Origin of the sequence: Xanthobacter lutulentifluminis, assembly GCF_043194675.2 — a bacterium.
Taxonomy (GTDB): Bacteria; Pseudomonadota; Alphaproteobacteria; order Rhizobiales; family Xanthobacteraceae; genus Xanthobacter.
This window is the reverse complement of record NZ_CM195525.1, coordinates 734,719-791,748: the sequence shown is the minus strand read 5'-3', so window position 1 is coordinate 791,748 and position 57,030 is coordinate 734,719. Positions and strand designations below refer to the sequence as shown.

Below are 57,030 nucleotides of genomic sequence, written 5' to 3'. Positions count from 1 at the left end.
TTGTTGGGACAGGCAGGCGGCCTTAAATCTGGTTTTTCATTTGCTGACAAGGACGGTCCCATGCCCGTCGTTCATTTGACCGATCGTGTTCTCATTCGTGCTTCCGGCCCCGAGGCCTCGAAATTTCTCCACGGTGTCATCACCTGCAACGTGCAGACCATGGCGGTGGGCTCCTCGCGCTACGGCGCGCTGCTCACCCCTCAGGGCAAGATCATCTCCGACTTCCTGTTCTACCGGGACGGCGAGGACAGCTATGTCTTCGACGTGCCGGCCGAGCGCGCCGAGGACCTGCTGAAGCGGCTCACCTTCCATCGCCTCAGGGCCAAGGTGACGTTCGAGACCGTCGCCGATCTCGCGGTGGCGGCGGTGTTCGGGGAGGCGGGGAGCGTGCCGGAGGGCGCGTCCTACGAAGATCCGCGCCTGCCGGCCCTCGGCCGCCGGCTGCTGCTGCCGCGCGCGGCCGCCGGGGCGCTGCCGGCCGATGCCGCCGCCTATGAGGCGCACCGCATCGCGCTGGGCATTCCCAGGGGCGGAGCCGATTTCGCCTATGGCGACACCTTCCCCCACGAGGCCGACATGGATCAGCTCGGCGGCGTGGACTTCAAGAAGGGCTGCTATGTGGGGCAGGAGGTGGTGAGCCGCATGGAGCACCGGTCCACCCCGCGCAACCGGCTGGTGGAGGTGCTGTTCGCGGCGCCGCTCGATGCCGGGCAGGAGATCACCGCCGGTGACAAGGCGGTGGGGCAGCTCACCTCCGTCACCGACGGGCGCGGCATCGCCACCGTCCGGCTCGACCGCGCCACCGACGCGCGCACCGAGGGCGTGCCCCTGCGGGCCGGCACGGTGGAGGTGGAGCTGCGCCGGCCGGAATGGGCCAGCTTCTCGCTGGACTGGGAGAAGAAGGTGAGCGAGCTCGACCGCAAGTTCCAGGGCAGCTGAGAGGACACGCATGGCAGCGGACACGCCGGCCCCGGCGCGGGCCGAGCGGGCGCCCGTGATCGCGCACCAGGACGGCGTGACCCGCTGCTTCTGGTGCGGCACGGACCCGCTCTACATGGCCTATCACGACACCGAATGGGGCGTGCCCGAGCGCGACAGCCGGGCGCTGTTCGAGAAGCTGCTGCTGGACGGCTTCCAGGCCGGCCTGTCGTGGATCACCATCCTGCGCAAGCGCGACAATTTCCGCCGCGCCTTCGACGGCTTCGACCCCGCCACCATCGCCCGCTACGACGCCGCCAAGGTGGAGGCGCTGATGCAGGACGCCGGCATCGTGCGCAATCGGGCGAAAGTGGAGGGGGCGGTGCTCTCCGCCCGCGCCTATCTCGATCTTCAGGAGGCCGGGACCTCGTTCGCCGACCTCATGTGGGATGCGGTGGATGGCGAGACGCGCCTGAACCGCCCGCGCCGCATCGCCGACATCCCGGCCGAGACGGAGCAGTCGCGCGCCCTCTCCAAGCGCCTGAAGGGGCTGGGCTTCAAGTTCGTGGGGCCGACCATCGTCTATGCCGCCATGCAGGCGTGCGGGCTGGTGGACGACCACCTCGCCGGCTGCCATTGCGCCCGGGCCTGACCCGGCACGGCACGGGAATGCCGATTCGCGGGGGATGACGGGCGACTTTGTGGCCCGCGCCCCTTTCATCGGCGGCGGCCGGGCCTTATATTCCAAGAGCCGGCGCAAGCCGGATATGGCGATAAATGGTTGTCGTAATAAGCCTTTCGGACCCGGGGGCAGTACCCGGCGCCTCCACCAGAGCCCATCTCCCCTGCGGGGCGTTGGGCTCCGGCGGGGGCGAACCAGGATCGACGAGGGTGTAAAGGGCAGACTTTCGCTCGGCATGGTACCGCCGTTATCGGGCTAAACTTATAGTTGCCAACGACAACTATGCTCCGGTTGCTCAGGCCGCGTGAGCGGTTTGACGATCGAAATCAAAGTCCTACCGGGTAGCACTGGATAGGCGGGGTTCGGAGGCACCTGGCAACAGAAGCCTCCACTTCCCTTCCATCCGGCCGGACGAGGGAAGGCTGAAGGCTCCTCGCCGGAAACCGCCCCGTGGGCGGCTGCGTTGCCGGGCTTCGTCGGAGGGGGTCCACCGGACATCCTGCGGTGGTCCGGGCGTCGGGCGGGAGCGGTGATGCATCGGTCGTCGCGGGATTGCCCATCCCGGGGCCGGTCATCCGGTTTCACCGGGCCGGACGGGGAAGTGCTGCGGGCTCATGTCGGTCGATCACATCCGCTACGATCTTCTCGCCCAGGAGGCGCTGCGCTCCGTGGTGCGCCGCGTGCTCGCCGATGTCGCCCGCACCGGCCTTCCCGGCGACCATCATTTCTACATCTCCTTCGATACCCGCGCGCCGGGCGTCCGCCTGTCCCAGCGCATGCGCGAGAAGTATCCGGAGGAGATGACCATCGTTCTCCAGCACCAGTTCTGGGACCTGATCGTCACCGACGTCTCGTTCGAGGTGGGCCTGTCCTTCGGCGGCATTCCCGAGCGGCTTCTGGTGCCGTTCTCCGCGCTGAAGGGCTTCTTCGATCCCTCCGTGAAGTTCGGCCTCCAGTTCGAGCTCGCCTCCAACGACGCCGAGGCGCCCGAGGATGACGACCTGCCGGTCGAGCCGCCGCGTTCGGCCAATGCTCCGGCCGCGCCCGGTCCGCGTCCCTCGCGGGGAGCGGCCTCCGAGCCGGCCTTGGCCAGCGCCTCCGCGCCCAGCGACGCCGACGCCGACGCGGAGAAGGGCGAGGGCGAGAAGGAGGCGGGCGAGCGCCCGGCCGGCGGCGCCCAGGTGGTGCAGCTCGACGTCTTCCGCAACAAGAAGTGACGCGGCTCCGGGTCGGCGATCGTGACTGACGAGGCCGACGTCGCGGTCATCGGCGCCGGGGCGGCGGGGCTCGCGGCCGGCGTCCGTCTGCGCGCGGCTGGCATCGACGTCCGCGTGCTCGAAGCCGCCCCAATGGTGGGCGGGCGCGCCGCCACCGACACCAGCACTCTCGGCGTGCCGTTCGACCTCGGCTGCCACTGGCTGCACGACGCCACCGCCAATCCCTTCACCGCCATCGCCCGGCAGCTGGGCTTCCGGGTGGGCGGCAACAATCCCAATCCGCGCCGCCTGCATCTGGGCGATCGCTTCGCCTCTTCCGAGGAGAAGGCGGAGGCCGACACGCAGGTGGACGCCGCCTTCGAAGCGGTCCTCGACGCCGGTGCCGCCGGTCGCGACATTTCCGCCGCCGCGGCCATGGGCGGCGCCGAACGATACGGGCCGCTCGCCCGCCACTGGCTGGAACTGATGGCCGCCGCCGGGCCGGACGCCATCTCCGCGGTGGATTTCACCCATTACCACGACAGCGACGACAACTGGCCGGTGCTCGACGGCTACGGCGCGCTGGTGCTGGCCGCTGCCGGCGACCTGCCGGTGACCACCAACTGCCCGGTGCAGCGCATCGACCGCTCCGGCCGGCGGCTGCGCATCGAGACCCCGCGTGGCGCGCTCTCCTGCCGGGCCGCGGTGGTGGCCGTGTCCACCGCCGTCATCGCGTCCGGGCGGCTCGCCTTCGCGCCGGCGCTTCCGGTCGAGCTCGCCGAGGCGTTCGCGGCCCTGCCGCTGGGATTTGCCGAGAAGGTGGCGCTGCTGTTCGACGGGGACGTCTTCGGCGTGCCCGAGCGCACCGCGCTGGATTGCGTGAGCGCGGCAGATCCTGCACGCGCCGGCGCATCGGTGCTGCTCCGGCCCGGCGGCGCGCCGGCAGCGCTGGTGCATGTGGCCGGGCCAGCCGCGCAGGCCATCGCCGCCGAGGGCGGGACGGCGCTCGCCGATTTCGCGCTGGACGTGCTGGCATCCGCGTTCGGCAACGGCATCAAATCGCGGGTGCGGCGCGCCCATGTCACCGACTGGGCCGGCATGCCCTTCATCGGCGGCGCCTATTCCTGCGCGCTGCCGGGCCGGGCGCACCTGCGCGCGCGGCTCGATGCGCCGCTGGACGGGCGCATCTTCTTCGCTGGCGAGGCGCTGGGCGGGCAGGCCTTCTCCACCTGCCACGGCGCCCACCTCTCCGGCATCGCGGCGGCCGAGGCCGCCATCGCCTCGCTGGAGCCCGCGCCATGAAGTCCCGCCACCCGCTCGCCCTCGTGGTCGCCGTCTCCGAGAACGGCGTCATCGGCTCCGGCGGCGGCCTGCCGTGGCGCCTGCCGTCCGATCTCAAGCGCTTCCGGGCGCTCACCTGGGGCAAGCCGCTGCTGATGGGGCGGCGGACGTTCGAATCCATCGGCCGGCCCTTGCCGGGCCGTACCTCGGTGGTGATCAGCTCCGATCCCGCCTTCGCCGTGCCGGAAGGCGTGCGCACCGCCACCAGCCTCGCCGCCGGCCTCGCCGAGGCGGACGCCGCCGCCGATGCCATGGGCGCCGACGAGATCATGGTGATCGGCGGCGAGCAGGTGTTCCGCGAGACGCTGCCGCTCGCCGGGCTGCTGCACCTGACGCAGGTTCACGCCGCGCCCGAGGGCGACGTGCATTTTCCGCCGCTCGATCCCTCCGCGTGGCGGGAGGACGCGCGCGAAGGGCCGCTGCGGGGCGAGACCGACGAGGCGGCCTTCACCTACATCACGCTGCGCCGCATCGCGGACTGACGGCGACGTTCGCAGGCCGTGGCGGCCGGGCGCGCCTGCGCTGCCGGCGGCGGGGGCATGCCCGCAGTCCCTGCCGCCAAGAACCTGTCTTCGGAACCTGTCCTCGGAACCTGCACATCTAGCCCGCGTCCTCCATGCGGGCACGGCCAAGCTCCCCGCTGCGCGCGCGGCTTGGCCGTGCCCGCGGCCGGAGCGCGGCCAGATGAGGCGTGGCTTCTATTGTCCGCCGACGAGGCCGGGCGGCCGGGGGAGGTCGCCGAAGCCGCGCGTCGGCGGCAGCGTCGGCTCCGAGGGGGCCGGCGCATAGAGGCGGGGCGGGGGTTGGAGCTCCTGCGGCCGCTCGCGGCGGGGCGGCGCCTGCCGCGCGACGGCGGGCCGGCGCTCGGTTGCCGGGCTCGTCGTGGGACGGCTCTCGGGCCGGGCGGCGGAGGAATCGCCCGGCGTCGCGGTGCCGGCGGCGCCGGACGCTGTGGGCGCCCCGAAGCCGGCCGGGGGCGCGTCCTGCCGTTCGATGCCCTGTGGCGCCGCCGGTCGCTGCGCGGGGGCGGGGCGCGCCGCCTGCGTCTCCGGCGCCGCCTGCGCAGGGCGTCCGGGTGCGGGCGGTACGGCGGGTGCCGCCTGCGGCGACGAGGGCACGGGCGCCGGCGCCGGGCGTGCCGCCGAAGGTGAGGCCGGAGCAGGCGCAGCCGGAGCGGGCGGTGGCGGTACGGGTGCCGGGGCCGCCTGCACAGGCGCCGGCGCCGGGCGTGCGGCGGCGGGTGCGGCCGGAGCGGGCGGTGGCGGGGTTACGGGTGCCGGGGCTGCCTGCACCGGTGCCGGTGCCGGACGCGCGGCGGAGGGGGCGGCGGGCGCAGCCGGGGCGGGTGGTGTCGGGGGTATGGGCGCCGGGGCTGCTTGCGGGGCAGGCGCGGCGGGGGACACCGAGGCCGGCGCCGGCGCGGGACGGAGAGCCGGCACGGCCGGCGGAAGCGCGGCGCCGGGCGCGGTGCCATCGGGCACGACCCGGCCCTGCCGCTCCTCCAGCCTGCGGGTCTCGCGCTCGATGGCGCGCATGGCGACGACGCTGGTGAGCGCCGCCGCCGCCACCCGACGCTCGGGATTGGTGACGGGGCCGCGCCAGGCGACGCTGCCGCCCGGCACGCCGCCGGAGCCTTCGGGTCCTTCCAGATCCACGCTCGCATCCATGGCGAGGCGCGCCAGATCGAAGCTGCCGCCGAAGCCGACGCGCACGCCCTCGGCCGTGGAGCGGGCGGGGGAGAGGCGGGCGGTGCCGTTCACCACGCCCAGCGTGGTTTCCACGAAGCCGATGCGGAGCGGCCCGCGCGCCAGGGCGCGGTCCAGCATCAGCGCAGCACGCCGCTCGTCGGGCGGGGCGGGAAGGGTCGCGGTCTCGCCCAGCACGGCCTCGAGCGCTGTGGGGCTGACACCTTCGATTACCAGATCGCGCACGCCGAGCGTGCCCTGTCCGGACAGGGCCTGCACCACGCCCATCACGCTGCGGCCCGAGCCGCCGAGATCGAGCAGCAGGTTCACCCGGCCGCGCGGCGGCTGACGCGGGCCGGCCGGGGCGACGAGGGCGGCGGCGTCCACGTCCTCCAGCACGAGCCGGCCGTCGGCCTGAAGCAGGTCGGCCTGCCGACGCACGCGGAGCGACGCCGCTGCGCGGCCGCCACCAATGGCGCCAGACATATCGCGCACGTCGATGTCGCCGCCCTCGCTGCCCAGCAGCAGGCGCGCATTGCCGAGCGCATAGGGCCCGAGCACGGCGAGGCGCCCGGCCGAAAGCTCGAGATTGAGCCCCAGCCCGCTCACCGAGGCCGGCTGGATGCGCGCCGCGCTCCACGGGCCGGCGGTGGCGGGGGCATCGGTGCCGGTGCGGGCGGCGAAGGTGGCGAGGATGCGCGGCAGGGACAGGCTGTCGAAGGCGAGCTTGCCGCCGAAGCGCGGCACCGGGCCGGGCTCGAAGTCGAGATAGCCGGAGACCGGGGCGGCGGCGAGCGAGCCGGATATGGCATCGAGCCGCCAGCCGGCGCCGCGCCGCGCCAGGGTGAAGGCGAGGGCCGAAGGCACGGGCCCTTCCGCCGCCGCGGCGGCTTGGGGCAGCACGCGTCCAAGGTCGCCGCCGTCGAGACGCACGGCGAAGCTGGGCTCGATGGTGCCGCCGGCGATGCGGGCGGTTCCGTCCAGCTGCGCGGTGATGTCGGCGAGGGCGAGCTTGCCGCGCACCTGCGCCTCGCTGGGGGCGAGCGGGTCCACGGAGAGCTCGATCCGCGCCGGCCCCAGCCGCTGGCCGAGCGTCAGGCCAAGGCTCTCCACCCCGAAGGCGCCAAGGAAGCGCGCGCCGTCGGTGGCATCGCCCTTCAACGCGATGCGCAGCGGCACGCCGGCATTGCTACGGGCGAAGGTGACGTCGCCCGTGAGCTGGCCCATGGAGCCGGCGATGCTGATGTTGCGGCCGCCGGCCTCGCTCCAGACCACGGTGCTGGCGAGCTTCACCGGCGCGGCGATGGGCGCGAGGGCGGAGACCACCTGCGCGGTCTGCTCGCCGGCCACGAGCCGGGCGAGGGGCACGAGCCCGTCCGCCCGCGTGCCGGAGGCGGAGACGTTGAACTCGCCGCGCGGCGTGGTGGAGAAATTCTCCATCCGCCCGGCGCCCTCGATGCGGATGCCGGCGAGGTCATCCAGCACGATGCGCTGCAGGCGCCAGTTGCCGCCGGTGGCGGAGGCATCGAAATTCAGGCCGCGCAGCGGCAGTCCGGAGAGGGTGAGGTTGCGCCCGTCCAGCTGGAGCGCGCCATCGGCTCCGCCGCCCACTGCGGCAGCGGCCGTCTGCAGCGCCGCCACCAGCGGGTCGAGGTCGAAGCCGTCGAGGGAGAGGCGCAGGTTGATCTTCGGCGGGGCGCCGGCATCCAGCGCCGCATTGGCCGATCCGCGCACGCGGCTGGCGGCGAAGGTGGCGTCGAGGTTCTCCACCGCGATCCGGCTCGGCCCGGCGGAGACTTTCCCGGTGATGCGCACCGGCCCCTTGGCGGCCGCCACATATTCGCGCGGCGCGGCGGGGGCGGCCCAGCGCAGGAACACGGCGGGATCGTCGGCGGAGAAGGTCACGCTGCCGTCGAAGCCGCCGCCGGCGGCGCGGCTCGGCGTGCCGGAGAGGCGCAGCGCCGCCTTGCCGGGCAGCTGGGCTTCCGCGGTATCGACCCGCCAGCCGGACGCGGCGCCGGTGATGTCGGCGCGCACGTCGCGCACCAGCGTGCCGCCCAGCATCAGCTGCTCCACCGAGAGGCCGATGCGCGAGGCGATGTCGGGCGCCGGCAGGCCGGCCACGCCGCCGAGGAAGCGCGTGAGCGCCCCGGCCGGGTTCTGGTCGGCCGGCTGCGGGGCGGCGCCGCGCGGCGACTGGGCGCGTTCGCCTGCGGCCCACAGCGCGTCGAGATCGAGGCTGCGGGCGTTCAGCACCGCGTCGAGCCCCACCGCACGGCCGAGCGTGAGCTTGCCGGAGCCGGAAAGCTGGGCCGGCGTCTGGGCGCCGCCGAGGGCGAGGTCGAGATTGTCCGCCAGCACGGATTCGGGGCTGGCCTTCAGCGTGCCGGACAACTGCCAGGCGTCGAGCCCCTCGCCGCCGCGGCGGGCGAGGGTGGCCTTGCCGTCGAAGCGGGGGCGCGCGCCGGACAGGTTGAGATTGCCGTCAAGGTCCACGGCATAGGGCCCGGTTCGGCCGTCGAGCGCCAGCTTGAGGCGGCCGGCGCCGTCGTCGCCGATCTTGCCGAGGCTGGCACGCAGGGCGAAGCGGGTGCCGGCGGCGTCCAGCTCGCCGTCGAGGCGGAACGGGCCGGAGAGGGAGCGCGCCTCGCCCTTCACGTCGAAGCCGGTGAGGCTGGCGGTGCGGTCGGAGGCGCGGTCGAGCAGGTCGAGGCTGCCGCCCTTCACCTCGAGCCGGGCGATGGAGAGGTCGGTGGGCCGGGCCGCGCCGGTGGGCAGGGCGAGGCGGCCGGCGCTGTCGAGCACGAGGCGGATCTGCGGCCGGTCGAGGCGCACGCCAGTGGCTTCCACATCGCCGCGCAGGAGCGCGCCGAGGGAAAGCTCCGCCGTCATTTCCTTCACGGTGCCGCCGGTGGAGACGACGTCGCCGAGGGTGACGTCGCGCAGCGTCACGCGCGGGGCGGGCAGGATCTCGGCGTCGATGGGGCCACGGATGACGATCGGCAGGCCGAGGGCGCGGCCGATCTCCGTCTCGAACGTGCCGCGCCACGTGTTCCAGTCCACCACGAACGGCGCGGCGAAGGCCCCGCCGATGGCCAGGATCACCGCCGTGGCGAGACTGATCAGAATCCCCTGCACACCTGTCTCCCCGACACCACCCCCTCCGGGCGGGGGCTTCCCACCCTATGCGCAGGGATTGCGATCACAACGCGACGATCTTGCCCGGATTCATGATGTTTTTGGGATCGAGCGCGCGCTTGATGGCGCGCATGGCCTCAAGGGCGGGATCGCCGTGCTCGGCGGCCATGTATTTCATCTTGCCTTGGCCGATGCCGTGCTCGCCGGTGCAGGTGCCGCCCATGGCCAGCGCCCGCTCCACCAGGCGCTTCATGTAGAGCTTGGCCTTGGCGAAATCCTCCGGGTCGTCCACGTCCACCATGAGGGTGGTGTGGAAGTTGCCGTCGCCCACATGGCCGACGATCGGGGCGATGAGGCCCATCTCCTCGATGTCGCGCTTCGTCTCCATCACGCAGTCGGCGAGGCGGGAGATGGGCACGCACACGTCGGTGGCGACCGCCTTGGCGCCGGGGCGCAGCGGCAGCACGGACCAATAGGCATCGTGCCGCGCCTGCCACAGCTTCGTGCGATCCTCGGGCTTCACCGCGAACACGGACGGCCCGCCCCCGAACTCCGCGGCGATCTCGCCGAAGCGCTCGGCCTGCTCATGCACGCTCGCCTCGGTGCCGTGGAACTCCAGGAACAGGGTGGGCGTCTCCGCCAGCGCCAGCTTGGCATAGGCGTTGGAGGCCTTCACCTGCATCTCGTCCAGGAGCTCGATGCGGGCCACGGGGATGCCGCTCTGGATGGTGGTGATCACCGTATTGCAGGCCGCCTCGACGCTGGGGAACGGGCAGACCGCGGCCGAGACCGCCTCCGGGATGCCGTAGAGCTTCAGCGTGATCTCGGTGACGATGCCGAGCGTGCCTTCCGCGCCCACGTAAAGGCGGGTCAAATCGTAGCCGGCGGAGGACTTGCGGGCCCGGGTGGCGGTGGTGAGGATCTCCCCGGTGGGGGTCACCACCTTCAGCGAGAGCACGTTGTCCTTCATGGTGCCGTAGCGCACGGCATTGGTGCCGGAGCAGCGGGTGGAGACCATGCCGCCGAGCGAGGCGTCCGCGCCCGGATCGATGGGGAAGAACAGGCCCTGGTCGCGCAGCTCCTCGTTCAGCCGCTTGCGGGTGACGCCGGGCTCGATCACGCAGTCGAGGTCCTCGGTGTTCACGGCGAGGATGCGGTTCATGCGCGAGAGATCGATGCAGATGCCGCCGTAGGGCGCATTCACATGCCCTTCCAGCGACGTTCCGGCACCCCAGGCGATCACCGGGACCTCGTAGGCCGCGCAGGTGCGCACGACCTCCTGCACATCTTCCGTGCATTCGGCGAAGACGACGGCGTCTGCCGGCTCGTTGGGCAGGTAGGTGGTCACATTCGCGTGCTGCTGACGGACGGCGAGGCCGCTCACGATCTTGTGACCAAGGCGAGCCTTCAGCTCGGCCACTGCGGTGAGCGCGCGCTCCTGGCGCGACGGCTGCGAATTCGCGGCTGCAACAACCATTTACGATTCCTTAACTTTGCCATGCCCGGGCAGGCTGGCGGCCCGGGACTTATCCCCAGAAAGGAGGGATCCGGGTGCCGGTATGGAGCGGAATGACCTTGACAGTGACTTTTTTGATTCGGTTTTTCGCGCCTCCGGGGGCGTGACGAATGCCTCATCTCGCGTCACAGTGTGCTTACCAACGGCACATTACTGCAGACGAAGCGAGGCGGCCATGCTGGACCGGATCGACTTTGAACCTGTGTTCTTCGCGCCCTTCGTCGCCTCGGCGATGAAGGTGGAGAGCGAGTGGGTGGACTACAACGGCCACCTCAACGTGGCCTATTACACGCTCATCTTCGACCGCGCCGCCGATGAGGCCCTGTGCCTGCTCGGCCTCGGGCCCGCCTATGCAGCGCGCCGCGGCGCCTCCTTCTTCACCGCCGAGTGCCATGTGCGCTACCTCAGGGAGCTGGCGCCCAACGCGCCGGTGCGCGCCGCCCTGCGGCTGGTGGATTATGACGAGAAGCGCCTGCACGTGTTCCAGACGCTGCATCATGCCACCGAGGGGTGGGTGGCCGCCACCTGCGAGCAGATGCTGCTGCATGTGGACCTCGGCAGCCGCCACGTCGTGCCCTTCCCGGACGACGTGCTGGAGCGCATCGCCACCATGCGCGCCGCCCATGCCTCCCTGCCGCCGCCCGACGGGATCGGCCGCAAGGTCAACATGCCGGCCACGCGTTCCTGACCGGATGGGCCGCCCATCGGCGGCCCCCGGTGCTCCGGCTTCGGGCCTTCGCAGCGCGCCTGTCCCCACGGTGCCGGCCGTCTTCGTCCGCACAACTGGCCCACATCGTGTCCGGGACATCGTTCCGGACGGAAAAGGGTCATGTGCGCGGAGCCCCCTTGCCGGATGACGGCCGGGCGCAAACCTCTCTGATTTCATCTTGATGGTTACCCAGCCCGGGCGAGTGGAATCCTGCGCGCGGCGCAGGGCTGGCATGCCACGGCGTGCGTTCCGGCCCGCCTGCACGAGGCGTATCTTGCACTGCAACAAGGGCAACAAAGCCCCTAGCAGGAGTAGGCCTCCATGAGCGCCGTCAGCTACACCGACCCCAACTTCGTCCGTACTCGCAGGACCACCCCCGCCGCCCCCCAGGGCTTCCTCGCCCGTCTGTGGGAGGCTGCCAAGGCGGCCCACACCCAGCAGATCGAGCGCGAGTATCTGCGCTATTTCGAGATCCACGGCCACGACCCGGTCGTGGTCTGACCGGATCGCGCTCCGGCCGGATGATCCTCCGGCCGGCTTGATCTCCAGAGCTCGCGATCAGGCGCGCGGACGGTTCTGCCGTGCTGCCAGCGTCAGCGTCGCCCAGCCGTCGATGCGCCGCCAGGAGACGAGTGACAGTCCCTGCGCGCGATAGGTGGCGAGCGCCGCCGGCGCCTGCGACACCAGAAGCCCCGACAGCACGATTCGCCCGCCCGGCGCCAGCAGGCGGCTGAGCGGGCGCGCCAGCCGCTTCAGCGGTGGCAGCAGGATGTTCGCGAGGATGAGGTCGTAGGGCCCTTCCTCGGCGATTTGCCGCGCGCCGGTGCCGGCGGCGTGGATCATCCGGATGCCCGGCGCCTTGTTGGCCCGCGCATTGGCCGCGGCCGTGCGCACGGCGATGATGTCGATATCGCTGCCCACCACCGGCGAATGGAAGCGCCGCTCCGCCGCGATGGCGAGCACGCCCGTGCCGGTTCCCACATCCAGCACCCGCGGCAGGCGCGCGCCCGGCCGATGGCGGCGCGCCGCGTCGGCGATGGCGTGCAGGCAACCCTGCGTCGTGCCGTGATGGCCGGTGCCGAAGGCGAGCGCGGCCTCGATCTCGATGCCGATCTGGTTCGGCCCCACCCGGTCGCGGTCGTGGGAGCCATGGATCACGAACTGGCCGACCCGCACCGGGGCAAGCCCCTCAAGACTTGCGGCGACCCAGTCCTTCACCTCCACATCGCCAAAGGTGACGCGGGCGGCTGCCTCGGGCCCGGCTGCCAGCTCGACCAGCTCCCGGAGGCGATCGGCGTCGAACGCCTCGCCGGCATAGACCTCCACCACCCATTCGTCGTCGGTGCGCTCGAAATTCGCCACCGCCACCTCGGCGGGGTCGAACGTCTCGGAGATCAGGTCCGCGATGCGCTGGGCGTCCCGGCGGGCGGCGTCCACCCGCATGACATGGGTGGCATCGTTGGGAGGCAGGCCTTCGAGCATGGGCGCGGGATCATCCGTTGTCGGGTATGGCCTCGGCCCCGGAAACGCCGACCACACGATCGCGTCCGGCCGCCTTGGCCGCGTACAGGCGCTTGTCGGCCGCATCCAGCAGGTCCGTCAAGGCCTGCCCGTCCTGCGGCGCGGTGGCGATGCCGATGGACAGGCTCTGCCGCGGCACGCCGGGGGGCAGCGACATGGCGCCGACCCGCCGGCCGAGCTGCTCCGCCAGCCGCAGCGCGCCGGCATGGTCGACGCCCGGGGCGAACACCGCGAACTCGTCGCCGCCGTAGCGCACCACGTGGTCCGATTGCCGCAGCCCGGTGGTGAGGCTGGCGGCGAGCCGGCGCAGCACGTCGTCGCCGGTGGGGTGGCCATGGCGGTCGTTCACGTCCTTGAACGAATCCACGTCGATGAGCAGAAGGCTGACCGGCCTCCCGGTGGTGCGGGCCACCGCCAGCAGATCCCGGCCCAGCGGCTCCAGCTGGCCGCGGTGCAGCACCTGGGTAAGGGCGTCGCGGCGCGATTCGCGCTTCAGGTCCTCGTAGCGCTGGCGATAGGTGAGGGCCTGGAAGATGTCGGCGATGGGCCGGTGCGGCGCCGCGCCGGCAAGCTCGAAGCGTGCCAGATACTGGGCGATCATCACCGCGTAGACGCCCGACGCGGCAAGCTTTCCGACCCATCCGCCCACGCCCGCCGTCCACGGCACCCCCATGGCGAGCGAGAGCACGCCGAAGAAGGCCGCCTGGTCGAAGGTGAGCACCAGCACGAGCGTGAGCCACACCGCCAGCGTCGGCAGGCGGGGAAGGCGCCGGGCCAGATGCTCGTAAACGAGGATCATGGCGATGGAATCCACGAACAGCAGCAGCGTGCCCCACAGCATCAGCACGCCCATGGCATCCATGAAGGCGAGGTCGGCCGGCGCGCCGGGGGCGGACATGGCGTCGTGCTGGCGCAGCAGCAGCACCAGCGCCATCAGCAGCAGGTTGCCGATGAACAGGCCGTAGATGGGCTGGCGCGCCACCAGCGCATCCTCGCGGATGTAGACCAGCAGCAGCAGCGCCAGCTTGCCCGAGAACAGCACCACCGAGCCCGGCGAGAGCGAGATGCCGAACGGCAGCGGCACGAAATAGGCCGCCGCCAGATAGGTCTCCATGAAATGGAAGCTGCCGAGCGCGCAGAAGAAGACGCCGAGCCCCAGCCTGTCGCGGAGCCGGAACAGCGCCAGCATGGCGCCGAAATAGAGCGCCATCTCGCCGAGGAGCAGGAGAACGTTGACGCCGGCCATGGCCCCTGCCGGAAGTGGGAGAGAAGCGAACCGAACCGCGACACGGCCGGCAAAGCCCGGAGAGCGGAGGCCTGGACAACCGGAGGCGGGTCCAGCGCAGAGCTACACCTTTTCGACGAATGTCTCCAGCACCCGCTTCTCGCCGGCCTTGTCGAACAGGACGGTCAGCTTGTTGCCGTCGATGCCGGTGATCTCGCCATAGCCGAACTTGATGTGGAACACCCGCTCGCCGGCGCTGAAGGCCGAGGCGGAGCCGGTGGAGGTGGCGAGCAGGGTGCCCTCGATCAGCGGCGGGCTGCCGCGCCTGCCGCCCGTGCCGGCGTCGTACCGGCTGCCGCCGCGCTCGGAGAAGCCCCCGCCGGAAAACCCGCCTCCGGAGAAACCGCCGCCGGTAGAGCCTCCGCGTCCGCCGCTGTCGGGGCGCCCACGGCTCGCCTGCGCCCGTTGCCAGCCGGGCGTGGAATAGGACGATGCCGCGAACGGCTCCGCCCGGTCGAACCGGCTCTGGCCATAGCCGCCCCCGCCGTAGGAGGAGCCGCCCCAGCCGGCCCCGCCGCGGCTCTCCTCCACCCGCACATGGGCATCGGGCAGCTCGTCGAGGAAGCGGGAGGGCACGGTGGAATTCCACATGCCGTGGATGCGCCGGTTGGAGGCGAACCAGATGCGGGCCGAGGCGCGGGCGCGGGTGATGCCCACATAGGCGAGGCGGCGCTCTTCCTCGAGCCCCGCCTTGCCCTGCTCATCCAGCGCCCGCTGGTGGGGGAACAGGCCCTCCTCCCAGCCGGGCAGGAAGACGGTGTCGAACTCCAGCCCCTTGGCGGAATGCAGGGTCATCACCTGAACGGCGTCCTCGCCGGCGCCCTGGTCGGCATCCATGACGAGGGAGATGTGCTCGAGGAAGCCGGTGAGGTTCTCGAACGGCTCCATGGAGCGCACCAGCTCCTTCAGGTTCTCCAGCCGCCCGGCGGCCTCGGCGGAGCGGTCCTTCTGCCACATCTCGGTATAGCCGCTCTCGTCGAGCACGATCTCGGCGATCTCGGTATGGGAAAGCACGCGCGCCTGCTCGCGCCAGCGGTCGAACGCCTCGATCAGGCCGCGCAGGGTGCCGCGCACCTTGGGCTTGAGCTCCTCGCTCTGGGTGAGGACACGCGCGGCCTCCTGCAGCGGCACGCCGGCGGCGCGGGCCACGTCGTGGATCTGCTTGACGGTCGCATCGCCGATGCCGCGCTTGGGCACGTTCACGATGCGCTCGAAGGCGAGGTCGTCGGCGGTGGAGGTGACGCAGCGCAGATAGGCCAGCGCGTCGCGGATTTCCGCCCGCTCGTAGAAGCGCGGGCCGCCGATGACGCGGTATGGCAGGCCGAGGGTGACGAAGCGGTCCTCGAACTCGCGCATCTGGAACGAGGCGCGCACCAGGATGGCCACCTGCGACAGGGGATGGCCGGCGCGCTGCAGCGCCTCGATCTCGTCGCCGATGGCGCGGGCCTCCTCGCCGGAATCCCAGGCGCCGGTGACGGTCACCCGCTCGCCGTCCTCGCCCTCGGAGAACAGGGTCTTGCCGAGCCGCCCCTCGTTGTGGGCGATCAGGTGGGCGGCGGAGGCGAGGATGTGGCCGGTGGAGCGATAGTTGCGCTCCAGCCGGATCACGGTGGCGCCGGGGAAATCGCTCTCGAACCTGAGGATGTTGTCCACCTCGGCGCCGCGCCAGCCATAGATGGACTGGTCGTCGTCGCCCACGCAGCAGACGTTCTTGGAGCCCTGTGCCAGAAGCCGCAGCCAGAGATACTGGGCGACGTTGGTGTCCTGATACTCATCCACCAGCAGGTACTTGAACCGCTTATGGTATTCGGCGAGCACGTCGGGGTTCTCGCGGAACAGGCGGATGCCTTCCAGCAGCAGGTCGCCGAAGTCCACCGCGTTCAGCGCCTTCAGCCGGGCCTGATAGGCCGCATAGAGCATGCCGCCCTTGCCGTTGGCGAACACCGCGCCCTCGCCGGGCGGCACGTCCCTGGGCGAGAGGCCGCGGTTCTTCCAGCCGTCGATGGTGGAGGCCAACAGCCGCGCCGGCCAGCGCTTCTCGTCGATGTTCTCGGCGGCGAGCAGCTGCTTCAGGAGGCGGATCTGGTCGTCGGTGTCGAGGATGGTGAAGCCGGATTTGAGCCCCACCAGCTCGTGGTGGCGCCTGAGGATGCGCACGCCGATGGAATGGAAGGTGCCGAGCCAGGGCATGCCCTCGATCTGGTCGCCGACCATGGCATGGATGCGCTCCTTCATCTCCCGCGCGGCCTTGTTGGTGAAGGTCACCACCAGGATCTGGGAGGGGAAGGCGCGGCCGGAGGCCAGGATGTGGGCGACGCGGGCGGTCAGAACCCGCGTCTTGCCGGTGCCGGCGCCGGCGAGCACCAGCAGCGGGCCGTCCAGCGTCTCCACGGCGGCGCGCTGCTCGGGGTTGAGGCCGGCAAGATAGGACGGGTCGGGCAGGCCGGACGCCATGGCCGCGCTGGCGCGCGCGGCAATGCCCCCGGCGCGGGGGGCGGGGCGCTCGGGCGCCGGCTCGGCCGGGAGCCGGCGCGGATGGGGCAACTCGCTCAAGGGGGAAACTCTCTCGGCACGCCTGATTCTATCGTGAGAACAAAATGGCACTCAATCGCGGCGAATGCGAGGGCACCCCGTCAAGATGGCATGGCGCTACTTCAACAGCTCCATCTCGCCCTCGCGGCGCCAGGTGCGGGCGCGCAAGCGCGGCGCCAGCGCCCAGGACAGGGGGGCCGAGACCAGCGCCGATACGCCCACCACCCACGGCATCAGCGCCATGGCCCCGGCGGACAGCGGCGACAGCAGCACGACCAGCACGGCGGTGAAGAACACCACCGCCTGGATCATCATGAACAGCATGACGGCGATCTGCAGACGGACGGACATGGGGCAACTCCTCTTCCGGAGACATCCATGAAGAGGCAACCCGCGCCCGCCGCGCCCGGTTCCGGCCGCTCAGCCTGCGGCGGGCGCCTTCGGCAGGTGGACCACATAGAACTTGCGCACGGCGGTCACGCTCTTCCAGGTGCCGGTGAAGCCGGCCGGGATGACGAAGGACGCGCCGGCGCCGTAGGTCTCCATGTGGCCGGAGGCGTCGGTGAGCTCCACCGTGCCCTCCAGGATCACGCAGAACTCGTCCTCGTCGTACGTCACCGCGATCTCGGATGGCTGCGACGCCCAGAAGCCGGCGGAGAAGGCGCCGGTGCGGTCCTGATACCACTCGTGGACGGTGGTGGCGGCGCCGGCGTCGATGGCCGGGGCGGGGTCGAAGCGGATGGAACGGATGGTCATGGCGGGCCTCCTTGGGCCTTCATGTGGCATCCCCGCTGCCCGCCGTCGATAGGGCCGGCGCGCGGGCGGAGGCGGCGAGCAGCGCCGCCCCGACGCCGAAGAACGCCACCAGCACCGCCACGCCCGCTTTCTGGCTGCCGGTGGCGGCCGTCACCAGCGCCACGCAGGTGGGGGCGGCGAACGAGGTGATCTTGCCGGAGAGCGCGAACAGGCCGAAGCATTCGGTGAGGTGGGCCGCGGGCGCGAGCCGCACCAGCAGCGTGCGCGAGGCGGCCTGCAGCGGCCCCGCGACGAGGCCGATGAAGAGGCCGAGGCCCACATAGATCTTCTCGGGCAGGGTGCCATAGAGGCCGGTACCCGGCGCCGTCGGCACGAGGCCGAACAGCAGCGCGTCCCGCGACACGCCGAGGATGCCGACCGAGGCGAACAGCAGCACCGCCAGCGCGCCGAGGATGACCCGCCGCGATCCCAGCGCATCGTCCAGCCAGCCGCCGGCGAGCGCGCCGAGCGTGCCGGTGAGGGTGAGCAGGATGCCGAAGATCCCGATCTCCACCGAGCCCCAGCCGAAGGTGCCGGCCGCATAGATGCCGCCGAACGCGAACAGCGCCACCAGCCCGTCGGTGTAGACCATGTTGGCGATGAGGAAGCGCGCCAGCGCCGGCCGCTCCTTGAGCCGCGGCAGCATCTGCCGGACGCCGCTGATTCCGGCGCGGATCGCCTGCCCCATGGGCCGGCCGGCCGGTGCGTCGGGCGCGAACAGGAACAGGGGCAGGACCAGCACCGCGAACCAGACGGCGGTGAACGGGCCGCTGAGCCGGTCGCCCTCGCGCGCCGCCGCGTCGAGCCCGAACGCCGGCGGGTTGCCGAGCAGGGTCAGGCCGGTCTGCGGGCTGGTGGAGAAGAAGGCGAGCATGATGGCCAGCGAGATCAACCCGCCGAAATAGCCCGCCGCCCAGCCGGTGCCGGAGAGGCGCCCCAGCCGCTCGGGCGGGGCGAGCGTCGGCATCATGGCGTTGTTGAAGACGGTGGCGAATTCCACGCCGATGGTGCCGACCGCGAAGGCGGCGAGCACGAGGGGGATGCGCGCTTCATCCCCCGGCGCGGCGAACCAGAGCGTCGCGGCGCCGGCCATCATCATCAGGCCGAAGGCGAGGATCCACGGCTTGCGCCGGCCCGCCACATCGGCCACCGCGCCCAGCACCGGCGAAGAGACGGCGATGACGAGCCCCGCCGCGCCGGTGGCGAAGCCCCACAGGGCCTGGCCGTCCGCCGGTGTCGGTGCGACCGCCGAGGCGAAATAGGGGGCGAAGATGAAGGTGGTGATGAGGGTGAAATAGGGTTGGCACGCCGGATCGAACAGGACCCAGCCGATGAGCGCCCGACGCGGCGCGGGAACGAAATCGCTGTGTGGGGAGGGCATGGGACGTACCGCAGGAGACTGCGCCAGGGGGTGTGCAAGGGGCGCACAGCCGCGTCCGCGATGCAAGAGCGGGGGCTGGATCTCGTCGCTGCCGCGGACGGGATCGGCGCGCAGCCGCGCCGGCGGACGGGATGGCGCGGCCGGCCCCGCCTGCCGAGAACAGCGGTCAGGACGAGCGGCTTGGGATGCCTTCGGGCTCGACCTGCGTCGCGCCGGGGCCTGCGTCGCGCAGAGGGGCCTGAGATGCTGCGGCCGCCTTCGGCCTTGGTCTTGCAGCGGGAAGTGAGGGGGCAGGGGCCATCCGCCGTGGATGGCTCCGGCCCGCAGCGCCGACGGGAGGATGGCCGTTTCAGGGATTGGGCTACGGGTGAGCAACGCATCCCGCCCGGCGCAACCGTGGGTGCGGAACGCCGACGCTGGCGCGGCCGTTCCGAACCGCGCGCTCTTGCAGCCAGTCGGCTGTCCTGCATGCCGCTGTGGTCCGCTCGTTCATCCGAGGGGGTGCCTCGGACATCGCAAGCTCCCCGGAGCCTGATGCCGGCGCGCCAGCTCCACGTCCTCCTGGCCCGGAGCGCGGGCGGGGCCCGTGCCATCGCCGTCGGCTCCGCCGTTCGCCCGCCCGATGGATCGCAGGGCCGCGCTGAAGCGTTGTTGCCCTGCCGGGCGGCCGGGCGTGCCGCGGCGAGGGAGAGACCGACATGCTGGATGCGGGCAAGGCGGCGTACCGCGCGCCCATGGTGGCCGACAGGCAGGAGAGGGATCGCCTCCCTGCCTTCTTCGCAGCCGTCGCCATCGTCACGGTGCTCTACGTGGGTCGCGACGTGTTCGTGCCCATCGCGGTCGCCATCCTGCTGTCGTTCGTGCTGGCGCCGGTGATCCTGGTGCTGCGGCGGCTGCGGTTGCCGCGCATGCCGGCGGTGGTGGCGGTGGTGCTCGCCACCTTCATCGGCCTCATGGCGCTCGGCGGGGTGATCGCGCTGCAGGTGACCGACCTTGCGGCGGAGCTGCCGCAATACCGCATGAACCTGCGCGACAAGATCAAGTCCATCAAGGAGACGACCGCCGGCTCGGGGACGCTCGGCCGCACCATGGACATGTTGCAGGACCTCGGCCGCGAGCTCGACGGGCCGGAAGCGGCCCCCGGCGTTCCAGCCCCGCAGGACGGTCGCCCGGTGCCGGTGGAGGTGCGCCAGCCGGCCCCCGGCGCGCTCGGCACGCTCTCGGCGGTGGCGGCGCCGCTGCTGCACCCGCTCGCCACCTTCGGCATGGTGTTCATCTTCGTGCTGTTCATCCTGCTGCAGCGGGAGGACCTGCGGAACCGCTTCGTCCGGCTCGCCGGCGCGCACGATCTCCAGCGCACCACCGCCGCGCTCGACGATGCGGCCACCCGGCTCTCCCGCTTCTTCCTGACGCAGGTGGCGCTGAATGCCGCGTTCGGCGCCGTCATCGGCCTCGGCCTGTGGGCCATCGGCGTGCCGAGCCCGCTGCTGTGGGGCCTCGCGGCCGCGGTGCTGCGCTTCGTGCCCTATGTGGGGGCGGCCATCGCCGCCGCCCTGCCCATCGGGCTGGCGCTGGCGGTGGACGCCGGCTGGACCATGGTGCTCGCCACCGTCGCGCTGTTCCTGGTGGTGGAGCCGCTGGTGGGGCACGTGATCGAGCCGCTGCTCTACGGCCGCTCCACCGGCCTCTCGCCGGTGGCGGTGATCGCGGCGGCGGTGTTCTGGACCTGGCTGTGGGGGCCGGTGGGGCTGCTGCTCTCCACCCCGCTCACGCTCTGCCTGGTGGTGCTGGGCCGGCATGTGAAGAGCTTCGAGTTCCTCGACGTGGCGCTGGGCGATCGCCCGCCGCTCTCCGCCAGCGAACTGCTCTACCAGCGGCTTCTCGCCGGCGACCCGCTCGAGGCCGCGGCGGCGGCCGAGGACTACCTGCGCCAGGGCCCGCTCGGCGATTATTGCGACGACGTGGCGTTGCCGGCGCTGCGGCTCGCCCAGCGCGATGCCGCGCGCGGCGCGCTCGACGCCGCCCGTCAGGAGCGGGTGCGCGACACCTTCGCCGAGCTGCTCGATGACCTGCCCGCGCCCGGCGAGCCGGAGCCGGATCAGGAGGAGGCGGGGCCGTCGATCCTCGTGCTGCCGGCCCGTTCGGCGCTGGACGAGGCGGCCGCGCTGCTGCTCGCCCACCGCCTGCGCGCCGCCGGCCTCGCGTGCGAGACCCGGCCACCCGGCGCGGTGGGGCGGCCGGTGGCGGAGGATGTGGAGGTGGTGGTCCTCTCCTATCTCTCGCCCGCGACGCCGGCGCACCGGCGGTACGCCCTGCGGCGCGTGCGGCAGGGCCGGCCCGACCGGCGCGTCGTCATCGCCGACTGGAGCACCGAGCCGGGCGAGCCGAAGGTCCTCGATGGCGAGACCGCCGCCGTGCGCGCCATCGGCGAGGCGCTGGACGCCGCTCGCCAGCAGCCGGCAGCCGCCTGTGCCGCCTGATGCGGCCGCCTGACCGTGCGGATGCCGCCCCCGGGGCCGATCGCCCCCGCCGCGACCGGGGGCGGGGAGCGGCCGGCGGGCCGAGTGCCGGAGGCTTGGCGAGGCGTTTGCAGGCCCGAAACCGGCGCGGCTTGCTTCGCCTGCGGAGGAGTTCGCGTGGCGCGGCCGGCGCCGAAGGGCTGCATGACGGGCGGCGAGGACCCGCCGCGACCCTGTCCGCGCCTGGGAGCCCGCCGGCCTTCGTCGGAGCGGGGCCCGTCGCACCCTCCGCGGCGCCTCGCTCTCCCGGAAAGACGAGCACGGCCGAGAAGCCAGATGGCCGCGCCGCGGGCGCCGCTTCCGTCTTCCCCCCGGGATGCTGCCGGGCAACCAGACGGAAGCCGGGGGCGCGCCCCGGCGTGCGGACCGCCCCGGACCATCACCTCGCCGAGGCGTGACCCGTGGCAAGGGCGCGGGCACTGGCGCGGGGGAGGGGTCGCCGCTTAGGGTTCCCCCGCCGCGTTCGTCCCTCCGGAGTCCCCATGTCCCATCCCTTCGACTGGTCCGCCGGTTATCCCTCCCGCCGGGCGCCGGTGTTCGGCACCAATGTGGTGTCCACCTCCCATCCTCTGGCGGCGCAGGCGGGGATGCGGATGCTCTGGCAGGGCGGCAATGCGGTGGATGCGACCATCGCCGCCGCCGCCGTGATGGCGCTGGTGGAGCCATGCAGCAACGGGCTTGGCTCGGATGCCTTCTGCATCCTGTGGGACGGCAAGCGCCTGCATGGCCTCAACGCCTCAGGTCGCGCGCCGGCGGCATGGGCGCCGGCCTATTTCCATGCCCGCTACGGCGAGGATGCCCGCACGCCGCCGCAGCGCGGCTGGGACAGCGTGACCGTGCCGGGCGCGGTGGCCGGCTGGGTGGCGCTCTCGCGCCGGTTCGGGCGCCTGCCGTTCGCCGACCTGCTGGAGCCGGCCATCGCGGTGGCCGAGCGCGGCTATCTGGTCTCGCCCAACGTCCGGCAAAAATGGGCGGCGGCGGCGCAGGTGGCCGATCTGGTGCGCCAGCCGGGCTTTGCGGAGGCCTTCCTGCCGCGCGGGCGGGCGCCGCAGGTGGGCGAGCATTTCGCGCTGCCCGGCGCGGCGCGCGCGCTCCGGCGGATCGGCGAGACGCAGGGCGCTGCGCTCTATGGCGGGGAGATCGCGCAGGCGCTGGAGGCGTCCGCCCGCGCCCATGGCGCCGCCCTCACCGCCGCCGACATGGCGGCGTTCGAGCCCGAATGGGTGGAGCCGATCGGGCAGGATTACCGGGGCTTCACGGTGCACGAGATGCCGCCCAACGGGCAGGGCCTCGTCGCGCTGCTGGCGCTCGGCATGCTCGGGCATTTCGACCTCGCCGGCCTCGGCGCCGACAGCGTGGCCGCCAACCATCTGCAGATCGAGGCCATCAAGCTCGCCTTCGCCGATGTCTACCGCTACGTGGCCGACCCCGCCGCCATGCAGGTGCGGGTTCAGGACATGCTGGCGCCGGACTATCTCGCCGCCCGCGCCCGCCTGATCGACCCGGCCCGCGCCCAGCGCTTCTCCGCCGGCATCCCGCCGCGCGGCGGCACCATCTATCTCACCGCGGCCGACGACACCGGCATGATGGTGAGCTTCATCCAGAGCAACTACATGGGCTTCGGCTCGGGGGTGGTGCTGCCGGAGTGGGGGCTCTCGCTGCAGAACCGGGGCCATGGCTTCAGTCTCGATCCGGCGCGGGAGAACGTGGTGGCGCCGGGCAAGCGCCCGTTCCACACCATCATCCCCGGCTTCATCACCCGCGCCGGCGCGCCGGTGATGAGCTTCGGCGTGATGGGCGCGCACATGCAGCCGCAGGGCCATGTGCAGACGCTGGTGCGCATGCTCGACTACGCCCAGAACCCGCAGGCGGCCTGCGATGCGCCGCGCTGGCGGTTCGAGGGCGGGCTGACCATCGACACCGAGGCGGGGATGTCCCCCGCGCTGGTCGCCGGACTGGCGGAAAAGGGCCACGACGTGGCCCGCCTCACCGACAGCTATCAGGATTTCGGCGCCGGCCAGTTCATCTGGCGCATGGGCGATCCCGCGCGCGAGGGGTATGCGGCGGCGAGCGATCCGCGCCGCGACGGGCAGGCCGTGGTGTGGTGAGGCCGCTCAGACCGTGACCGCGAAGGGGACGATGGCGGCGAATTCCTCGTCGTTGGGCGACCAGTCGCGCCACATGAGGATGGCGAAGGCGGCTTCCGCATCCAGCACCGTGAGCGGCGCGTGCCAGACGCCGCGGCCGAAGGTGATGCCCGCGCCGGGGGGAGGCAGGAAGGCTTCCGCCCGCTCCAGGTCCGGCCCGCCGTCGGGCGCATCGGGCGCCACCACCACCAGCCAGCGCGCCGGTGCCATGGGCAGGAACGTCTGCGGGGTGAGCGGATGGCGCTCGATCACCGCCACCGGCACCGGCCGCGCCGCGACCGGCGCGGCACGGACGATGGAGAGACTCGCCGGTGCCTGCGGTGCGAGGGTGCCCAGTGCGGCATCGAAATAGGTGCGCACCCCGGCCGTCTCCGGCGTCGCCAGCACCGCGCCATAGGGCGCGAAGGCTTCCGCCGTCAGCGGACGCGCGGCGAGCGGCAGGGTGCGCGCGGCGCGTCCGGCAGAGGCGCAAAGGCTCATGCGGCGCCCGCCTCGCCGGTGAGGGCCAGCACCGCGTGCAGCAGCACGTTAGCGCCGGCGGCGCAGTCCTCCGGCGTGGCGCTTTCCAGCTCGTTGTGGCTCACGCCATCCTTGCAGGGCACGAAGATCATGCCCGTGGGCACGATGGTGGCAAGGTGGAAGCTGTCATGGCCTGCGCCCGAGACCATGGGCCGGTGGGGCAGGCCCAGCCGGTCGGCGGCGGCTGCGACCGCGCCGGTCACCTTCGGGTCGAAGTGGGTGGGGTCCTTGCGCCAGATGGTGTCGAGCGCGATCTCCACCTTGCGCCGGGCCGCGATGGCCGGAATGGCCGCGCGCAGACCTTCGTCCAGCGCCTGCAGGATGTCGGCGTCCGGGGTGCGGAACTCGGTGGCGAAGGTGATCTCGCCCGGGATCACGTTGCGCGACTGGCGGGCGATGGTGATGTCCGCAACCGTCCCCACCGCGTTGGGCCCGTGCTTCACCGCCAGCGCCTCAACGGCGAGCACGATCTCCGACAGGGTGGCGAGCGCATCGTGGCGCAGGTGCATGGGGGTGGAGCCGGCGTGGCTCTCGAAGCCGGTGATGCGGCCGTCGTACCAGATGATCCCCTGGCCGTGCTCCACCACGCCGATGGTGAGCCCCTCCGCTTCCAGGATCGGCCCCTGCTCGATGTGGAGCTCGAGAAAGGCGCCGAACTTCTGCGCGCCGAGAGGCGTATCGCCGCGATAGCCGATGGCGTCGAGGGCCGCGCCCACGCTCACGCCCTCGGCGTCGGTGCGCGCCAGGATGTCGGCGGCCGGCAGGTCGCCCACGAAGCCCGCCGAGCCCATCATGGCCGGGGCGAAGCGCGAGCCTTCCTCGTTGGTCCAGTTGACGACGCACAAGGGCGCGTCGGTCTCGATGCCGGCATCGTTGAGGGTGCGCAGCACCTCCACCGCGCCGAGCACGCCGAGGATGCCGTCGAACTTGCCGCCGGTGGGCTGGGTGTCGAGGTGCGAGCCGATGCCGAGCGGCGGGCGGCTCATGTCGCGGCCGGGGCGCAGGGCGAACATGTTGCCGAGCGCATCCACCGTGACGGTGCAGCCGGCGGCCTCGCAGGCGGCGCGGAACCAGTCGCGCACCTGCCGGTCCTCTTGCGTGAGGGTGAGGCGCTTCACGCCACCCTTGGGCGTGCCGCCGAACGCGGCGGTTTCCAGGATGGTGCTCCAGAGGCGGTCGGCATCGATCTTCAGATTCGTGGGGGTCATCAGGTCACCGGAACGGACTTTTCGGCCAGCACGCACCTTACGGTCCGCCCGGGGCCGAGTTCCACCTCGGGAGGCAGGCGTTCTGTGCAACGCTGCTGTGCATACGCGCAGCGCGGCGCGAACGAGCAGGCGGTGGGCGCGACATCGAGGGAGGGCGGGGTGCCGGGAATGGTCTCCAGCCGCGCGCCGCGCTGGGCGCCGTGGACGGTGGCCGCCAGCAGTCCGCGCGGATAGGGATGCTGCGGCGTGCGCACCAGCTCGGAGAGGGTGCCGCTCTCCACGATCTGGCCGGCATACATCACCGAGACGCGGTCGCAGATCTCGATGGCGACGCCGATGTCGTGGGTGACGAAGATCACCGACATGCCCAGCTCCCGCTGCAGCTCGCGCAGCAGCAGCAGGATCTGGATCTGCACCGTGGCGTCGAGCGCGGTGGTGGGCTCGTCCGCCAGCAGGATCTTCGGCTTGCAGGCCAGCGCCAGGGCGATCATGGCGCGCTGGCGCATGCCGCCGGACATCTCGTGCGGATAGGCCTCCAGCCGGCGCTTGGCCGAGGGGATGCGCACCAGCTCCAGCATCTCCAGCGCCCGCGCCATGGCCGCCTGCCGGGAGACGCCCTCGTGCCGCACAACCGATTCCGCGATCTGGTGGCCGATGGTGTAGACCGGGTCCAGCGCCAGCGCCGGCTCCTGGAAGATCATGGAGACGGTGCGGCCGCGGAAGGCGGACAGGGTGGCGTCGTCCATCGCCAGCACGTCCTGCCCCGCCACCGAGACGCTGCCGGAGATGACCGTGCGCTTCTTCGGCAGCAGGCGCATCAGCGCGCGCATGGTGACGCTCTTGCCGGAGCCGCTTTCGCCCAGCAGTCCCAGCACCTCGCCCTCGCCGAGGGAGAGCGAGACGCCGTTCACGGCATGCACCGTGCGCTCGCCGGTGAAGCGGATGGTGAGGTCGCGGATATCGACCAGCGGCGCGCTCATGCCGGTTCTCCCGAGGACGCGGCCGCCGCAGGCGCGGCAGGGTGCGCGGCGGTATGGCCCGAGCCGGGGATCACCATGTGGCAGGCGGCGAGATGCTCGCCCTCGGCGACGGGCGAAAGGGCCGGCATCACCTGTCCGCACACCGTCTCGGCGAAGGCGCAGCGGGTGTGGAAGCGGCAGCCGGGCGGCGGGTCGATGGGGTTGGGCGGATCGCCGGTGATGGGCGGGGTCTGCGTCCTCTGGTCCGGATCGAGGGACGGCATGGCGGCGAGGAGGGCGCGCGTGTAGGGATGCGCGGGGCCCTCCCAGACGTCGTCCACCGGGCCGAGCTCCACCACCTGCCCGAGATACATCACCAGCACCCGGTCGGAGATGTAGCGCACCACGTTCAGGTCGTGGCTGATGAACAGGTAGGTCAGGCCGAGGTCGCGCTTGAGGTCGGTGAGCAGGTTCAGCACCTGCGCCTCCACCGACTTGTCCAGCGCCGAGACCGCCTCGTCGAGGATGACGAGCCGCGGCTTCAGCGCCAAGGCGCGGGCGATGTTGACGCGCTGGCGCTGGCCACCGGAGACCTCATGCGGATAGCGCGCGGCGAACACTTCCGGCCGCAGCCCCACCTTGCCCATCAGCTCGCGGGCGAGGGCACGGGCGTCGCGGTCGGAGACGCCGTGCACCTTGGGGCCGAAGGCAATGCTGTCCTCGATGGTGAGGCGGGGGTTGAGCGAGGCGTAGCTGTCCTGGAACACCATCTGCATGCCGCGCCGGAAGTCGCGCAGGGAGAGGGTCTCGCCCACCAGCTCGCCGTCGAACACGATCTCCCCGGCGTTGCGCGGCATGAGGTGCATGAGCAGGCGGGCGGTGGTGGACTTGCCGCAGCCGCTCTCGCCGACGATGCCCACCGTCTCGCCCTTGGCGATGGAGAAGGAGACATCGTCCACCGCCCGCACCGTCTTCTTCTCGCTGAACAGGCCGCCGCCCACCGGGAAGTGCTTGGTCAGGTTCTTCACGTCCAGCAGCGGCTGGGCCGGGCCGCCCACATCGGCCAGGGGCTCAAGCACGGGCTCCGGCATGGGCTCGGGAGTGGTGTCGAGGAGGCTCAATTGCGGATGTCCATGGCGCTGCGCAGCCCGTCGCTGAGCATGTTGAAGCAGATGGAAACGGCGAAGATCATCACGCCCGGCAGCGCCGCCACGCCCGGATTGACATAGATGGCGGTGCGCAGCGTGTTCAGCATCAGGCCCCATTCCGGCTCGGGCGGCCGCGTGCCGAGGCCGAGGAAGGACAGGCCCGCGGCGAGGATCATCGACACCGAGATGAGCCCCGTCGCGTAGACGAAGATCGGCCCCAGCACGTTGCCCAGCATGTGCACGCGCATGATGGTGACGGCCGAGGCGCCCGAGGCCCGCGCCGCATCCACGAAGTCCAGCGAGCGCACGGAGGTGGTCACGCTTTCCGCCACGCGGGTGATCTGCGGCACGAACACCACGGTGAGCGAGACGATGGAATTGACGATGCCCGCGCCGAGCACGCCGGAGATGGCGATGGCCAGCAGCACCGAGGGGAAGGCGTAGAACACGTCCACCGTGCGCATGATGGCGGTGTTGACCTTGCCGCCGAAATAGCCCGCCACCACGCCCAGCATGGTGCCGATGCCGAAGGCGAGCACCACCGGCAGGATGCCGATGAGCAGCGAGAGCCGGCCGCCGTAGACGAGGCGGGCAAGCATGTCGCGCCCCAGCTCGTCGGTGCCGAGCGGATAGCCCGGCGTGCCGATGGGGCGCAGCCGGCGGATCATAGAGCCCTGGTAGGGATCGGCGAGGCCGAGGAAGGGCGCGAAGATCGCCGCCAGCACGATCAGGATGAGGATGGCGGCGCAGGCCATGCTCACCTTGTCGCGCGAGAGGCGGCGGGCGACCGTTCCCCAGTAGCCGCGGGATTTCTGGACCGGCGCTGCGGCGCTGGCGGCATCCGTGGTGGCGCTCATGGCCTCAGGCCCTCTTGATGCGCGGGTCGATCGCCGCCTGGGCGATGTCCACCACGAGGTTGAGGAAGACGAAGAACAGCGCCAGCACCAGGATCGTGCCCTGCAGCAGCGGCAGGTCGCGCTGGAAGATCGCCGAGTTGAGCAGGAAGCCGGTGCCGGGCCAGGAGAACACGGTCTCGATCAGGATCGAGCCGCCGAGCAGGTAGCCGAGCTGCAGGCCCATCACCGCCACGGCGGTGGGCGCGGCATTCTTCACCACGTGGCGGAACACCTGGGTTTCCTTCAGCCCCTTGGAGCGCAGCGCCTCGACGAAATCCTGCGAGAGGATGTCGCCGGTCAGCGCGCGCACGGTGCGGGTGACGATGCCCATGGGGATCACCGACATGGTGACGGCGGGCAGGATGAGGAAGCGCATGTGCTCCCAGTTCCACGACCAGCCGCCCGGGCCCATGCCGACGGCGGGCAGCCAGTTGAGCCAGACCGAGAAGATGATGACCAGCACCATGCCGAGCCAGTAGTGCGGCACGGATACGCCGGCCACGGCTACGCCCGTGGCGAGCTTGTCCACCCAGGTATTGCGGAAGTAGCCGGCGATGAGGCCGAAGAAGATGCCGAGCGCGAAGCCGATGATCGAGGCGCTGACGGCGAGGATGAAGGTGTTGCCCACCGCCGCCGTCACCTCGCCCAGCACCGGGCGGCCGGTGGCGATGGAGGTGCCGAGATTGCCGTGCAGCGCGTTCCATACCCAGATGCCGAACTGCACCGGCAGGGGCCGGTCGAAGCCGTAGGCGGCACGCATCTGGGCCGCGAGCTCCGCCGAGGCATCGGGCGGCAGCACCGCCACCAGCGGATCGCCGGGCGTGACGTGGACGAGCAGGAAGCACACCAGCGCCACGGACAGCACGATGGGGATCACATAGACGATGCGCCGCAGGATATAGACGAGCACGGGGCCACCTTGTGGTTGCCGAAGAAGCGCGGGGCGGAAGGGCTCCGCGCGCTGCTGGTTCCGGTCCGCCCTCCGGGAGGGCCGGCCCGCCTGCGCCCCTCCCGCCGCGCGGGAGAGGAGCCGGGGGCGAGGGGAATGCCTTGCCGCCGGCGCGCTTTCCGGCGGCTCGGCCCCCTCATCCGGCGCGCGGCCTGCGCGAGATCCACCTTCTCCCCGCACGGGGAGAAGGCAGTGGCGTCACTGGCTGATGGACACCGGCGAGAAGTCCACGAACCAGCTCTTGGGCTGCACGAAGCCCTTGATCTTCGGGCTGAGCGCGCGGGGGCCCACGTCGTGCGCCACATAGAGGAAGGCGGCGTCGTCCACCGAGGCGGCGTGCAGCTCGGCCAGCGCCGCATCGCGCGCGGCGGGATCGAACGAGGTGCGGGCCTTCTTCACCAGCTCGTCGAACTTGGGGTTGTTGATGTAGCCCCAGTTGTTGGAGACCGGCGGCGCCATGCCCGACTGGAGGAAGCGCACCATGGCGAAGAACGGGTCCATGGCGGCATAGGTGATGTTCACCGCGTTGGAGCCGTTGGCGGACGGGTCCTTCGCGCCCTTGCGCCAGTTGGTGAACAGCGTGTTCCACTCGATCACGTCCAGCTGGACGTCGAAATAGCACTCCGCCAGCGCCTGCTGCAGGTATTCGTTCATGGGCAGGGGCAGCATCTGGCCGGAGCCGGAGGCGGAGGTCTGGGTCTTCACCTTCAGCTTCTTGTCGGGGCCGAAGCCGGCCTCCTTCATCAGCTTCTGGCCCTCCTTCACATCATACTTGATCTGGAAGGTGGGGTTGCCGCGCCACGGGTGGCCGGGCTCCACGGTGCCGGTGGCGGGGGCCATGAGGCCGCCGAGCAGGCCGTCCTTCATGCCCTCGCGGTCGATGCACAGGTTCGCCGCCTTGCGCACGCGGATGTCGTTCCACGGTGAGCCTTCGATGCGGGAGAACTGCCACGGCCACACATGCGGCTGCTCGTTGCTCTCGATCTTGAAGCCGCGGGACTTCAGCTGCGGGATGGCGTCGGGCGCGGGGGCCTCGATCCAGTCCACCTGGCCGGCGAGGAGGGCGGCGGTGCGGGCGTTGGCCTCGGGCATGGGCAGGAGGACCATCTTGTCCACCTTGGGCACGCGGGCCTTGTCCCAGTAGGCGTCGTTCTTCGCCAGCTCCAGCCGCTCGCGCGGGACGAAGCCGGTCATCTTCCACGGGCCGGTGCCGGAGGCGTTCTTCGCGAACGCGGTCCAGGCGGCGGCCGCCTTGGCCTTGGCATCCGCGCCGTCGGCCGCGTCATAGAACTTCTGCCACTGGGTCGGGCTGGCCATGAACAGGTTGGTGAGGTTGTAGGGCAGGAACGAGTCCGGCTCCTTGGTGGTCAGTTCCACCGTGAGGTCGTCGATCTTCTTCGCCGAGGCGAGGGTGGGCATGCGCGAGGCGGTGACGCCGACCTGGCTGGCATCGAACTGCGGTGCTTCCTTGTTCAGCACCTTGTCGACGTTCCACACAACGGCATCGGCGTTGAACGGCGAGCCGTCATGGAAGGTGACGCCCGGGCGCAGCTTGAACACCCACTTGGTCTTGTCCGCGTCATCCACCTTCCACTCGGTGGCGAGGCCGGGGATGAGCACGCTCGGCTTGGTGGCGGAGGACAGGTCCCACAGCACCAGCGCGTCATACATGGTGAGGCCGGTGAAGCGGTTGCCCTCGAAGCCCTGGTCCGGCTGGCCCAGCGTGCGCGGGATGTCCGCCGCGGTCATGCCGATGCGCAGGGTGGTTTCCGCGTGCGCGCCGAGCGGGGCGAAGGCCCCGGCGGTGGCCAGAAGCAGGGCGGCGAACGTCGTCCGGCGGCGCGCGGAGCGGGTCCGCTGTTCAGTCACGGGCATCATGGAATCCTTTGCGGCGGGATGCGCGGTGCGTTCCGCCCCGGAGTTAGCAACCCCCGTGCCAGCCCTGTGCGCCGCTGGATCGGACGACGTGACGAAGCGGAATGAAAACGAAGTTTCGTCGTCAAATCGTCTGCGTGTCCGGCATTTTGCCCATTATGTGAGCAGCTACAGCTTCGCCTGAGCCGCGTGCATGCGCGGCTTGGCGCAGCCCGCCCGCCGTGCTTCCCTTGCGGCCGACGGATGATTGCGGATAGGGCGGCGCACCTTGAAGATCCTTGTTCTGAACGGCAATACCACGGTCGAAGTGACCGATCGCATGGTCGCGGCGCTCGGTCCGTTCTGCCTAGAGAATGTGCATATCGTTGGCGCGACGGCGGCTTTCGGCATGCCGTATGTTTCGACCCGCCCGGCCGTCGCCATCGCCGGCCATGCCGCGCTCGAGGCGGTGCGCACGCAGGTCGCGGGCGAGGCGGCGGCCGGCCGCGCGCCTTTCGACGCCTGCTTCTACGCCTGCTTCGGGGAGCCCGGCATCGACGCCCTGCGCGCCGAGAACGCCTTTCCCGTCGCCGGCATGGCCGAGGCCGCCATCCTGACGGCGCTGCAGCTGGGGGAGCGCTTCTCCATCGTCACGGTCGGCGCGGCGTGGCCGGGAATGCTGCGCGACCTGATGCGACGCACCGCCCTCGACGCGCGCTTCGCCGGCTTCGGCGTGGTGCCGGGCGACGCGCTCTCCGTCGCCTCCGACCGGGCGGCGGGCGGGCGGATCGTGGGCGATGTGATCGCGCAGGTGCTGGCCACCCAGGCCCCGGACGTGGTCATCGTCGGCGGGGCGGCGCTCGCCGGGTATGGCACCCAGCTGCAGGCCGCGTGCCCGGTGCCCATCGTCGATTCCCTTCACTCGGGCTTCGAGCAGGCGCTCGCCCTGGCGCGGCTTGTCCGCCGGGCCCGCCCCTCCGCCGCCTGACGCCCGATGCCTCAGCCCGCGTGGGCGACCCACGCGGGGAACAGGTGCCCGAGCGCCGCGGTGATCATCTCCATGGCGATGGCCGCCAGCACGATGCCCATCAGGCGCTTGGAGATGCTGAGCGCCGTCGGCGACAGGATGGTGGAGAGCGCCGGCGCGGCCGCCATGCAGATGCCGAAGAAGATCACATAGCCCACGAGCGCCAGATAGAAGCCCGCCGCGCCGCCGGCCGACCCGCTGGACTGCGAGAAGATGATGATGGTCGTCATCGTGCCCGGCCCGATGGAGAGCGGGATGCCGAGCGGGTAGACGCCGAGGCTGGAGGCGGAGCTGAAGGTCTTCTTCTCCTCCTGCGTGCCGGAATGGGCGCTGTGCTCCTCGCCGCTGAGCATGGACAGGGCGAGCAGGAGCACGATGAGCCCGCCCGCCAGCTGGAAGTGGGTGACGTCGATGCCGAACACCCCCAGCACGAGGCGGCCCCCGAGCGCGCAGATCAGGCAGCCCAGCGCCACCGTCGCGTTCAGCACCAGCATGGTGCTGCGCCGCTCCGCCGGAGAGCGGTCGGCGGTCAGGCTCAGGAAGACCGGGATGATCGTCAGCGGGTTCATGATGGCGAACAGCGCCGCGAACAGCTTGGCGGAAAGCGTGAGGTCGATATGGGCGAAGTTCACGTCGCGAGCCCCCGTGCGGCGGACGATCCAAATGGCCGGGCGACCCTAGTGCAGGGCGCCGGCCGGCTCAATGCGGCCGCATGGGGCGGCCGCGTCACCGAGCGATGAGCCCGGTCGGCACCTCGCGCGATGTCATGGCGCCGAGGACGAAGGCAAGGTTTGCCGCCGCCGCCAGCGAAGCGGCATGCGCATCCGCCCGCGCCTGGCGGGCGACGAGCAGGCCGCTGTCCGCGGCGGTCGCCACCGAGATGTTGCCGACGCCGGCCTTGTAGGCCGAGAGCGCCGCGTCGTAGGTCACGGCCGCGGCGTCGGCGAGCGCGCTGGCCGCCCGGTAGGACGCCAGCGCCGAGCGCAGGGTGTTGGCGCTCGCGACGATCTCGCGCGCGGCGGTGTCCCGCACCTTCTCGAAGGTCGCCTCGGTGGCGGCCGCGAGGGATTCGGCGTTCTGCACCTGCGCGGCGCGCAGCCCGCCGTCGAAGATGGGCACGCTCGCCCCCACCATGACGCCGGAAGCGGACGAGATCTGGCCGATGTTCGGCAGGCCGGACGCCGACAGGGAGGTGTTGCCGCCGGCCGCCACCGCGCTGAGATAGACCTTCGGCATGAACTCCGCCTGCGCGGCGGCGATCCCCGACTGGCTCGCCTTCATGGCGGAGAAGGAGGCCAGGACGTCTGGCCTGCGGGCGAGCGCGGCCTCGATCATCTTCTCGGTGGGCGTGCCGATGTTCTCCGGCAGGCTGCGGCCGGTCGCGGGCTTCACCTTCATCGCGGTGACGGGGCTCACGCCCACCGCGCCGAGCAGCGCCTGATAGGCATCCCGCTCGCCGCCCTCGGCCTGCACCAGGGCGAAGCGGGACTGCGCCACCTGCTGGCGGGCCTGCGCCACCTCCACCGTGTTGCCGATCCCGTTCTTCAGCCGCGCTTCGGCCGCATCGAGGATGTCGCGGCTGTTGGCGAGGGTCTGGGCGGCGATGTCCACGCGGCTGCGGGCGGCACCGTAGAGGAAGTAGGCGCGCGAGACGTCGTAGATGATCTTCTGGTGCACGCCGTTGAACAGCACGTTGGCGGCGCTGGAATTCTGCCGTGCCGTCTCGTGCAGGGCGCTGCGCTGGCCGAAGTCGAACACCAGCCATTGCAGCGCCACCTGCGGCGAGAGGCCGGAGATGTTGCTCTGCACCTGGTTGACGTTGCCGATGGTGACGGGGAGCGGGTTGGTGAACTTCTGGTAGCCACCGATCACGTTGGCGGTGATGAGCGGCACGTAGGTGGCCTCGACCATCCCCGCCGCGAGCGCCGCCTGCCGCGCCTGCTGCCAGGCGAGGCGGGTCGAGGGGTTCTGCGTCTGTGCCAGATCGATCAGCTCGGCAAGGCCGTAGGCCCGGTTCGGCGCGATGTCCGGCGTCGGCTTCAGCACTCCCACGGCAGGCTCGGCCGACACGCCGAAATCGCGCACCGGCGCTGCGCCCATGGTGGCGCCGGCAGGCGGGGGCGCGGCTTCCGCCGTGCGTGCGGAGGCCGGCTCGGCCGGGGTCCAGGGCTGGGAGGGATCGGCCGGCGCGCTGTCGAGCGCGTTGAGCGCGCAGGCGGGCAGGAGCAGGCAGGCGGCCGCCAGCGCGGCCAGCACGCCGGGCCAACGGCGGTTGTAACGTGCGCGCGGGAAGGTGCGCGGGGAAGGGGGCTTCAGCGCCATCGCCTCACCCCGCCGCCAGCCGCTCGATGCGGCGCACGCGCGCCGAAAGCGCGCCCGCCGCATCCTCTCCGCCGGGAAGAGCGGTGTCCGTCGCGGCGCCGCGCCCGGCGATCTCGTCGGCTGCGCGCTCGAGCCGCGCCGCGAGCTCCGGCGACCGCCCGGGCGAGTAAAGCAGGGCCGGAAGCGCGGCGCGGGCCTCCTCGATCAGCGCGGCGAGACGGCGGACGCGGCCGGGGGAGGGGCGCTCGGATGCCGGCTCGAACGGCAGCAGCAGCAGGCGCTGCCGGGCTTGCTCAGCCTCGGTCTCCACGAGGGAGGCCTCCTCCACCGCCTGCACCCGCGCCGCCGGCTCACGCGCCGCAAGCTGCGCCAAGGCGGCGAGCACGCGGGACAGGCGGGCCTGGATATCCAGCGCGGCGCTCTTCGGCCAGATGCCGGTGAAGACCAGATAGACGACGAGATTGCCGAGCAGGATGCCGACGATGCGGTCACGCCCGGCGGCCATGTCGAGGCTCGGCGCGAAGCCGTTGAGGATGGTGAGCAGGAAGGCGAGCCCCACCTGCACCCCGGCATAGGAGATGCGCTCGTTGCCTGAGGAGATCCAGGCGGCGGGCAGGATGCCGCAGAAGACAAGCACCATCAGCCCGCCCACCGATTCCAGATGGGGAATGACGAACAGGATGGAGAGGAAGCCCAGCGCCGCTCCGATGAGGCAGCCGATGATGCGCAGGGCCAGCTTGTGCACCGTTTCCGCGGTGGTCGCCAGCGCCGCCACATAGCAGGTGATCATGGCGGTGTGGATGCCCTGCCATCCGATCAGGGAATAGGTCAGGTAGCAGATGACGGCCGCGGCAGTCGTCTTCAGGGCATAGCGCTGGTAGTCCGGGTTGGTGAAGGCATCGGCGGCGAGGAACGGCGGCTTCGGCGCCGCGGCGCTGCTGCCCCCGTCCGGCCGGGAAAGGCCCGCGAGGGCAGCCGTCACCGCTTCCTCGGGCGAGCTGTTGGGGACACCGGCGGACGGGACGCCGGCCGAGGCAGTGCCGCCCGATGGAACGCTCCCGGCGCCGCTGCCGTCGGGCGCCGGCTGGGGGCGCCGTCCGGCGCGGACCGCGTCCGCCGCTTGGCGGCACCGCTCCGCAAGCGTCGCTCGCGCCGCCGCGGCGGCCGGTCCGGGCAAGGCCGCGACCGCCAGCAGCAGCTGGTAGCTGGTGCGTGTCGCGCCGGCGAGCCACGTCACCTCGGCCGCCGGGGCGGTGTGGAACAGGCGCGCCAGCATCACCTGCTGCCCGGCCGCGTCGATGCCCTCCCCGAGGGGCCCTTCGAGCCGCCGCGCTGCCGCGTCCGGCTCCAGCGCCAGCGCCTCCTCCGCCGCCTCCAGCCGGTCCACCACCGTGCCGCGCAGGAGCCGGTGCGGCGAGGTGCCGAGCACGAGGTTGAAGACGATCATCAGCGCCATCGGCATGCACGCCATCTGCCATGCGTAGAGCAGGCCGCGCGTGGCGATCTCCCCGGCCGGCAGCCGGTCCACCAGCGTCAGCACGAAGACGATGACCAGGGCGATGATGGAGCCGATCTCGCCGAGCTGGGAGGCCGCGCCGAGAAACACGAAGACGAACGAGATGAGGGCGAGGATGGACAGGCGCAGCAGCGGGCTGTCCGCCGTTGCCGAGATCAGCGGCGCCATGGCCAGCACCACCACGCTCGCGAGCAGGATGAGGCCGATGGCCTGACCTACGCATTCCGCCCCGTTCGGACGGGCGAGGAAGATGACGAGATAGCAGCCGATGGCGGCTTCCGGCACCTTGTAGACCATCGCCACGGCCGCCACGAGCGCGCACAGCAGCGCGACGCGCCACGTCATTCCGGAGCGGCCGGGAAACGGCTGGAGGTCGCGCCAGACCTGCCGGGCCATGGCCGGCCACGGCCGGTCAGCAGCGGCTGCCATGGTGCACCGTGGCGGTGGCGGAGGCGCCGATGCGCATGAGGCTGTCGGGCGGGTCGATCAGGCGGATGCGCACCGGGAAGCGCTGGGCCACCCGCACCCAGTCCAGCGACTTCGGCACGATGGGCATCGCACGCGGCAGCTTGATGAGCTCTTCGGAGGCGACGCCCCATCCCACCCCTTCCACCCGCCCGCGGATGGGCAGGGCGCGGTCGGCTAGGGCATAGACGGTGGCGCAGTCGCCGATGGCGATCTGCGGCAGCTCGGTCTCGAGGAAGGCGGCGGAGACGAACCACGCCCCGGTGTTGATGAGGGTGAAGACCGACTGGCCGGTGATCACGAACTCTCCCTGCGAGACGGTGAGGCCCACCACCTTGCCGTCGAACGGGGCGTGGACCTCGGTGTCCGCCAGCGCCCGCTGCGCGAGGGCAAGGGCGGCCCGGCGGGCATCGACCAGGGCGGCGGCCGCCGCCGTGTCGCTCACCAGCGCATCCGCGGCCGCCTGCTGGTGCAGCGCCTGCTTGAGGGAGATTTCGGCATCGCGCTTGGCGGTGGCCGCGTCGTCCACCTGCTGGGCGCTCACATAGCCCTTGGGCCGCAGCGCCTCCAGCCGCGCGAGGGTCTGGCTGGCGAGGTCGAGATTGGAGCGGGCGCGGGCCACCTGCTCCTGCGCGATCACCGCGTTGGAGCGCGCGGCCAAGACCGCCCGCCCGCGGTCGGCCAGCGCCGCCTCGGCGATGCGCAGGTCCGCCGCCGCCTGCTCCGCCTGGAGCCGGTAGGAGGTGGCATCGAGCGCGAACAGGAGGGCGCCCTTGCGCACGCTGCCATTGTCCTTCGCCTCGATGACGGCGATGCGCCCGGGCACGGCGGCGGCCACATTCACCGTGTCGGCGGTGATGACCGCATCCTGCGACAGGGGATTGAGCTCGGCGTTCCGTGCATAGCGCCAGCCGAACAGCACCGCCATCGCCACCGCCGCGAGGCTGATGCCGATGCCGAGGGCGCGTCGGGGATGAGCCTTGGCTGCCTCCTCCACCGGCTAGCGTCCGAAGCTGACGATGGAGACGAGAAAGCCGATTCCCGCCGCGATGCAGACGTAGACGGGCAGGCGCGCCGGCAGCAGGTCGTCGATGCCGAGCCGGATCAGCGCCACCCGCACGAGCACCGCGCCCACGATGCCGATGAAGGCGCACAGCAGCCAGGCCGGAAAGAACGCGCCGAAGAACGGAATCGAGGGTGCCCCTCCGGGAACGCAGCCGCCGAGGCTGACGGCCAGAAGGCCCACCGCGGCGAGGCGCTCGGCCGCGCGGTTGTCCGCCTGCCGCCGCTCAATCGCCGGAGGGCAGGAAGGGCGCCGGCGCCGGTCGCGGATCAATGGATGGGACACGCGGGAGGAACCTCCGCCGACGAACGGGCCTTCGGGGCGGATGCGGCCTCGGTGCGGTGTCCCGATGCTTCCTTCCCACGCGGAAGTCCTAACAAGCGGTTAACCGGAAATCAAACCCGGTCAGTGCGCTAACGCTGGGGTACACGGACTTTCCGCCCGCGCCAAAGTGTGCGACCAAGCAGGGCATTGGGAGCCCGCGCGGCTTCACGGTCAGGGGAATGCAGGCATGTGCACAGCGCTCGTCTACAGTGACGCTTCGGGACACGACTATCTCGGCCGCACGCTGGAGCTGACCGTCGATCTGCCCTACGAGGTCGCCTTTTTCCCCATCGGCTTTGCGGTGAGCTCCGAGGTGTCGGGCCATCCCGCGCTCGCCTACAAGCTGGCCCATTCCTTCCTGGCCGTCACCATGCCCGCCCGGGTGCCGACGCCGGCGGCGCCGATCGGCATTTCCGACCTGAAGGTGATCGAGGGCCTGAACGATGCGGGCGTCACCTTCAGCATGCTGTCCTATCCCTCCGCCGCCGGGCGGGCGCAGTCGGCGGAGATGACGCGCGCGGTGCTCGCCGTCTCCGATCTCGGCAGCTGGGTGCTGGGATGCTTCGCCTCGGTGGCGCAGGTGAAGGCGGCGCTCGCGGCCCAGCCGGTGTTCCTGGAGGCGCTGGCCATCCTGCAGGGGGCGGTCGCGCCGTTCCATTACGTCGTCAACGATGCCGCCGGCGCCTCGCTCGTCATCGAGTTCCACAAGGGCGAGATGCAGCTCTACGACAACCCCGTGCGCGTCATGACCAACGGGCCGCGGTTCGACTGGCACCTGACCAATCTCGACAACTACACGTTCCTCAGCAACGTCGACCGCGCCAGCGCCACCTTCGGCGGCTATGCGGCACGCCAGCCGGATTCGGGCATCGCCACCGAGGGCCTGCCCTCCTCGAGCACGTCCGTGGGCCGTTTCGTGCGCGCCGTCTACTATGCCCAGTTCGCCGAGAAGGCCGATACGCCGGACAAGGCGGTTTGCGCGCTGGCCCATGTGATGAACAATTTCGACCGCCCGCGCGGCATCTCCATCGACTACCCCGGCGACGGGGGCGGGCACATGGAAGTGGCCGGCCTCAAGGAGGACGGGGCGAAGCCCTACGCCACCGAGTTCACCACCTGGACCAGCCTGTCGGACCTTGATCGCCGGCTGTTCTTCGTGCGCGACTATGCCGGAATGAACTTCACCCGCTTCGATCTCGGCGCGCTTGCGGGCGTCGATGCGCCCAAGGTGATCCCGCTGCACCGGCTGGCCGGCGCGCCCGCCGACGCCACCGCGGCGCTCAAGGGCGGTCAGTGACCTGAGGGGCGGACCCGGATTTCGGGACCGCCCGCCGAACCCGAGATGCAGGCCCGCGACGCCGCGGGCCCGACACGGCCGGCCGGGATGGCGCCACGCGCTAGACCATCAGGCGCTGGCTGTGCTCCCGCGTCGTCCGCTTCAGGAATTGCCACACCGCCTGAACGCGGGCGATGCGCTTGAGCTCGGTCGGCATCATCATCCAGTAGGTCCGCTGGAAGCTCACCTCGCTGCCGAGCACCGGCACCAGTGCGGGATTGTCGCCCGCGAGGTAGGACGGCAGGATGGCGATGCCCCCGCCCGAGGCGACGATGGCCATCTGCGAGAAGATGCTCGTGCTGCGGATGCCCGGCGTGCTCGACTGCACCAGATCCCAGATCACCGGCAGGCCCTTGGCCGGGCCGCTCTCCTCGATATAGCTGACGAGGTGGTGGTCCTTCAGGTCCGCCAGCCGCCGGATGGGGGCGCGCGTCGCGAGGTAGGACGGCGCCGCATAGAGGCGCAGCGTGTAGTCGTAAAGCTTGGTGATGAGATAGGGACCGCGCTCCGGCCGGTCGATGGTGATGACGATGTCCGCCTCGTTCCGCGCCAGCAGGATGGGACGGGGCTGCACGATCAGGTCGACCCGCAGGTTGGGATGCTCGCCGCGCAGCGCCGCAAGGTCGGCCGGCAGCACGCCGGCGCCGTAGCCCTCGGTGCAGCCGAGCCGGACGATGCCCGTGACCTGCTGGGCCGGTGCGGTCTGCTCCTCGTCCATGCTGAGGAACAGGTCCTCGATGGCCTGCGCTTCCACCAGCAGGTTGCGGCCCCGCGTGGTCAGCTCATGCCCCTCGTGGGTGCGCGTGAACAGCGGGGCGCCGACCGCCAGCTCCAGCCGCTGGATGCGGCGGGAGACGGTGGTGTGCTTCACGTCCAGGCGGCGCGCGGCCTCGGTCAGCGTGCGCGTGCGCGCCAGCTCCAGAAAGAACCGGAGATCGTCCCATTCCATGCGCGCGCCCCGAGGATGTGCAATTTTGCACACTAGCCTTACGCTCAGGGGCACTTCAAGCGCGCGGCCCGCGTGATACCAATTTCCCTGCGGAACCGATCCACGGAGCGCGGCGGCACTGCCCGCAAGACGCTCAGGCTGCTGCCACGCAGAAGCTGAAAACGGACGGTCCGAGGGAGCAAGTGATGTCCAGGATTGCCTTCATCGGCATCGGAAACATGGGTTTTCCGATGGCGGCCAACCTTGTGCGCGCCGGCCACGCCGTCGCCGCCTTCGATCTTTCGCCAGATGCCTTGCAGCGTCTCGAAGCCCTCGGCGCGCAGGTCGCGCCGAGCCCGCTCGCTGCGGCCGAGGGCGCCGACATGGTCATCACCATGGTGCCCAACAGCCGCGCGGTTTCCGGGCTCTATCTGGGGCCGGAGGGGCTGCTCGAACGCCTTCAGGCCCGCCCGCTGCTGGTGGATTGCTCGACCATCGCGCCGGAGACCGCCCGCGAGGTGGCCGCGGCGGCGGAGCGCGCGGGCTTCGCCATGCTGGATGCCCCGGTTTCGGGCGGCGTGCAGAAGGCGGCCGAGGGCACGCTGGCCTTCATGGTCGGCGGCCGCGACGAGGTGCTGGCGCGGGCGCGGCCGGTGCTGGAGCAGATGGGGCGCTTCGTCTTCCATGCCGGCGGCAGCGGCGCGGGGCAGGCGGCCAAGATCTGCAACAACATGCTCGCCGCCGTCACCATGGCCGCGACCGCCGAGGTGATGGAGCTCGGCGCGCGCAACGGCCTCGATCCGGCGGTGCTGACCGCCATCATGCAGAAGAGCTCCGGCGGCAACTTCTTCCTGGAGCGCTGGCATCCCTGGCCCCAGGTGCTGCCGGAATCGCCCTCCAGCAAGGGCTATGTGGCGGGGTTCCAGCTCGCGCTGATGCTGAAGGACCTCGGGCTCGCGCTCGACAACGCCCGGGCGAGCGGCGCGGCCGTGCCCATGGGGGCGCTGGCGCAGAGCCTCTACGCCATCCGGTCCCGCGAGGACGGCGCCCCGGCGCTGGATTTTTCCTGCATCCAGACGCTCTTCACGCGCCCGGCCTGAACTGAAATCCCCCATCCAAGGAGTATTCCCGTGTACGGCATCGACCATTACATCGGCGGCACCTTCAGCCGCGGCTCCGGCACCCGCTCCGGCCCGGTGTTCAATCCCTCCACCGGCGAGGAGATCTACCGCTGCAACTACGCCGATCGCGGCACCGTGGACGCGGTGGCGAAGATCGCCGCGGCGGCCGGCCGCGCCTGGGCGGGCCAATCGCAGGCGAAGCGCCTGCAGGTCATCTTCAAGATGCGCGAGCTGGTGATCGCCAACATCGAGGCGCTCGCGCAGATCACCGGCCTCGAGCACGGCAAGACCATCGACGACGCCAAGGGCGAGATCGGCCGCGCGGTGGAGGCGCTGGAGTTCGCCACCAACGCCGCGCAGGTGACCAAGGGCGAATATTCGCTCAACGTCGGCGGCGGCATCGATACCTTCTCGATCCGCCAGCCGGTGGGCGTGGTGGGGTGCATCGCGCCGTTCAACTTCCCCGTCATGGTGCCCATCATGATGGGCGCCATGGCGGTGGCGGTGGGCAACGCGGTGGTGGTGAAGCCCTCCGAGCGCGTCCCCGGCGCGACCGCGTTCGTCAGCGACCTGTGGAAGCAGGCGGGCCTGCCGGACGGCGTGTGGAACGTGGTCAACGGCGACGCCGAGGTGGTGGACGCCATCCTGGAGCACCCCTCCATCGCCGCCATCAGCTTCGTGGGGTCCACGCGCGTCGGCGAGTACATCTACCAGAAGGGCTGCTCCCACAATAAGCGCGTGGCGGCCTACACCGGCGGCAAGAACCACATGGTGGTCATGCCCGACGCCGACCTGGAGGCCGCCGCCGCCGCCTTCATCAGCGCCGGCTACGGCTCCGCGAGCCAGCGCTGCATGGCCATCTCGCTGCTGGTCGCGGTGGGCGACGAGACCGCCGACCGCCTGCGCGCGCTCATCGTGCCGATGGTGGAGAAGCTGCGCGTCGGTTCCTATGACGACAAGAGCGCGGACTTCGGGCCGCTGGTGACCGCGGCCGCCAAGGCGACGGTCGAGGCCGCCATCGCCCGCGCCGTCGAGGAGGGCGCCGAGCTGGTGGTGGACGGTCGCGGCGCCGGTCCCGCCGACAAGGGCTTCTATGTGGGCGCGTCGTTGGTCGACAATGTCACCACCGACATGCAGATGTGGAAGGAAGAGGTCTTCGGCCCCGTGCGCGGCATGATGCGCGTCACCTCGCTCGACGAGGCGATCGACGTGGTGAACGCCCACGAATACGGCAACGGCGCGGTGATCTTCACCCGCAACGGCCGCGCGGCCCAGCGCTTCTACACGGAAGTCGAGGCCGGCATGCAGGGCGTCAACGTGCCGGTGCCGGTGCCGGTCGGCTACCACAATTTCGGTGGCCTGCGCCGCTCCAAGTTCGGCGACGCCCACATGTTCGGGCCGGATGCCGCGCGCTTCTACACCAAGATGAAGACCATCTCCCAGCGCTGGCCCGAGCCTGACGCGCGCGAGGAGCATGCCGTCTCCATGTCCTTCCCGAGCAACGGCTGAGGGAGAGGCCGGGCACGCCCGGCGGCGGTCATCCGGACCGCGTGGAAATTCCGGGGCGGGTGGGTCACGCCTCCCGCCCCGCAGGGACGGAGCCCGGACACCACCGGGCCCGGAAAACACAATAATCAAAGCAGGAGGAACGCCGTGAAGCTGATGACTTCCCTCGCCGCGCTGGTCGCGTCCGTATCCTTGTGCCAGGCCGCGGATATTTCCGGCGGCGTGGTCAAGATCGGGGTCCTGAACGACCAGTCCGGCGTCTATGCCGATTTCGGCGGCCGCACCTCCGTCGAGGCCGCGCGCATGGCGGCGGACGACTTCACCGCCAGGAACAAGAACATCAAGGTCGAGATCGTCTCGGCCGACCACCAGAGCAAGGTGGACGTGGCCTCCGCCACCGCCAAGCAGTGGTTCGAGCTGGAGGGTGTCGACGCCATCGCCGACCTGACCAACTCGGCGGTCGCCATCGCGGTGAACAACATGGGCCGCGAGCTCGGCAAGGTCACGCTGATGACCGGCCCGCTGACCACGGCCCTGACCAACGAATCCTGCTCGCCCACCGGCTTCCACTGGGGGTGGGACACGTATTCCCAGTCGGTCGGCACCGCCTCCGCGCTGCTCGACCGCGGCGAGAAGGACTGGTTCATCCTCGCCGCCGACTACGCCTTCGGCGCGGCCATGACGGCGGAGCTCGACCGGGTGGTGACGGCCAAGGGCGGCAAGGTCGTCGGCCAGGTGAAGCACCCGCTCGGCGCCAACGATTTCTCCTCGTTCCTGCTGCGCGCGCAGTCCTCGAAGGCGCAGATCATCGCGCTCGCCAATGGCGGCACGGACACCATCAACGCCATCAAGCAGGCCGGCGAGTTCGGCATCGCGGCGGGCGGGCAGAAGCTGGCCGGTCTCGCGGTGGTGATCAGCGATGTCCACGCCCTCGGCCTGAAGGCGGCGCAGGGCCTCATCGTCACCACGCCCTTCTACTGGGACCACGACGCCGAGACCCGCGCCTTCTCCAAGCGCTTCCAGGAGCGCACGAAGCGGATGCCGGGCGTGGTGCAGGCGGCGACCTATTCGGCCGTGCTGCACTATCTGCAGGCGATCGCCGCCGCCGGCACCGACGACGGTCGCAAGGTCGCGGCCAAGATGCGCGAGATGCCGGTCCACGATGCCTACGCCCCGAACGGAAAGATCCGCCCGGACGGCCGCATGGTGACCGACATGTACCTCGTGGAGGTGAAGACCCCGGCCGAATCCAAGGGCGAGTGGGACTACTTCAAGGTGCTCGGCAAGATCCCGGATGCCGACACCGCCGCGCCCCTCTCGGCCTCGCGCTGCCCGCTGGTGAAGGAAGCGGCGAGCCAGGGCAAGTAGCCCGCGCCGGGTCCCGTCACCAAAGCAAGGCCGGTGCCCGCCTGACCGGGCGCCGGCCGGCAGGGGCCAGCCATTCCAATCAAAGCTCGCGGATGCGGGAGCGTGCGGATGCGCGCACCCGACGTCCAGATCATGCCCGAGCAACCGTCGCCCGAACACACGTCATGCCCGAACAGGGGGAGCCGCAGCCGTGACCAGCATCGCGTTCATCGGTCTTGGCAACATGGGTGCGCCCATGTGCCGACATCTCATCAAGGCGGGCCACAGCGTGTCCGGCTTCGACCAGTCCGCGGAGAAGCGGCATGCCCTCGCCGAGATGGGCGGGCGCGCTGCCGATACGTTGCAGGATGCCGTCGCCTCCGCCGCATGCGTGATGACGATGCTGCCGACGGGACGGCACGTGCGCGAGGTCTATGAAGGCCCCGGCGGCGTGCTGGAGCATGCGCCCGGCGGCGCGCTCCTCATCGACAGCTCGACCATCGACGTGGAGAGCGCGCGGGCGGTCAGCACCGCCGCAGGGGCGGCCGGCTTCACCATGGTGGACGCGCCGGTCTCCGGTGCCGTGCCCGCGGCCGAGGCCGGGCGCCTGACCTTCATGGTGGGCGGCACGGCGGAGGGCTATGCGCGCGCCGTTCCGGTGCTCGAGGCCATGGGCCATCGTTTCTTCCACGTGGGGGAAATCGGCGCCGGCCAGGCGCTGAAGATCTGCAACAACATGATGACCGGCATCAGCATGGTCGCCATTTCCGAAGTCTTCACCCTCGCCGGCCAGCTCGGGCTGGACATGAAGACGGTCTACGACGTGATGGTCGGCTCGTCCGGCAACTGCTGGGCGCTGGAGCACTACTGCCCGGTGCCGGGCCCGCTGCCGAGCTCGCCGGCCAACCGCGACTACGCGCCGGGCTTCACCGGCCACATGATGCTGAAGGACATGCGCCTGTCCCAGCAGGCCGCCGCCAACGCCTCGGCCGCGACCCCGCTCGCCGGAGCGGCCGCCGCCGTCTACCAGATGCTGGTGGCCAACGGGCATGGCGACCGCGACTTCAGCTACGTCTTCAAGATGATCTCCGGCCGCTGACCCGGCCGGCCCGCCTGTATCTGCGCCCCGTGTGCGGGCGAGCATGGAGATGCGCGATGAAGTCCAGAGCGGTTCGTGTTCACGCGGCGGGCGGGCCGGAGGTCCTTTCCATCGAGACCGTCGATGTGCCTGCGCCCGGGCCGGGCGAGGCGCTGGTCCGCCACACCGCCATCGGCGTCAATCTCATCGACATCTATCACCGCGCCAGCACGTCCGGCCAATATGCCATTCCGCGGCCCGCCACCCTCGGCGTCGAGGCGGCCGGCGTGGTGGAGGCGGTTGGCGCCGATGTGGCGGACCTCGTGCCGGGCCAGCGCGTCGCCTACTGGAACCTGCTCGGTGCCTATGCCGAGCGGCGTCTGGTTCCGGCCTGGCGTCTGGTGCCCATCCCCGATGCGGTGGACGACCGGCTCGCCGCGGCGGCGCTGGTGAAGGGGGCGACGGCCTTCTACCTGCTCGATCGCATCTGGCCGGCGCGGGCCGGCGCCACCATCCTCGTGCATGCCGCCGCCGGTGGTGTGGGCCAGCTGCTGTGCCAGTGGGCGAGCCGCCTCGGCGTCACGGTGATCGGGACCGTCGGGTCGGACGCCAAGATGGAGGTGGCGCGCGAGGCGGGATGCGCCCTCGTCGTGAACTACCGGAAGGAGGACTTCGCCGCCGCCGCGCGCGCCTTCACCGGCGGTGCGGGCGTGGACGCCGTGTTCGACTCCATCGGCCGGGACACGTTCGACCGGTCGCTGGATTGCCTCAGGCCGGTCGGCCTGATGGTCAACTTCGGCCAGGCGAGCGGGCCGGTGCCACCGCTCGACGTGGGCGTCCTCGCCGCGAAGGGGTCGGTTCTGCTTGCCAAGCCGACGCTCGCGACCTTCACGAAGACGCCCGCGGATATCGCCGCGCTGACGCAGGGCGTCTTCGACGCGCTCGCGCGCGGGCTGATCGCCCCGGCCATCGGCCTGACCGCCGCCCTCGACGAGGTGCGGGCCGTCCATGAGACGATGGAAGCCCGCGCCACGACCGGGGCGACGGTGCTGATCCCCTGAGCCGTGCCGGCCTCGGGACAATGCCCCCTCACATGCGCCTTGCGGAGGGCAGGCCGCCGTCTGCCGGCATGGCGAGGAGATGGTCGAGGGAGAGGCGTCCGGCCCCGTAGGTCATCACCGCGAGCGCCATGGCTGCCCACGGCAGATGGAAGTTGGCCCAGCCGTCGGGAATGGTCAGCTGGATGATGGCGGTCATCCCCAGCAGCCCGAGGGCCGCGAACCGGGTGCCGAGACCGATCACGAGGAGGATGGGCAGCGCGATCTCGCCCACGCCGGCGAGAAACGCCATGAGGTGCGGCAGGGGATAGGCGACTTCCGCGCCGAACAGATGCAGCCGGAACTCGTCGGTGAAGAGATAGACGGCGCTGCCGGAGAGCTGCAGCCCCTCCCATTTGGTCAGCCCCGATCGGAAGAACGGGACCGCGAGCGCAACGCGCAGGGCGAGCTGGGTGAGGGAGGAGGGGAACCGTCCGAGCACGGCCTCGGCAGGCATCAGGACGGAACGCAGGGCATGGAGCATGGAAAACCCGTGGTCTCTTGACGTTTCAGGAGGGTGAGGCGGCGACGACCGCGCCCATGGCGAACAGGCCGACGAGGGCGCCGCCCAGGTCGAAGCCGACCCCATCGCGGCATGCGGCCCCGGCGGCCTCGCCCACGGTGCGGCCGCCGCGCAATTCATCGAGGAAGGCGAAGCCGCCCTCGGGAAGGCGATGGACCAGCACGTCGGCATCCGGCCGCACCACCAGCACGTCCTCGCCCACCCATTCCGCGGGCCCCTCCACTGCGTCCCCTCCCTGATGCGCCAGCCAGATGCTGGCGACCGGATAGGCGGAACGGATGAGCCGTGCCGACGGATGGAGCGACAGCCGCAACGCGGAGAGGCGATCCGGCGAGAGCGGGCCGAGTGCGGCGGTGGTGACGGGAGCCGCCTCGGCGGCGTGATAGGCCGCCCCATAGGCGACTTCCAGGCGCGCCACATCGGCAAGGTAGGGCAGCCCGGCGGCGGGCGGGAACGCGGCGATAAAGTCGGGGAAGTCGTCGCCATAGGCCATCAGCAGCGGCGAGCGCGGCTTGGTTGCCGCCGCATGGACACGGGCCATGGCCCGGAAGAATTCCTCGCCCACGAGCTGCGCGCAGACGGGAAAGCGCGCGGCGAGGGCGTCCACGAGCCCGACCATGACATTGTTGCGATAGACCGCGAAGCGGCGCGCGTCGGCCCGTCCGCCAGGGCCGCCGATGCCCGGCGGAACCGGCGTGTCCGGGTTCAGCAGGGCCGCGGCGAAGGCGGCCTGCGCCTCACGCAGGGACATGCCGCCCTCCCGCAGGCGCAAGGGCGGCCGGCGCCGGCCCCTTCAGGATCGCGTCGGCCCGCCGCGCCTCGTCCATCAGCACGGGCCAGCCGGGCACGTCGTTGTCCCATTCGATGAGCGTCGGCACGGCGCCGATCCGCTCGATCACGCGGGCGTACAGCTCCCAGACCGATGGGGCGACGGGAGAGCCGTGGGCATCGATCAGCAGCCGCGCGCCGGCGGCGTCGACCGCCTCGGCGGAACCGGCGAGGTGGATCTCGCCCACATGGTCCATCGGGAAGTCAGCCAGATAGGCCAGGGGATCGGTGCCCTGGTTGGTGGCGGTCACGGCCACATTGGCCACGTCCAGCAGCAGCCCGCAGCCGGTGCGTGCGGCGACGGCGGCCAGGAACTCCACCTCGGGAATCGTGCTCTCGGCGAAGACCACGTAGGTGGAGGGGTTCTCCAGCAGCATCCGGCGGCCGAGCGTTGCCTGAACCTCGTCCACGTGATCGCAGATGCGGTCCAGCGCTTCCGGCGTGTAGGGCAGCGGGAGAAGATCGTTGAGGAAGCCCGCATCGTGGGTGGACCAGGCCAGGTGCTCGGAGAACAGGCCGGGCTCGCATCGCGCGATCAGCCGCTTCAGGCGGGCCAGATGGTCCCTGTCGAGCGGCGCGGCGGCGCCGATGGAGAGGCCGACCCCGTGCAGCGAGACCGGGTAGCGCGCGCGGATGGCGTCGAGGTAGCGCAGCGGCGGGCCACCGTCGCCCATGTAGTTCTCCGCATGGATCTCGAAGAATCCCACATCGGGCGCCGTGCCGAGAATGTCGCGGTAGTGCTGCGGCTTGAGACCGACGCCGGCGCGCGGCGGGATGGCGGCGGAGATGGGCGCGTCGGCCATGGTCGCATCCTGCGGTGGAATTCGGGGAGGGGCCGCCGCCCCGCGCGAGGGGCAGGCGCGCGGGGCGGCGGCGACCGGAGCGCGAACGCTCCGGCCGGGGCGGAAGATCAGGTCCGCGGGACGTCGCGGGTGAGCGCCGCGAGCGAGCCGGCGCGGTCACCGGGCAGCTTCATGGTCTCGCAGGTGCCCTTGGGCACCAGCTTCCAGGCATTGCCCTGATAATCGACCTTGGAGGTGCCGGCGCAGGTGGTGCCCGGGCCGGCGGCGCAGTCGTTGTCGCCCTTCAGGGCGACGCCGAAGCACTTCTCCTTGGCCGCATCCTGCGCCGCTGCCGGCTGCGCGAGCAGCAGCACCGCGGTGGCGAGCGCTCCGGCGAGCGAGGTGACGTTGGACAGCGTAGGACCCGACATGACGTGTCTCCTGGGTTTCATGGGTGAGGGCAGGCTGATGGGTGTGAAGCCGAAGGCCGGCCGGACGCATCCGGCCGGCCTCGCTCACTTCGCGTTCAGCTCTTCGGCCGGAACGTCCTTGATCTTCGGCCACTCGACATTGGCCTTGACGATGTTGCCGGGCACGTCCTGGTTCCAGCGCTTGGCGACGTCGGCGTTGACGTTGAGATACAGGCGCCCGTCCACCACCTTCCACTGCATCGGGTCGCCATCGAGCTTCTTGTCGAACACCGTGCCCATGGCACAGAAGCCGCCGAAGGCCGGCGCGTACTTGGCGGGATCCTTGAGGAAGGCTTCCTTGTGCTCCTTGGAGGCGAAGTAATAGTGCCCGCCCTCGTATTCGGCGGTGATGTGCTCCGATCCCTTCACCGGCTTGGCGTCGGTGAAATAGGCGACCGGATCGTAGCCCCTCAGCATCAGGCCGCCGTGGCCCGCGTTGAGCTCGACGCCAGCGCCGGCATGCTCCCCCGCATGGGAGAGGCTGGCGCCGCCAAGGGCTCCGGCGGTGACGATGGCCGCCGCGGCGGCGAGCTGGAAGAAGGCCCTGCGACGGGGATGGGTGGTGGTCACGTGGATCGATCCTCGCATCTGAAGCTGCGGCCCGGTCCTCGATCCGGCGCTGACGACGCCGTGCCGATCGGGCTGCATGTGGGGATAGTCGTGCCGGACCCCGCCGCCGTTACGCCGCTCGCGGCGCTGTGATCGCGCTGTGCCGGGGAAATGTCGGGGCAGGCGCGATTTTGCGGAAATTGTTCAATGGTTTAGCTGATTTTTGCCGACGTGGGCCATTGCGGCCGCTCATGCGGCAGGGCGCGTGCGATGGCGGGCTGCGGTCGTCGTGCCGCCGCATGCGGCTGCGCGCATGCACGCGGCGGTCGCCGCCCCCTGGGTGGGGCGCTGGGCGTCGCGAACGACATGGCCGATGACCACCGCGCCACCGCCGCGGGCCCGCGCGCATGGCGCGGTCACGCCCGTCTGCCGGCGTACGCCGGCGCCGGCATCGGGGTCGTCCGGCCGGGGGCTGCGTTCAGGAATGCGCGGGCGGCGCGCCGGGTCTCAGGGTGTCTGGTCGCGGGGCGGGCCGGAGCGGCGGAACAGCTCGGCGAGGGCGTCCTCGGTGGCGCGGTCGGGTGCCTCCGGCGCGGCCTGGCGGAGCAGCGTCACCGTCTTCGCGAGCTGGTCTGTGTAGCGGCGGCAGTTCCGGCACATCACCAGGTGCAGACGGAATTGCGCCCGCGCCGGCCAGCTCAGGTCCTGGTCGAGATGGGCATTTGCCATTTCGGTCACTTCGCGACACGTCAGCACGACAAGGCTCCGCGATGCGGTCGACAGGCGACCCGGACGAGGTGAGGCTGCTCCTCAGTCTCGCGTTTCATCCGACTGTTACACTTTTCCTGACGCGCGCCGACCCGTGGCCGCGCGCGCCCCGGCCAGCAGTGCCTCCAGCGCATCGCGCAGGCGGGCGCGGCCGCGATGCAGGAGCACGCGTTGGTTGGCCTCGCTCACCCCGAGGATGGCGCAGGCCTCCTCCGCGTCCAGCCCTTCCACATCGCGCAGGAGGATCACGCTGCGCTGGGCCGCGGGCAGGGTGTCGAGGGCGGCCCGCACATGCTCCAGCATCTGCCGCCCGGCAACGATGCGCTCGGGCGTGAGGTCATGGGACAGCACGGGCGGCTCGTCCCATGACCCGTCGGGCCTGAAGCGGTGCGGGTCCACGGCGGGGCCGCCCTCCTGGCCGAGGTCGGAGAAGCTGAGCATCCGCCCGTCCCGCGCCCCGCGCGTGCGGGCCTTGTTGACGAGGATGGAGAAGATCCAGGTCTTCAGCGAGGACCGCTCCTCGAAGGTGGAGAGACCCGAGATCACGGCGACCCAGGTGTCCTGGACGACCTCCTCGGCAGTCGCGCGGGTTTTCACGAAGGTCCGGGCAAGGCTCAGCATCGGCTCGTTGAAATCCCGCACGATCCGGCGGAACGCGGCCTCATCGCCCGCGCGCAGCCGTGCGAGGGTATCCCGCGCCTCGGCCTCGCCCGGGTTATGCCGCGTCCTCCCGATCATCGCGCGCTCCCGCTTGCGTTCCCGCGCCCCGGGGCGGCCCCGCCGGTCCGCCCGGCGGTCTTTCCTGGCTCACCGGGAGCGTGCCGCGATGGCCCTTCGCAAGGGTGCCGCGCCACGGATCGCAGGAAAACAGGCGGGGCGGGTCGTCCGCCGGCGAGTTCTAGATCGGTCGATCAAAAATGCAAGCGCCGTTTCTGGGGGACGCCCCTGCGCCGCGCCGGCCGGGGGCGCGGGATGCGCGGCGGGGCGGTCTAACGGGTTCCGGCGTTCGGCGTGAGGGGAGGAGACAGATCCAACGATCTGGCGCCCCGTTGCGGCCAACGGGGCGCCAGCGTTCCGGCTTGCGCGATGCCGTCGATGCCGTCGCGACGGCGCGCGCGGCTACATCTTCTTCACCAGCGGGCAGTCGCTTTCGGAAAGCGGCCGGAAGGCCCTGTCGCCCGGCACGGTGGCGGCGAGCTTGTAGTAGTCCCACGGCGCCCTGGAGTCCGCTGGCGCCTTCACCTGGAACAGGTACATGTCGCGGATGACGCGGCCGTCCTCGCGCACCTTCCCGTCCCTGGTCATGAAGTCGTTGACGGGCGTGTCCTTCATCTTCGCCATCACCGGGCCGGCGGCGTCCGTCCTGGCCGCCTTCACGGCCTTCAGATAGTGGGTGACGGCGCCGTAGACGCCGGCCTGGTAGAAGGTGGGCATGGCCTTGCGCTTCTCGAAGAAGCGCCGGGAGAAGGCCCGGGTGCCGTCGTTCAGGTCCCAGTAGAACGGCGCGGTGAGGCGGATGCCCTGCGTCGCCTTGAGGCCGAGGGCGTGCACCTCCGTGTCCGCGAGCAGCAGCGCCGCGATGGTCTTGCCGGATTCGGTGAGGCCGAACTCCGCCGCCTGCTTGATGGCGTTCTGCGTGTCGAGCCCGGCGGTGGCGAGGGCCACCACGTCGGCCTTCGAGCTTTGCGCCTGCAGGAGGAAGGAGGAGAAATCCGCCGCGTTCGCCGGCATGCGCACCGAGCCGTGGACCTTGCCCCCGGCCTTCTGCACCACCGCGCCGGTGTCGCGCTCCAGCGCATGGCCGAAGGCATAGTCCGAGGTGAGGAAGAACCAGTCCCTGAGGCCGGACGCCACCACCGCATCGCCGGTCACGTGCGCGAGGGCGTAGGTGTCGTAGGTCCAGTGGATGCCGTTCGGCGAGCAGGCCTTGCCGGTGAGGTCCGAGCTTGCCGGCGAGGAGAAGATGGCGATGCGGTCCTTCTCCCGCGTGATCTGCTGCACCGCCAGCGCGACCGCCGAATTGGGCACGTCCATCACGGCGTCCACCCCGTCCACCTCGTACCACTTGCGGGTGGTGGCGGCGCCGATATCCGCCTTGTTCTGGTGGTCGGCGGAGACGATCTCCACCTTCACCCCCTCGATGGGGCCGAAATCCGCCACCGCCATCTCCGCCGCCAGGATGGAGCCGGCGCCGGTGGAATCGGCGAGCTGGCCGGACAGGTCGGTGAGGATGCCGATCTTCACCACGCCGTCGGAGTAGGACTGCGCCCGCGCGCCGGCGCAGGGCAGGGCGACGGCTGCCGCGCAGGCGGCCGCCAGCATCGTCTTTCGCATTGTGTTTCCTCCCTCTTGTATCTGGTTCAGAGCGCCGTCTTGAGGCGCGGCGCCAGGGTCTGCGCGGCGTGCAGGCCGGCGAGGCGGCCGAACACCGCGCCGCGCAGCACCGAGGTCGATCCGGTGTAGACTTGGTGATAGAGCCCCACCGTCTCACCCGCCGCGTACAGGCCGGGGATGACCTTTCCGTCGGCGTCCAGCACCTGGGCGGAGGGGTTCACCTTCACGCCGCCGAAGGTGAAGCAGGCGGTGGAGATGATGGGATAGGCGCGGAACGGCGCCGTCTCGATCCTCCGGCACCAGTGCGACTTGCGCGGCGCGATGCCGGTGGTCGCGCGGTGGTCGATAGCGAAGGGCGTGAACGCGCCGCTCTCGTCCGGGCAGGCGGCATTGAAGGCGGAGATGGTGGCGAGCGTCTCCGCCGGCAGCCCGAGCTTTTCGACCAGCGCCTCCAGTGTATCGGCCTCCACCGCCGGAACGTCCGAGCGGATGGCGGTGCGCCAGCGCGGGATGTCCTCCACCTTGGCGTCGAAGATCACCCACGAGATGCCGCCGGGCTGGTCGGCGATGGCCCGGCCGATGTTGTCGTAGTGCGCGTCCACGGTGCCGGGGGCCTCGTCGAGGAAGCGCCGGCCGTCGCGGTTCACCAGCACCCCGTAGGGATAGATGAACACCACGGCCTCGGCCTGGAGCGAGCGGGGATCGACCGGCTCGGCGTGGTAGGAGCCGAACTCCCCGGCGGGCGCGGCGCCGGCCTCCAGCATCATGCGGATGCCCTCGCCGCGATTGTAGTAGCCGCCGCGCGCCACCGGTCGGATGTTGGCCGCCTTCCGGCCGATGTAGCGCGTCATCATCTCCGGGTTGCCCTGGAAGCCGCCGGAGGCGAACACGGTGGCACCCGAGCGGATCTCCTCGCGGCGACCATCCGGGTCGGTGACGGCGACGCCCGCGACCCGCCCGTCGGCATCGTGCAGCAGGGCGGTGGCGGTGGTGCGGAAGCGCACGTCGGCGCCGAGGCGCTTGGCCTCCGCCATCAGCCGCTCGATGAGGGCGAGCCCGCCGCCCTGGGCGGCGATGCGCGTGGTGTTCTGGGTGAGGAGATAGATGGGCTGGGGCCCGAACTTCAGGCCGAAGCCCTTGAGCCAGGCGATGGTCGGCGGCACCTCCGCGGCAAAGGTGGAGATGACCTCGGGATCGGGGAAGGGATGCGCCTTCACCACGCCCGGCCAGTCGGCATAGGGGCGGGCGGCCTCGGTCAGGACGTTGGGATCGAGATTGGGTCCGGCGTTGGCGGCGAAATGCTCCTCGAAGTCGTCGGCGATCTCGCTGTCGTTCTTCATGCGCATGTAGGCTTCGGTCCAGCGGGTGTTGCCGCCGAACTCCTCTTCCGGCGCGCGCTCGAGCAGCGTCACCGAGAGCCCGCCCTCAAGGGCGGACACGGCCGCGCTGAGCCCGGCGATGCCGCAGCCCACCACGAGCAGGTCCGGGCCTTTTGCTGTCACTGGCATGTTCTCCTCCCGGAGTTTCGTTGTCCTTGTTCTGCTTCAGCGGGACGCCGCGGCGCCCGTGGCCACCACGCCCTCCCGCGCCAGCGCGGCGATGGTGTCAGGCGAATAACCGAGGGCCTCCAGCACGTCGGCCGTGTCGGCGCCCACCTCCGGCGGGTCGCTGCGCAGCGAGAGGTCCGTCTCGCCCATGTGGATCGGCAGGCGTGGCAGGCGCGTTTCCACGCCGTTGGGCAGGCGGGTCGCCATGAGGCCGCCGGTGGCGGCGAGGTGGGGATCGTGGAACAGGTCCTCCGGCCGGGCGATGGGCGCGAAGGGGATGCGCGCCTTCTCGCACAGCGCCACCGCTTCCTCCTGCGTCAGCGACCCGAACAGGCAGGCGAAGCACGGCAGGATGCGTCCACGCGCGGCCACCCGGCCGTTGTTGGTGGCGAGGCTGGCGTCGGCGAGCATGTCCTGCCAGCCGACCAGCGCGCAGAAGCGCTGCCAGTGCCCGTCGGTGGTGATGCCCACGAAGAACTGCCGCCCGTCCTTCAGGGTGAAGGGCTCGTAGACCGCCCAGGCGGAGACGCGCTCGGGCATGGGCGGGATGGGCTCGTTGGTCTGCGCCGCATAGGCGAGGTGCTGGCCCATGAGGAAGACGGTGGTCTCGAACAGCGCCGCCTCCACCACCTGCCCCTCGCCGCTCGCCTCCCGCTCCCGCAGGGCGGCGAGGATGGCGATGACGGCGAACATGCCGCCGGCGATGTCCACCACCGAGGTGCCGGCGCGCAGCGGGCGGCCGCTCGGCCCGGTCATGTAGGCGAGGCCGGACATCATCTGCACCACCTCGTCGAGGGCGAGGCGCTGGGCGTAGGGGCCGTCGAGGAAGCCCTTCAAGCTGGCGTAGACGAGCCGGGGGTTGAGGGCGAGGGCGGCCTCCGCATCGAGGCCGAGGCGCCCCATGGTGCCGGGGGCGAAATTCTCCACCAGCACGTCGGCGTCCTTCACCAGCCGCAGGGCGATCTCGCGCCCCGCCTCGCTCTTCAGATCCACCGCCAGCGAGCGCTTGTTGCGGTTGAAGTAGCCGAAATAGCCCATGCCGAAGCCCAGGAGCTGGCGGGTCGGGTCGCCCCCGGCCGCCGGCTCGATCTTCAGCACGTCGGCGCCGAGATCGGCGAGGATCATGGCGCAGGACGGGCCCATCACGGTGTGCCCGAAGTCGAGCACGCGGAGCCCGGCGAGGGGCAGGTGCTTCTCGCGGATCATGGCGCGGTCCCTCCCGCCGTGTCGGTCTTGCGGGGAAGCGGCCGCAGCGTCGCTCCGTCGTAGGTGTAGGGCACCGAGGGCGGCATGGGGCCCTTGATGCGGCCGCCCTGCGCCTTCTGCTCGAGGGCGTGGGCGAGGATGCCCACGGAGCGGGAGAGGATGAACAGCCCGCGCCCCTCTTCCGGCGCGAAGCCGAGCTCGCAGAGGACCACGGCGGTGGCCCCGTCGATGTTCATGGGCAGGCGCTTGCCCTTGGCGGCGGCGAGGGCGTCCTCGACCGCGCGGCCGATGGCGGCGAAGCGGCCCGTGACCACGCCGCGCGCCGCCGCGCCGTCCACCAGCGACAGCAGGCGACCCGCGCGCGGGTCCACCGGATGGAACCGGTGGCCGAAGCCCGGCACATGCTCGCGCCGCAGCAGGCGGGCGCCGATCTCCGCGCCGGCGGCGGCATCGAGGGTGATCCCGTGTCCGGCGCGGCCATGGACGGCGGCGTACAGTTCCATGCACTGCTGACCGGCGCCGCCGTGGACGTCGCCGAGCGCGTTGACGGCCGATGCCATGGCGTTGTTCACGCCCACGCCGCAGGTCATGGCCATGCGGGCGATGGCGATGGAGGGGGCCTGCGGGCCATGATCGACCGCAGCCACGAGAACCGCGCCGAGCAGCGCGCCCTCGTCGGCCGTGGGCAGCTCCCCGCGCAGCATCAGCCAGATCATCTCCGGGAAGGAGAGGGTGCCGATGAGGTCCTCGATGGCATAGCCGCGCACGCGGATGGAGCCGGGCGCGATGTCGATGATGGCGGTGCGCCACCACTGGGCGGCATCAGGAGAGGATGACACGGCGCCCTCTCAGCCCAGGATGAAGGGGTTGGAGCGGTTGGGCCGGGTGGTGATCCACACGCTCTTGGTCTGGAGATATTCCTTGATCGCCTCTACGCCGCCCTCGCGGCCGAGGCCGGAGCGCTTGTAGCCGCCGAAGGGCGTGGCGAAGCTCGTGGAGCGATAGTTGTTTACCCACACCGTGCCAGCCTTCAGGCGGTCGACGCACCACAGGGCGCGGTGGAGGTCCCTCGTCCACACGCCGGCGGCGAGGCCGAAGGGGACATCGTTGGCGATGTCGAGCGCCTCCTCCTCGTCCTTGAACTTCAGCACGCACACCACCGGGCCGAACACCTCCTGCTGGGCGATGCGCATGTCGTTGCGAACATCGGTGAAGATGGTGGGGGCGACGAACTGGCCCTGGCCGTAGCCGGGGCCAGCGAGCGCATGGCCGCCGAGGGCGAGGGTGGCGCCATCCTCCTTGCCCATCTCGATCATGCGCAGGATCTTCTCGAACTGGGCGCGGGTGGCGATGGGGCCCACCTGCGTCTCCATCAGCGCGGGATCGCCGATCTTCGCGTCCTTCACCACCTCGATCAGGCGGGCGAGGAAGTCGTCGTGGATGCCCTCCTGCAGCAGCAGGCGCGAGCCCGCCATGCAGGTCTGGCCGGAGGCGCCGAACACGCCGGCCACGGCCCCCTTCACCGCCTGCTCGAGGTCGGCGTCGTCGAACACGATGTTGGGCGACTTGCCGCCAAGCTCCAGCGTCACCTTCTTGAGGCCGGGTGCTGCCGCCTCGTTCACCTTCTGGCCGCCGATGTCGCCGCCGGTGAAAGCGACCTTGGCGGTCAGCGGATGGCACACCAGCGGCTCGCCCACCTCCGGACCGAAGCCGGTGACCACGTTCACCACGCCCTTGGGAAAGCCGGCCTGCTCCGCCAGCTTCGCCAGCTCCAGCAGCGAGGCGGAGGTGTATTCGGACGGCTTGATGACGATGGTGTTTCCGGCGGCCAGCGCCGGCGCCATCTTCCAGGTGGTGAGCGCGAGCGGCGAGTTCCACGGCGTGATGGCCACCACCACGCCCAGCGGCTCGAGCTTCGTGTAGTTGAAGACGTCCGCCTTGTTGATGGGCACCACGTCGCCGCCGACCTTGTCGGCGAGCCCGGCATAATAGTGG

General features: G+C 71.2%; 49 protein-coding genes and 1 other RNA gene (1 of these 50 only partly in view). 17 read left to right on the top strand and 33 right to left on the bottom strand.

The window, feature by feature from the left end; all coding sequences use genetic code 11:
- Window positions 1-60: 60 nt before the first annotated feature.
- The 6 genes from ygfZ to V5F49_RS03560 all read left to right on the top strand — a co-directional run bounded on the left by ygfZ (window position 61) and on the right by V5F49_RS03560 (window position 4,619).
- The gene (ygfZ, locus tag V5F49_RS03585; protein WP_394114550.1) at window positions 61-939 is read left to right on the top strand and encodes a CAF17-like 4Fe-4S cluster assembly/insertion protein YgfZ; all 879 of its coding nucleotides are present in this window, start codon (window positions 61-63) and stop codon (window positions 937-939) included.
- A gap of 10 nt (window positions 940-949) precedes the next feature.
- The gene (locus tag V5F49_RS03580) at window positions 950-1,570 is read left to right on the top strand and encodes a DNA-3-methyladenine glycosylase I (protein WP_394114551.1); all 621 of its coding nucleotides are present in this window, start codon (window positions 950-952) and stop codon (window positions 1,568-1,570) included.
- A gap of 59 nt (window positions 1,571-1,629) precedes the next feature.
- Window positions 1,630-1,993: a transfer-messenger RNA gene (gene ssrA / locus V5F49_RS03575) on the top strand.
- Window positions 1,994-2,214: 221 nt separating this feature from the next.
- Complete coding sequence (locus V5F49_RS03570; RefSeq protein ID WP_394114552.1) at window positions 2,215-2,817, top strand: SspB family protein; 603 nt, start codon at window positions 2,215-2,217, stop codon at window positions 2,815-2,817.
- A 21-nt stretch (window positions 2,818-2,838) separates the two neighbouring features.
- Window positions 2,839-4,098 carry a flavin monoamine oxidase family protein gene (locus V5F49_RS03565; RefSeq protein ID WP_394114553.1) on the top strand — a complete coding sequence of 420 codons (1,260 nt, stop codon included), beginning with the start codon at window positions 2,839-2,841 and terminating at the stop codon, window positions 4,096-4,098.
- Complete coding sequence (locus tag V5F49_RS03560) at window positions 4,095-4,619, top strand: dihydrofolate reductase (RefSeq protein WP_394114554.1); 525 nt, start codon at window positions 4,095-4,097, stop codon at window positions 4,617-4,619. Before V5F49_RS03565 ends, V5F49_RS03560 begins: the two co-directional genes overlap by 4 nt.
- Window positions 4,620-4,835: 216 nt before the next feature.
- On the opposite strand, the gene V5F49_RS03555 is transcribed toward V5F49_RS03560, so the two are convergent.
- Window positions 4,836-8,960, bottom strand: a complete 4,125-nt coding sequence (locus tag V5F49_RS03555; RefSeq protein WP_394114555.1) for an AsmA family protein — start codon at window positions 8,958-8,960, stop codon at window positions 4,836-4,838.
- 64 nt (window positions 8,961-9,024) lie between these two features.
- Window positions 9,025-10,437 carry an FAD-binding oxidoreductase gene (locus V5F49_RS03550; RefSeq protein ID WP_394114556.1) on the bottom strand — a complete coding sequence of 471 codons (1,413 nt, stop codon included), beginning with the start codon at window positions 10,435-10,437 and terminating at the stop codon, window positions 9,025-9,027.
- 214 nt (window positions 10,438-10,651) lie between these two features.
- Here V5F49_RS03550 and V5F49_RS03545 point away from each other — a divergent pair, with 214 nt between their 5' ends.
- Together V5F49_RS03545 and V5F49_RS03540 are read left to right on the top strand one after the other, a co-directional pair.
- Window positions 10,652-11,164, top strand: a complete 513-nt coding sequence (locus V5F49_RS03545) for a thioesterase family protein (RefSeq protein ID WP_394114557.1) — start codon at window positions 10,652-10,654, stop codon at window positions 11,162-11,164.
- A 342-nt stretch (window positions 11,165-11,506) separates the two neighbouring features.
- The gene (locus tag V5F49_RS03540; RefSeq protein ID WP_394114558.1) at window positions 11,507-11,686 is read left to right on the top strand and encodes a hypothetical protein; all 180 of its coding nucleotides are present in this window, start codon (window positions 11,507-11,509) and stop codon (window positions 11,684-11,686) included.
- A 57-nt stretch (window positions 11,687-11,743) separates the two neighbouring features.
- On the opposite strand, the gene V5F49_RS03535 is transcribed toward V5F49_RS03540, so the two are convergent.
- The 6 genes from V5F49_RS03535 to V5F49_RS03510 all read right to left on the bottom strand — a co-directional run bounded on the left by V5F49_RS03535 (window position 11,744) and on the right by V5F49_RS03510 (window position 18,699).
- A complete protein-coding gene (locus V5F49_RS03535) occupies window positions 11,744-12,667 on the bottom strand; it encodes a 50S ribosomal protein L11 methyltransferase (RefSeq protein WP_394114559.1) in 924 nt (307 codons plus the stop codon).
- Between the two features lie 10 nt (window positions 12,668-12,677).
- Window positions 12,678-13,952 (bottom strand): GGDEF domain-containing protein, encoded by a 1,275-nt coding sequence (locus V5F49_RS03530; protein ID WP_394114560.1) that lies wholly within the window; start codon window positions 13,950-13,952, stop codon window positions 12,678-12,680.
- 102 nt (window positions 13,953-14,054) lie between these two features.
- Window positions 14,055-16,535, bottom strand: coding sequence for an ATP-dependent helicase (locus V5F49_RS03525; RefSeq protein WP_394114891.1), 2,481 nt, complete (start codon window positions 16,533-16,535; stop codon window positions 14,055-14,057).
- A 105-nt stretch (window positions 16,536-16,640) separates the two neighbouring features.
- Window positions 16,641-16,874 (bottom strand): hypothetical protein, encoded by a 234-nt coding sequence (locus tag V5F49_RS03520; protein ID WP_394114561.1) that lies wholly within the window; start codon window positions 16,872-16,874, stop codon window positions 16,641-16,643.
- 69 nt (window positions 16,875-16,943) lie between these two features.
- Window positions 16,944-17,279 (bottom strand): cupin domain-containing protein, encoded by a 336-nt coding sequence (locus tag V5F49_RS03515; RefSeq protein ID WP_394114562.1) that lies wholly within the window; start codon window positions 17,277-17,279, stop codon window positions 16,944-16,946.
- A 19-nt stretch (window positions 17,280-17,298) separates the two neighbouring features.
- Complete coding sequence (locus V5F49_RS03510) at window positions 17,299-18,699, bottom strand: MFS transporter (RefSeq protein WP_394114563.1); 1,401 nt, start codon at window positions 18,697-18,699, stop codon at window positions 17,299-17,301.
- 698 nt (window positions 18,700-19,397) lie between these two features.
- Between V5F49_RS03510 and V5F49_RS03505 the strand changes: the two genes are divergently transcribed.
- Both V5F49_RS03505 and V5F49_RS03500 read left to right on the top strand, forming a co-directional pair.
- Window positions 19,398-21,179: an AI-2E family transporter gene (locus V5F49_RS03505; RefSeq protein WP_394114564.1), complete on the top strand. Its 1,782-nt coding sequence runs from the start codon at window positions 19,398-19,400 to the stop codon at window positions 21,177-21,179.
- Window positions 21,180-21,700: 521 nt separating this feature from the next.
- A complete protein-coding gene (locus V5F49_RS03500; protein WP_394114565.1) occupies window positions 21,701-23,326 on the top strand; it encodes a gamma-glutamyltransferase family protein in 1,626 nt (541 codons plus the stop codon).
- A gap of 6 nt (window positions 23,327-23,332) precedes the next feature.
- Here the strand turns inward: V5F49_RS03500 and V5F49_RS03495 are convergent, their stop codons facing one another.
- The 7 genes from V5F49_RS03495 to V5F49_RS03465 form a co-directional block, all read right to left on the bottom strand.
- A complete protein-coding gene (locus V5F49_RS03495) occupies window positions 23,333-23,845 on the bottom strand; it encodes an ureidoglycolate lyase (protein ID WP_394114566.1) in 513 nt (170 codons plus the stop codon).
- Complete coding sequence (locus tag V5F49_RS03490) at window positions 23,842-25,092, bottom strand: Zn-dependent hydrolase (protein ID WP_394114567.1); 1,251 nt, start codon at window positions 25,090-25,092, stop codon at window positions 23,842-23,844. The genes V5F49_RS03495 and V5F49_RS03490 overlap by 4 nt, the downstream gene beginning before the upstream one ends.
- Window positions 25,092-26,072 (bottom strand): ABC transporter ATP-binding protein, encoded by a 981-nt coding sequence (locus V5F49_RS03485; protein ID WP_394114568.1) that lies wholly within the window; start codon window positions 26,070-26,072, stop codon window positions 25,092-25,094. Before V5F49_RS03485 ends, V5F49_RS03490 begins: the two co-directional genes overlap by 1 nt.
- Window positions 26,069-27,142, bottom strand: a complete 1,074-nt coding sequence (locus tag V5F49_RS03480) for an ABC transporter ATP-binding protein (protein ID WP_394114892.1) — start codon at window positions 27,140-27,142, stop codon at window positions 26,069-26,071. Before V5F49_RS03480 ends, V5F49_RS03485 begins: the two co-directional genes overlap by 4 nt.
- Before the next feature lie 26 nt (window positions 27,143-27,168).
- The gene (locus tag V5F49_RS03475) at window positions 27,169-28,056 is read right to left on the bottom strand and encodes an ABC transporter permease (protein WP_394114569.1); all 888 of its coding nucleotides are present in this window, start codon (window positions 28,054-28,056) and stop codon (window positions 27,169-27,171) included.
- A 4-nt stretch (window positions 28,057-28,060) separates the two neighbouring features.
- Window positions 28,061-29,005, bottom strand: a complete 945-nt coding sequence (locus V5F49_RS03470; protein ID WP_394114570.1) for an ABC transporter permease — start codon at window positions 29,003-29,005, stop codon at window positions 28,061-28,063.
- A 237-nt stretch (window positions 29,006-29,242) separates the two neighbouring features.
- A complete protein-coding gene (locus V5F49_RS03465) occupies window positions 29,243-30,922 on the bottom strand; it encodes an ABC transporter substrate-binding protein (RefSeq protein WP_394114571.1) in 1,680 nt (559 codons plus the stop codon).
- Window positions 30,923-31,187: 265 nt separating this feature from the next.
- On the opposite strand from V5F49_RS03465, the gene V5F49_RS03460 reads away from it, so the two are divergent.
- Window positions 31,188-31,886, top strand: coding sequence for an aspartate/glutamate racemase family protein (locus V5F49_RS03460; RefSeq protein WP_394114572.1), 699 nt, complete (start codon window positions 31,188-31,190; stop codon window positions 31,884-31,886).
- Between the two features lie 11 nt (window positions 31,887-31,897).
- Here V5F49_RS03460 and V5F49_RS03455 read toward each other — a convergent pair whose 3' ends face one another.
- From V5F49_RS03455 to V5F49_RS03435, 5 genes are all read right to left on the bottom strand, one after another.
- Window positions 31,898-32,557: a MarC family protein gene (locus V5F49_RS03455; RefSeq protein ID WP_394114573.1), complete on the bottom strand. Its 660-nt coding sequence runs from the start codon at window positions 32,555-32,557 to the stop codon at window positions 31,898-31,900.
- Between the two features lie 94 nt (window positions 32,558-32,651).
- Window positions 32,652-34,247, bottom strand: a complete 1,596-nt coding sequence (locus tag V5F49_RS03450; RefSeq protein ID WP_394114574.1) for a TolC family protein — start codon at window positions 34,245-34,247, stop codon at window positions 32,652-32,654.
- Between the two features lie 4 nt (window positions 34,248-34,251).
- Window positions 34,252-36,192: an FUSC family protein gene (locus V5F49_RS03445; protein WP_394114575.1), complete on the bottom strand. Its 1,941-nt coding sequence runs from the start codon at window positions 36,190-36,192 to the stop codon at window positions 34,252-34,254.
- On the bottom strand, window positions 36,176-37,225 hold the full coding sequence (gene mdtN, locus V5F49_RS03440) for a multidrug transporter subunit MdtN (RefSeq protein ID WP_394114576.1): 1,050 nt from the start codon (window positions 37,223-37,225) through the stop codon (window positions 36,176-36,178). Before mdtN ends, V5F49_RS03445 begins: the two co-directional genes overlap by 17 nt.
- Before the next feature lie 3 nt (window positions 37,226-37,228).
- Window positions 37,229-37,576: a YtcA family lipoprotein gene (locus V5F49_RS03435; protein ID WP_394114577.1), complete on the bottom strand. Its 348-nt coding sequence runs from the start codon at window positions 37,574-37,576 to the stop codon at window positions 37,229-37,231.
- A gap of 226 nt (window positions 37,577-37,802) precedes the next feature.
- On the opposite strand from V5F49_RS03435, the gene V5F49_RS03430 reads away from it, so the two are divergent.
- The gene (locus V5F49_RS03430; RefSeq protein WP_394114578.1) at window positions 37,803-38,912 is read left to right on the top strand and encodes a linear amide C-N hydrolase; all 1,110 of its coding nucleotides are present in this window, start codon (window positions 37,803-37,805) and stop codon (window positions 38,910-38,912) included.
- 100 nt (window positions 38,913-39,012) lie between these two features.
- Here the strand turns inward: V5F49_RS03430 and V5F49_RS03425 are convergent, their stop codons facing one another.
- Entirely contained in the window at window positions 39,013-39,900 is an 888-nt protein-coding gene (locus tag V5F49_RS03425; RefSeq protein WP_394114579.1) for a LysR family transcriptional regulator, read from the bottom strand.
- 185 nt (window positions 39,901-40,085) lie between these two features.
- Between V5F49_RS03425 and mmsB (V5F49_RS03420) the strand changes: the two genes are divergently transcribed.
- The 5 genes from mmsB (V5F49_RS03420) to V5F49_RS03400 all read left to right on the top strand — a co-directional run bounded on the left by mmsB (V5F49_RS03420) (window position 40,086) and on the right by V5F49_RS03400 (window position 45,992).
- Window positions 40,086-40,979 carry a 3-hydroxyisobutyrate dehydrogenase gene (mmsB, locus tag V5F49_RS03420; protein WP_394114580.1) on the top strand — a complete coding sequence of 298 codons (894 nt, stop codon included), beginning with the start codon at window positions 40,086-40,088 and terminating at the stop codon, window positions 40,977-40,979.
- Window positions 40,980-41,009: 30 nt separating this feature from the next.
- Complete coding sequence (gene mmsA / locus V5F49_RS03415) at window positions 41,010-42,509, top strand: CoA-acylating methylmalonate-semialdehyde dehydrogenase (protein WP_394114581.1); 1,500 nt, start codon at window positions 41,010-41,012, stop codon at window positions 42,507-42,509.
- A gap of 153 nt (window positions 42,510-42,662) precedes the next feature.
- Entirely contained in the window at window positions 42,663-43,874 is a 1,212-nt protein-coding gene (locus V5F49_RS03410) for an ABC transporter substrate-binding protein (protein WP_394114893.1), read from the top strand.
- A 190-nt stretch (window positions 43,875-44,064) separates the two neighbouring features.
- Complete coding sequence (mmsB, locus tag V5F49_RS03405; RefSeq protein WP_394114582.1) at window positions 44,065-44,952, top strand: 3-hydroxyisobutyrate dehydrogenase; 888 nt, start codon at window positions 44,065-44,067, stop codon at window positions 44,950-44,952.
- Between the two features lie 56 nt (window positions 44,953-45,008).
- Window positions 45,009-45,992: a quinone oxidoreductase family protein gene (locus V5F49_RS03400; protein ID WP_394114583.1), complete on the top strand. Its 984-nt coding sequence runs from the start codon at window positions 45,009-45,011 to the stop codon at window positions 45,990-45,992.
- 28 nt (window positions 45,993-46,020) lie between these two features.
- Here V5F49_RS03400 and V5F49_RS03395 read toward each other — a convergent pair whose 3' ends face one another.
- The 12 genes from V5F49_RS03395 to V5F49_RS03340 all read right to left on the bottom strand — a co-directional run.
- Complete coding sequence (locus V5F49_RS03395; protein WP_394114584.1) at window positions 46,021-46,512, bottom strand: DoxX family protein; 492 nt, start codon at window positions 46,510-46,512, stop codon at window positions 46,021-46,023.
- A 25-nt stretch (window positions 46,513-46,537) separates the two neighbouring features.
- Window positions 46,538-47,302 (bottom strand): HvfC/BufC family peptide modification chaperone, encoded by a 765-nt coding sequence (locus tag V5F49_RS03390; RefSeq protein WP_394114585.1) that lies wholly within the window; start codon window positions 47,300-47,302, stop codon window positions 46,538-46,540.
- Window positions 47,289-48,182, bottom strand: coding sequence for an MNIO family bufferin maturase (gene bufB, locus V5F49_RS03385; RefSeq protein WP_394114586.1), 894 nt, complete (start codon window positions 48,180-48,182; stop codon window positions 47,289-47,291). The genes V5F49_RS03390 and bufB overlap by 14 nt, the downstream gene beginning before the upstream one ends.
- A gap of 107 nt (window positions 48,183-48,289) precedes the next feature.
- Complete coding sequence (locus V5F49_RS03380; RefSeq protein ID WP_394114587.1) at window positions 48,290-48,592, bottom strand: BufA1 family periplasmic bufferin-type metallophore; 303 nt, start codon at window positions 48,590-48,592, stop codon at window positions 48,290-48,292.
- 84 nt (window positions 48,593-48,676) lie between these two features.
- Window positions 48,677-49,201: a YHS domain-containing (seleno)protein gene (locus V5F49_RS03375; protein WP_394114588.1), complete on the bottom strand. Its 525-nt coding sequence runs from the start codon at window positions 49,199-49,201 to the stop codon at window positions 48,677-48,679.
- Window positions 49,202-49,687: 486 nt separating this feature from the next.
- Window positions 49,688-49,909, bottom strand: a complete 222-nt coding sequence (locus V5F49_RS03370) for a zf-HC2 domain-containing protein (protein ID WP_509210740.1) — start codon at window positions 49,907-49,909, stop codon at window positions 49,688-49,690.
- Between the two features lie 105 nt (window positions 49,910-50,014).
- Window positions 50,015-50,686, bottom strand: coding sequence for an RNA polymerase sigma factor (locus V5F49_RS03365; protein WP_394114590.1), 672 nt, complete (start codon window positions 50,684-50,686; stop codon window positions 50,015-50,017).
- A 381-nt stretch (window positions 50,687-51,067) separates the two neighbouring features.
- Entirely contained in the window at window positions 51,068-52,282 is a 1,215-nt protein-coding gene (locus V5F49_RS03360; RefSeq protein WP_394114591.1) for an ABC transporter substrate-binding protein, read from the bottom strand.
- A gap of 26 nt (window positions 52,283-52,308) precedes the next feature.
- The gene (locus V5F49_RS03355) at window positions 52,309-53,790 is read right to left on the bottom strand and encodes an FAD-dependent oxidoreductase (protein ID WP_394114592.1); all 1,482 of its coding nucleotides are present in this window, start codon (window positions 53,788-53,790) and stop codon (window positions 52,309-52,311) included.
- A 36-nt stretch (window positions 53,791-53,826) separates the two neighbouring features.
- Window positions 53,827-55,035: a CaiB/BaiF CoA transferase family protein gene (locus V5F49_RS03350; RefSeq protein ID WP_394114593.1), complete on the bottom strand. Its 1,209-nt coding sequence runs from the start codon at window positions 55,033-55,035 to the stop codon at window positions 53,827-53,829.
- Window positions 55,032-55,874, bottom strand: a complete 843-nt coding sequence (locus V5F49_RS03345) for a citryl-CoA lyase (RefSeq protein ID WP_394114594.1) — start codon at window positions 55,872-55,874, stop codon at window positions 55,032-55,034. Before V5F49_RS03345 ends, V5F49_RS03350 begins: the two co-directional genes overlap by 4 nt.
- Before the next feature lie 9 nt (window positions 55,875-55,883).
- On the bottom strand, window positions 55,884-57,030 hold the 3' portion of the coding sequence (locus V5F49_RS03340) for an aldehyde dehydrogenase (RefSeq protein WP_394114595.1). 332 nt of this gene lie beyond the right edge of the window; the window shows 1,147 of its 1,479 coding nt (coding positions 333-1,479); the start codon falls outside the window, past its right edge; its stop codon occupies window positions 55,884-55,886.

Bases quoted from the DNA above. Each gene is read 5' to 3' on its own strand.
- V5F49_RS03360 (WP_394114591.1), bottom strand. From the start codon at position 52,282: ATGCGAAAGACGATGCTGGCGGCCGCCTGCGCGGCAGCCGTCGCCCTG.
- V5F49_RS03485 (WP_394114568.1), bottom strand. From the start codon at position 26,072: ATGAGCGCGCCGCTGGTCGATATCCGCGACCTCACCATCCGCTTCACC.
- V5F49_RS03445 (WP_394114575.1), bottom strand. From the start codon at position 36,192: ATGGCAGCCGCTGCTGACCGGCCGTGGCCGGCCATGGCCCGGCAGGTC.
- V5F49_RS03365 (WP_394114590.1), bottom strand. From the start codon at position 50,686: ATGATCGGGAGGACGCGGCATAACCCGGGCGAGGCCGAGGCGCGGGAT.
- V5F49_RS03540 (WP_394114558.1), top strand. From the start codon at position 11,507: ATGAGCGCCGTCAGCTACACCGACCCCAACTTCGTCCGTACTCGCAGG.
- V5F49_RS03465 (WP_394114571.1), bottom strand. From the start codon at position 30,922: ATGATGCCCGTGACTGAACAGCGGACCCGCTCCGCGCGCCGCCGGACG.
- ygfZ (WP_394114550.1), top strand. From the start codon at position 61: ATGCCCGTCGTTCATTTGACCGATCGTGTTCTCATTCGTGCTTCCGGC.
- V5F49_RS03580 (WP_394114551.1), top strand. From the start codon at position 950: ATGGCAGCGGACACGCCGGCCCCGGCGCGGGCCGAGCGGGCGCCCGTG.
- V5F49_RS03380 (WP_394114587.1), bottom strand. From the start codon at position 48,592: ATGTCGGGTCCTACGCTGTCCAACGTCACCTCGCTCGCCGGAGCGCTC.
- V5F49_RS03370 (WP_509210740.1), bottom strand. From the start codon at position 49,909: ATGGCAAATGCCCATCTCGACCAGGACCTGAGCTGGCCGGCGCGGGCG.
- V5F49_RS03390 (WP_394114585.1), bottom strand. From the start codon at position 47,302: ATGTCCCTGCGTGAGGCGCAGGCCGCCTTCGCCGCGGCCCTGCTGAAC.
- V5F49_RS03495 (WP_394114566.1), bottom strand. From the start codon at position 23,845: ATGAGCCTTTGCGCCTCTGCCGGACGCGCCGCGCGCACCCTGCCGCTC.
- V5F49_RS03350 (WP_394114593.1), bottom strand. From the start codon at position 55,035: ATGATCCGCGAGAAGCACCTGCCCCTCGCCGGGCTCCGCGTGCTCGAC.
- V5F49_RS03400 (WP_394114583.1), top strand. From the start codon at position 45,009: ATGAAGTCCAGAGCGGTTCGTGTTCACGCGGCGGGCGGGCCGGAGGTC.
- V5F49_RS03510 (WP_394114563.1), bottom strand. From the start codon at position 18,699: ATGCCCTCCCCACACAGCGATTTCGTTCCCGCGCCGCGTCGGGCGCTC.
- V5F49_RS03570 (WP_394114552.1), top strand. From the start codon at position 2,215: ATGTCGGTCGATCACATCCGCTACGATCTTCTCGCCCAGGAGGCGCTG.
- V5F49_RS03535 (WP_394114559.1), bottom strand. From the start codon at position 12,667: ATGCTCGAAGGCCTGCCTCCCAACGATGCCACCCATGTCATGCGGGTG.
- V5F49_RS03550 (WP_394114556.1), bottom strand. From the start codon at position 10,437: ATGGTTGTTGCAGCCGCGAATTCGCAGCCGTCGCGCCAGGAGCGCGCG.
- V5F49_RS03395 (WP_394114584.1), bottom strand. From the start codon at position 46,512: ATGCTCCATGCCCTGCGTTCCGTCCTGATGCCTGCCGAGGCCGTGCTC.
- V5F49_RS03480 (WP_394114892.1), bottom strand. From the start codon at position 27,142: ATGCCGGAGCCCGTGCTTGAGCCCCTGGCCGATGTGGGCGGCCCGGCC.
- V5F49_RS03425 (WP_394114579.1), bottom strand. From the start codon at position 39,900: ATGGAATGGGACGATCTCCGGTTCTTTCTGGAGCTGGCGCGCACGCGC.
- V5F49_RS03490 (WP_394114567.1), bottom strand. From the start codon at position 25,092: ATGACCCCCACGAATCTGAAGATCGATGCCGACCGCCTCTGGAGCACC.
- V5F49_RS03410 (WP_394114893.1), top strand. From the start codon at position 42,663: ATGACTTCCCTCGCCGCGCTGGTCGCGTCCGTATCCTTGTGCCAGGCC.
- bufB (WP_394114586.1), bottom strand. From the start codon at position 48,182: ATGGCCGACGCGCCCATCTCCGCCGCCATCCCGCCGCGCGCCGGCGTC.
- V5F49_RS03515 (WP_394114562.1), bottom strand. From the start codon at position 17,279: ATGACCATCCGTTCCATCCGCTTCGACCCCGCCCCGGCCATCGACGCC.
- V5F49_RS03450 (WP_394114574.1), bottom strand. From the start codon at position 34,247: ATGGCGCTGAAGCCCCCTTCCCCGCGCACCTTCCCGCGCGCACGTTAC.
- V5F49_RS03505 (WP_394114564.1), top strand. From the start codon at position 19,398: ATGCTGGATGCGGGCAAGGCGGCGTACCGCGCGCCCATGGTGGCCGAC.
- V5F49_RS03475 (WP_394114569.1), bottom strand. From the start codon at position 28,056: ATGAGCGCCACCACGGATGCCGCCAGCGCCGCAGCGCCGGTCCAGAAA.
- V5F49_RS03500 (WP_394114565.1), top strand. From the start codon at position 21,701: ATGTCCCATCCCTTCGACTGGTCCGCCGGTTATCCCTCCCGCCGGGCG.
- V5F49_RS03355 (WP_394114592.1), bottom strand. From the start codon at position 53,790: ATGCCAGTGACAGCAAAAGGCCCGGACCTGCTCGTGGTGGGCTGCGGC.
- mmsB (WP_394114580.1), top strand. From the start codon at position 40,086: ATGTCCAGGATTGCCTTCATCGGCATCGGAAACATGGGTTTTCCGATG.
- V5F49_RS03560 (WP_394114554.1), top strand. From the start codon at position 4,095: ATGAAGTCCCGCCACCCGCTCGCCCTCGTGGTCGCCGTCTCCGAGAAC.
- V5F49_RS03430 (WP_394114578.1), top strand. From the start codon at position 37,803: ATGTGCACAGCGCTCGTCTACAGTGACGCTTCGGGACACGACTATCTC.
- V5F49_RS03545 (WP_394114557.1), top strand. From the start codon at position 10,652: ATGCTGGACCGGATCGACTTTGAACCTGTGTTCTTCGCGCCCTTCGTC.
- V5F49_RS03530 (WP_394114560.1), bottom strand. From the start codon at position 13,952: ATGGCCGGCGTCAACGTTCTCCTGCTCCTCGGCGAGATGGCGCTCTAT.
- V5F49_RS03520 (WP_394114561.1), bottom strand. From the start codon at position 16,874: ATGTCCGTCCGTCTGCAGATCGCCGTCATGCTGTTCATGATGATCCAG.